This window comes from Shinella zoogloeoides, assembly GCF_003574625.1.
GTDB classification, from domain to species: domain Bacteria; phylum Pseudomonadota; class Alphaproteobacteria; order Rhizobiales; family Rhizobiaceae; genus Shinella; species Shinella zoogloeoides_A.
In genome coordinates this window covers 112,142-167,075 of record NZ_QNUJ01000009.1, presented here as the reverse complement: position 1 = coordinate 167,075, position 54,934 = coordinate 112,142, and the positions used below count along the sequence as shown (strand labels likewise).

The 54,934-nt window shown below is 66.5% G+C and carries 53 protein-coding genes, 1 tRNA gene and 1 pseudogene (2 of these 55 cut by a window edge); 31 read left to right on the top strand and 24 right to left on the bottom strand.

Annotated elements, in window-relative coordinates; translation table 11 throughout:
* From DSD28_RS18595 to obgE, 9 genes are all read right to left on the bottom strand, one after another.
* Positions 1-856: the 5' portion of a divergent polysaccharide deacetylase family protein gene (locus DSD28_RS18595; protein ID WP_119257912.1), read on the bottom strand. 338 nt of this gene lie to the left of the window's left edge; 856 of the gene's 1,194 nt are visible here — the first part of the coding sequence; its start codon is at positions 854-856; the stop codon falls past the left edge of the window.
* 70 nt (positions 857-926) lie between these two features.
* Positions 927-2,249: a S41 family peptidase gene (locus DSD28_RS18590; RefSeq protein ID WP_119257911.1), complete on the bottom strand. Its 1,323-nt coding sequence runs from the start codon at positions 2,247-2,249 to the stop codon at positions 927-929.
* The gene (locus tag DSD28_RS18585; RefSeq protein ID WP_119257910.1) at positions 2,239-3,669 is read right to left on the bottom strand and encodes a murein hydrolase activator EnvC family protein; all 1,431 of its coding nucleotides are present in this window, start codon (positions 3,667-3,669) and stop codon (positions 2,239-2,241) included. Before DSD28_RS18585 ends, DSD28_RS18590 begins: the two co-directional genes overlap by 11 nt.
* A 140-nt stretch (positions 3,670-3,809) precedes the next feature.
* Positions 3,810-4,292 carry a 23S rRNA (pseudouridine(1915)-N(3))-methyltransferase RlmH gene (gene rlmH, locus DSD28_RS18580; protein ID WP_119257909.1) on the bottom strand — a complete coding sequence of 161 codons (483 nt, stop codon included), beginning with the start codon at positions 4,290-4,292 and terminating at the stop codon, positions 3,810-3,812.
* A 79-nt stretch (positions 4,293-4,371) separates the two neighbouring features.
* Positions 4,372-4,842 carry a ribosome silencing factor gene (gene rsfS, locus DSD28_RS18575; RefSeq protein ID WP_119257908.1) on the bottom strand — a complete coding sequence of 157 codons (471 nt, stop codon included), beginning with the start codon at positions 4,840-4,842 and terminating at the stop codon, positions 4,372-4,374.
* Between the two features lie 40 nt (positions 4,843-4,882).
* Positions 4,883-5,491, bottom strand: a complete 609-nt coding sequence (locus DSD28_RS18570) for a nicotinate-nucleotide adenylyltransferase (protein ID WP_245424876.1) — start codon at positions 5,489-5,491, stop codon at positions 4,883-4,885.
* Between the two features lie 37 nt (positions 5,492-5,528).
* A complete protein-coding gene (locus DSD28_RS18565) occupies positions 5,529-6,806 on the bottom strand; it encodes a glutamate-5-semialdehyde dehydrogenase (protein WP_119257906.1) in 1,278 nt (425 codons plus the stop codon).
* The gene (proB, locus tag DSD28_RS18560) at positions 6,799-7,965 is read right to left on the bottom strand and encodes a glutamate 5-kinase (protein ID WP_119257905.1); all 1,167 of its coding nucleotides are present in this window, start codon (positions 7,963-7,965) and stop codon (positions 6,799-6,801) included. Before proB ends, DSD28_RS18565 begins: the two co-directional genes overlap by 8 nt.
* A gap of 1 nt (position 7,966) precedes the next feature.
* Positions 7,967-8,977, bottom strand: a complete 1,011-nt coding sequence (gene obgE, locus DSD28_RS18555; RefSeq protein WP_119257904.1) for a GTPase ObgE — start codon at positions 8,975-8,977, stop codon at positions 7,967-7,969.
* A gap of 85 nt (positions 8,978-9,062) precedes the next feature.
* On the opposite strand from obgE, the gene DSD28_RS18550 reads away from it, so the two are divergent.
* Complete coding sequence (locus DSD28_RS18550) at positions 9,063-9,923, top strand: endonuclease/exonuclease/phosphatase family protein (RefSeq protein ID WP_119257903.1); 861 nt, start codon at positions 9,063-9,065, stop codon at positions 9,921-9,923.
* A 37-nt stretch (positions 9,924-9,960) separates the two neighbouring features.
* Here DSD28_RS18550 and DSD28_RS18545 read toward each other — a convergent pair whose 3' ends face one another.
* The 4 genes and pseudogenes from DSD28_RS18545 to rplU all read right to left on the bottom strand — a co-directional run.
* Positions 9,961-10,551: a GNAT family N-acetyltransferase gene (locus tag DSD28_RS18545; protein WP_119257902.1), complete on the bottom strand. Its 591-nt coding sequence runs from the start codon at positions 10,549-10,551 to the stop codon at positions 9,961-9,963.
* Entirely contained in the window at positions 10,548-11,180 is a 633-nt protein-coding gene (locus tag DSD28_RS18540; RefSeq protein WP_119257901.1) for a GNAT family N-acetyltransferase, read from the bottom strand. Before DSD28_RS18540 ends, DSD28_RS18545 begins: the two co-directional genes overlap by 4 nt.
* A gap of 128 nt (positions 11,181-11,308) precedes the next feature.
* Entirely contained in the window at positions 11,309-11,578 is a 270-nt protein-coding gene (rpmA, locus tag DSD28_RS18535; RefSeq protein WP_119257900.1) for a 50S ribosomal protein L27, read from the bottom strand.
* 88 nt (positions 11,579-11,666) lie between these two features.
* Positions 11,667-11,978, bottom strand: a pseudogene (gene rplU / locus DSD28_RS18530) (50S ribosomal protein L21); the annotation flags it as partial.
* Between the two features lie 330 nt (positions 11,979-12,308).
* Here rplU and DSD28_RS18525 point away from each other — a divergent pair.
* A tRNA-Ser gene (locus DSD28_RS18525) sits at positions 12,309-12,398 on the top strand.
* A gap of 133 nt (positions 12,399-12,531) precedes the next feature.
* Positions 12,532-12,747, top strand: a complete 216-nt coding sequence (locus tag DSD28_RS18520; RefSeq protein ID WP_119257898.1) for a hypothetical protein — start codon at positions 12,532-12,534, stop codon at positions 12,745-12,747.
* 89 nt (positions 12,748-12,836) lie between these two features.
* On the opposite strand, the gene DSD28_RS18515 is transcribed toward DSD28_RS18520, so the two are convergent.
* Positions 12,837-13,898: a class I SAM-dependent methyltransferase gene (locus DSD28_RS18515; protein ID WP_119257897.1), complete on the bottom strand. Its 1,062-nt coding sequence runs from the start codon at positions 13,896-13,898 to the stop codon at positions 12,837-12,839.
* A gap of 211 nt (positions 13,899-14,109) precedes the next feature.
* On the opposite strand from DSD28_RS18515, the gene DSD28_RS18510 reads away from it, so the two are divergent.
* On the top strand, positions 14,110-15,732 hold the full coding sequence (locus DSD28_RS18510) for an ABC-F family ATP-binding cassette domain-containing protein (protein WP_119257896.1): 1,623 nt from the start codon (positions 14,110-14,112) through the stop codon (positions 15,730-15,732).
* A gap of 94 nt (positions 15,733-15,826) precedes the next feature.
* A complete protein-coding gene (locus DSD28_RS18505) occupies positions 15,827-17,035 on the top strand; it encodes a TIGR03862 family flavoprotein (protein WP_119257895.1) in 1,209 nt (402 codons plus the stop codon).
* Between the two features lie 9 nt (positions 17,036-17,044).
* On the opposite strand, the gene DSD28_RS18500 is transcribed toward DSD28_RS18505, so the two are convergent.
* Positions 17,045-17,830 carry an IclR family transcriptional regulator gene (locus DSD28_RS18500; protein WP_119257894.1) on the bottom strand — a complete coding sequence of 262 codons (786 nt, stop codon included), beginning with the start codon at positions 17,828-17,830 and terminating at the stop codon, positions 17,045-17,047.
* A gap of 221 nt (positions 17,831-18,051) precedes the next feature.
* On the opposite strand from DSD28_RS18500, the gene DSD28_RS18495 reads away from it, so the two are divergent.
* From DSD28_RS18495 to DSD28_RS18460, 8 genes are read left to right on the top strand one after another with little or no spacing between them, the layout of a single operon-like run.
* The gene (locus tag DSD28_RS18495) at positions 18,052-19,122 is read left to right on the top strand and encodes an ABC transporter substrate-binding protein (RefSeq protein WP_119258017.1); all 1,071 of its coding nucleotides are present in this window, start codon (positions 18,052-18,054) and stop codon (positions 19,120-19,122) included.
* Positions 19,123-19,141: 19 nt separating this feature from the next.
* Complete coding sequence (locus DSD28_RS18490; RefSeq protein ID WP_119257893.1) at positions 19,142-20,650, top strand: sugar ABC transporter ATP-binding protein; 1,509 nt, start codon at positions 19,142-19,144, stop codon at positions 20,648-20,650.
* Entirely contained in the window at positions 20,647-21,612 is a 966-nt protein-coding gene (locus DSD28_RS18485) for an ABC transporter permease (RefSeq protein WP_119257892.1), read from the top strand. The genes DSD28_RS18490 and DSD28_RS18485 overlap by 4 nt, the downstream gene beginning before the upstream one ends.
* On the top strand, positions 21,609-22,550 hold the full coding sequence (locus DSD28_RS18480; protein ID WP_119257891.1) for an ABC transporter permease: 942 nt from the start codon (positions 21,609-21,611) through the stop codon (positions 22,548-22,550). Before DSD28_RS18485 ends, DSD28_RS18480 begins: the two co-directional genes overlap by 4 nt.
* Positions 22,547-23,482 carry an amidohydrolase family protein gene (locus DSD28_RS18475; RefSeq protein ID WP_119257890.1) on the top strand — a complete coding sequence of 312 codons (936 nt, stop codon included), beginning with the start codon at positions 22,547-22,549 and terminating at the stop codon, positions 23,480-23,482. The genes DSD28_RS18480 and DSD28_RS18475 overlap by 4 nt, the downstream gene beginning before the upstream one ends.
* A complete protein-coding gene (locus DSD28_RS18470) occupies positions 23,475-24,785 on the top strand; it encodes an alanine racemase (protein WP_119257889.1) in 1,311 nt (436 codons plus the stop codon). Before DSD28_RS18475 ends, DSD28_RS18470 begins: the two co-directional genes overlap by 8 nt.
* Positions 24,786-24,823: 38 nt before the next feature.
* Positions 24,824-25,168, top strand: a complete 345-nt coding sequence (locus DSD28_RS18465; protein ID WP_119257888.1) for a RidA family protein — start codon at positions 24,824-24,826, stop codon at positions 25,166-25,168.
* Between the two features lie 30 nt (positions 25,169-25,198).
* The gene (locus tag DSD28_RS18460; protein ID WP_119257887.1) at positions 25,199-26,212 is read left to right on the top strand and encodes a succinylglutamate desuccinylase/aspartoacylase family protein; all 1,014 of its coding nucleotides are present in this window, start codon (positions 25,199-25,201) and stop codon (positions 26,210-26,212) included.
* Here DSD28_RS18460 and DSD28_RS18455 read toward each other — a convergent pair.
* Positions 26,202-27,389, bottom strand: a complete 1,188-nt coding sequence (locus tag DSD28_RS18455) for a hypothetical protein (protein WP_119257886.1) — start codon at positions 27,387-27,389, stop codon at positions 26,202-26,204. The two genes, DSD28_RS18460 and DSD28_RS18455, sit on opposite strands and share 11 nt — an antisense overlap.
* 370 nt (positions 27,390-27,759) lie before the next feature.
* Between DSD28_RS18455 and purU the strand changes: the two genes are divergently transcribed.
* Positions 27,760-28,644, top strand: coding sequence for a formyltetrahydrofolate deformylase (gene purU, locus DSD28_RS18450; RefSeq protein ID WP_119257885.1), 885 nt, complete (start codon positions 27,760-27,762; stop codon positions 28,642-28,644).
* A 120-nt stretch (positions 28,645-28,764) separates the two neighbouring features.
* Here purU and DSD28_RS18445 read toward each other — a convergent pair whose 3' ends face one another.
* Complete coding sequence (locus DSD28_RS18445; RefSeq protein ID WP_119257884.1) at positions 28,765-30,048, bottom strand: NAD(P)/FAD-dependent oxidoreductase; 1,284 nt, start codon at positions 30,046-30,048, stop codon at positions 28,765-28,767.
* A gap of 123 nt (positions 30,049-30,171) precedes the next feature.
* On the bottom strand, positions 30,172-31,065 hold the full coding sequence (locus DSD28_RS18440; protein WP_119257883.1) for a LysR family transcriptional regulator: 894 nt from the start codon (positions 31,063-31,065) through the stop codon (positions 30,172-30,174).
* A 170-nt stretch (positions 31,066-31,235) separates the two neighbouring features.
* Between DSD28_RS18440 and hglS the strand changes: the two genes are divergently transcribed.
* The 5 genes from hglS to DSD28_RS18415 all read left to right on the top strand — a co-directional run bounded on the left by hglS (position 31,236) and on the right by DSD28_RS18415 (position 37,957).
* Complete coding sequence (gene hglS / locus DSD28_RS18435; protein ID WP_119258016.1) at positions 31,236-32,633, top strand: 2-oxoadipate dioxygenase/decarboxylase HglS; 1,398 nt, start codon at positions 31,236-31,238, stop codon at positions 32,631-32,633.
* Positions 32,634-32,644: 11 nt separating this feature from the next.
* The gene (locus tag DSD28_RS18430; RefSeq protein WP_119258015.1) at positions 32,645-34,063 is read left to right on the top strand and encodes an FAD-binding oxidoreductase; all 1,419 of its coding nucleotides are present in this window, start codon (positions 32,645-32,647) and stop codon (positions 34,061-34,063) included.
* Between the two features lie 22 nt (positions 34,064-34,085).
* The gene (amaB, locus tag DSD28_RS18425) at positions 34,086-35,609 is read left to right on the top strand and encodes an L-piperidine-6-carboxylate dehydrogenase (RefSeq protein ID WP_119257882.1); all 1,524 of its coding nucleotides are present in this window, start codon (positions 34,086-34,088) and stop codon (positions 35,607-35,609) included.
* Between the two features lie 22 nt (positions 35,610-35,631).
* Positions 35,632-36,864: a pyridoxal phosphate-dependent aminotransferase gene (locus DSD28_RS18420; RefSeq protein WP_119257881.1), complete on the top strand. Its 1,233-nt coding sequence runs from the start codon at positions 35,632-35,634 to the stop codon at positions 36,862-36,864.
* 133 nt (positions 36,865-36,997) lie between these two features.
* Positions 36,998-37,957, top strand: a complete 960-nt coding sequence (locus DSD28_RS18415; protein WP_119257880.1) for a MerR family transcriptional regulator — start codon at positions 36,998-37,000, stop codon at positions 37,955-37,957.
* A gap of 134 nt (positions 37,958-38,091) precedes the next feature.
* Here DSD28_RS18415 and DSD28_RS18410 read toward each other — a convergent pair whose 3' ends face one another.
* Positions 38,092-39,192, bottom strand: coding sequence for a saccharopine dehydrogenase family protein (locus tag DSD28_RS18410; protein WP_119257879.1), 1,101 nt, complete (start codon positions 39,190-39,192; stop codon positions 38,092-38,094).
* Positions 39,193-39,304: 112 nt separating this feature from the next.
* On the opposite strand from DSD28_RS18410, the gene DSD28_RS18405 reads away from it, so the two are divergent.
* A complete protein-coding gene (locus tag DSD28_RS18405) occupies positions 39,305-39,745 on the top strand; it encodes an Lrp/AsnC family transcriptional regulator (RefSeq protein ID WP_119257878.1) in 441 nt (146 codons plus the stop codon).
* A gap of 61 nt (positions 39,746-39,806) precedes the next feature.
* On the opposite strand, the gene DSD28_RS18400 is transcribed toward DSD28_RS18405, so the two are convergent.
* A complete protein-coding gene (locus DSD28_RS18400) occupies positions 39,807-41,060 on the bottom strand; it encodes an NAD(P)/FAD-dependent oxidoreductase (protein ID WP_119258014.1) in 1,254 nt (417 codons plus the stop codon).
* Positions 41,061-41,131: 71 nt separating this feature from the next.
* On the bottom strand, positions 41,132-41,785 hold the full coding sequence (locus tag DSD28_RS18395) for a GntR family transcriptional regulator (RefSeq protein WP_245424875.1): 654 nt from the start codon (positions 41,783-41,785) through the stop codon (positions 41,132-41,134).
* A gap of 179 nt (positions 41,786-41,964) precedes the next feature.
* On the opposite strand from DSD28_RS18395, the gene DSD28_RS18390 reads away from it, so the two are divergent.
* Positions 41,965-43,314 carry a glutamine synthetase family protein gene (locus DSD28_RS18390; protein WP_119257876.1) on the top strand — a complete coding sequence of 450 codons (1,350 nt, stop codon included), beginning with the start codon at positions 41,965-41,967 and terminating at the stop codon, positions 43,312-43,314.
* Positions 43,314-44,618, top strand: coding sequence for an NAD(P)/FAD-dependent oxidoreductase (locus tag DSD28_RS18385; RefSeq protein ID WP_119257875.1), 1,305 nt, complete (start codon positions 43,314-43,316; stop codon positions 44,616-44,618). The genes DSD28_RS18390 and DSD28_RS18385 overlap by 1 nt, the downstream gene beginning before the upstream one ends.
* Before the next feature lie 63 nt (positions 44,619-44,681).
* Here the strand turns inward: DSD28_RS18385 and DSD28_RS18380 are convergent, their stop codons facing one another.
* A complete protein-coding gene (locus tag DSD28_RS18380; protein WP_119257874.1) occupies positions 44,682-45,881 on the bottom strand; it encodes an MFS transporter in 1,200 nt (399 codons plus the stop codon).
* A 106-nt stretch (positions 45,882-45,987) separates the two neighbouring features.
* On the opposite strand from DSD28_RS18380, the gene DSD28_RS18375 reads away from it, so the two are divergent.
* The 6 genes from DSD28_RS18375 to DSD28_RS18350 all read left to right on the top strand — a co-directional run bounded on the left by DSD28_RS18375 (position 45,988) and on the right by DSD28_RS18350 (position 51,130).
* The gene (locus DSD28_RS18375) at positions 45,988-46,809 is read left to right on the top strand and encodes an AraC family transcriptional regulator (RefSeq protein ID WP_119257873.1); all 822 of its coding nucleotides are present in this window, start codon (positions 45,988-45,990) and stop codon (positions 46,807-46,809) included.
* Between the two features lie 107 nt (positions 46,810-46,916).
* Positions 46,917-47,690, top strand: coding sequence for a precorrin-6A synthase (deacetylating) (gene cobF, locus DSD28_RS18370; RefSeq protein ID WP_119257872.1), 774 nt, complete (start codon positions 46,917-46,919; stop codon positions 47,688-47,690).
* Positions 47,687-49,012 carry a precorrin-3B synthase gene (cobG, locus tag DSD28_RS18365; RefSeq protein ID WP_119257871.1) on the top strand — a complete coding sequence of 442 codons (1,326 nt, stop codon included), beginning with the start codon at positions 47,687-47,689 and terminating at the stop codon, positions 49,010-49,012. Before cobF ends, cobG begins: the two co-directional genes overlap by 4 nt.
* Complete coding sequence (locus DSD28_RS18360) at positions 49,009-49,641, top strand: precorrin-8X methylmutase (protein ID WP_119257870.1); 633 nt, start codon at positions 49,009-49,011, stop codon at positions 49,639-49,641. Before cobG ends, DSD28_RS18360 begins: the two co-directional genes overlap by 4 nt.
* The gene (locus DSD28_RS18355; protein ID WP_119257869.1) at positions 49,638-50,369 is read left to right on the top strand and encodes a precorrin-2 C(20)-methyltransferase; all 732 of its coding nucleotides are present in this window, start codon (positions 49,638-49,640) and stop codon (positions 50,367-50,369) included. The genes DSD28_RS18360 and DSD28_RS18355 overlap by 4 nt, the downstream gene beginning before the upstream one ends.
* A complete protein-coding gene (locus tag DSD28_RS18350; protein WP_119257868.1) occupies positions 50,366-51,130 on the top strand; it encodes a precorrin-3B C(17)-methyltransferase in 765 nt (254 codons plus the stop codon). Before DSD28_RS18355 ends, DSD28_RS18350 begins: the two co-directional genes overlap by 4 nt.
* On the opposite strand, the gene DSD28_RS18345 is transcribed toward DSD28_RS18350, so the two are convergent.
* On the bottom strand, positions 51,094-51,864 hold the full coding sequence (locus DSD28_RS18345) for a cobalt-precorrin-6A reductase (RefSeq protein WP_119257867.1): 771 nt from the start codon (positions 51,862-51,864) through the stop codon (positions 51,094-51,096). The genes DSD28_RS18350 and DSD28_RS18345 overlap by 37 nt on opposite strands.
* On the opposite strand from DSD28_RS18345, the gene cbiE reads away from it, so the two are divergent.
* Both cbiE and cobM read left to right on the top strand, forming a co-directional pair.
* Positions 51,848-53,110 carry a precorrin-6y C5,15-methyltransferase (decarboxylating) subunit CbiE gene (gene cbiE / locus DSD28_RS18340; RefSeq protein ID WP_119257866.1) on the top strand — a complete coding sequence of 421 codons (1,263 nt, stop codon included), beginning with the start codon at positions 51,848-51,850 and terminating at the stop codon, positions 53,108-53,110. The genes DSD28_RS18345 and cbiE overlap by 17 nt on opposite strands.
* A 1-nt stretch (position 53,111) precedes the next feature.
* On the top strand, positions 53,112-53,873 hold the full coding sequence (cobM, locus tag DSD28_RS18335) for a precorrin-4 C(11)-methyltransferase (protein ID WP_119257865.1): 762 nt from the start codon (positions 53,112-53,114) through the stop codon (positions 53,871-53,873).
* A gap of 50 nt (positions 53,874-53,923) precedes the next feature.
* Here cobM and DSD28_RS18330 read toward each other — a convergent pair whose 3' ends face one another.
* Positions 53,924-54,781 (bottom strand): LysR substrate-binding domain-containing protein, encoded by an 858-nt coding sequence (locus tag DSD28_RS18330; protein ID WP_348627930.1) that lies wholly within the window; start codon positions 54,779-54,781, stop codon positions 53,924-53,926.
* 75 nt (positions 54,782-54,856) lie between these two features.
* Here DSD28_RS18330 and DSD28_RS18325 point away from each other — a divergent pair, with 75 nt between their 5' ends.
* A protein-coding gene (locus DSD28_RS18325) for a YeiH family protein (protein ID WP_119257864.1) crosses the window boundary here: on the top strand, positions 54,857-54,934 show its 5' end (the start). Its footprint extends 957 nt past the window's final position; only the first 78 of its 1,035 coding nucleotides appear in the window; it begins with the start codon at positions 54,857-54,859; its stop codon lies off the right edge, out of view.

Sequence of the window (54,934 nt, the reverse complement as noted above, 5' to 3'; positions counted from 1 at the left end):
CGTCGGCATCGGCAAGGAAGCGCCCGCCCATGAAGTTCACGAGGCCGGTATAGTTGGTGATCTTCGCCATGGCGCGGTGCAGTTCGGCAAGGTTCTGCGTCTCGCTGAAATCCGTGCGCAGCGTATAAGGGCCGGGATCGTTCTGCGGATAGTCGAAGGGTTCCAGCGGCATCTGCAGGAGGATTTCATGGCCGCCGCGGCGAGCTTCCTGCATCCAGCGCGAAAGGCTGTTGCCGCTGGCGGCAAAAGCGAGCGTCACTTCCGCCGGCAGCTCGCGGATGGCGCGTTGCGTGCCCGTCTGGCTGAGGCCGAGGCCGCCGACCACGATGGCGATGCGCGTGCCGCGCGCGCCGGACCAGGGCCGGGCATACTGGTCCATCGGCCGCGTGCCGTCGAGGCCGATGACGGGAATCTTGCCGTCCGAGGTCTCTTCCAGCAGGGCGTCGTTGGGGAAGGCCGCGGTGCGCGGATCCTGGCCGATGCGGTTCGCCTCGATGAGGAGCGGTCCTTTGCCGTCGCGCGTGCCGGGAGAATAGGTGCGCACGACATTGCCGTCGTCGGTCGTCGTTTCCTCGACGCGGGCGCCGGAAAGGCCGTTTGCGCGCCGCACGCCGCCCTTCGCCTCGGCGGTTTTCTGGTCGGCCTTGTCGGCCGCCGCATGGGCGTCTTCGGAAGGAGGCGTGAAAGGCGTGGTGGCAAGGCTGCTCGGCGCCAGCGCCGTCCAGCCGGAAAAGCCGAGAAGGCCGGCGACGACGAGCGCGGACACAAGGGTGCCGGCGGAGAACCGGGAGGGTCCCGCCGGTCCGGGCCTTGCCTTGCGGTCCTGGCCGAGAGGTGCGTGAATATCTGTGCCCAAGGTCAGTCCGCGCTGGCCGAAAGGTGCGGGGGAAACAGGGCCTGCCGACGGCGGGCCCTGCGCAGATGTCTTACTTCTTCAGCTCGGCCTTTTCCGGATTGGCCGGGAAGGACGGGTCGGTCTTCTGGCCGCGCAGCAGTTCCAGCGCATACTGAAGCTGGACGTCGTCCTTGGCTTCCGGCGGAACGTAGGCGGAGGAACCGGAGCCCTGGTCCGTCTCGCTCTGGCCCTGGATATGGCCGCGCAGGCTCGATTCGCTGGCGTTCTCGACCTTGCCCTGCAGTTCCGGCGGCAGCGGCTGGTCGATCGTGATGTCCGGCGTGATGCCGGTGCCCTGAATCGATTTGCCGGACGGCGTGTAGTAGAGCGCCGTCGTCAGGCGCAGCGCGCCGGCGTCGCCCATCGGAATGATGGTCTGGACCGAGCCCTTGCCGAAGGAACGGGTGCCGACGACGGTGGCGCGGCGCAGATCCTGCAGCGCGCCCGCGACGATTTCCGAGGCCGAGGCCGAGCCGCCGTTGATCAGCACGACCACCGGCTTGCCGTCGGAAAGGTCGCCCGGCGAGGCGTTGAAGCGACGGGTCTCGTCTTCGTTGCGGCCGCGGGTCGAAACGACCTCGCCGCGCTCGAGGAAGGCGTCGGAAACGTTGATCGCCTGGTCGAGCAGGCCGCCCGGATTGAGGCGGAGGTCCAGCACGTAGCCCTTCAGCTTGTCGGCCGGGACCTGTTCCTTGATCTTGGCGATGGCGGTTTCGAGGTCGTCGAAGGTCTTCTCGGTGAAGGAGATGACGCGCAGGTAGCCGACATCGTTCTCGACGCGGAACTTCACGGCCTTCACGGCGATGATGTCGCGCTTGATGGTCAGCTCGATCGGCTTGTCGGCGCCCTTGCGGATCAGCGTCAGCTTGATCGGCGTGTTGACGGCGCCGCGCATCTTCTCGACCGCGTCTTCCAGCTTCAGGCCGCGGACGTCCTGGCCGTCGATCTTCGAGATGAAGTCGCCGGCAAGAACGCCGGCGCGGGCGGCCGGCGTGTCGTCGATCGGCGTAATGACCTTGACGAGTTCGTCTTCCATCGTGACTTCGATGCCGAGGCCGCCGAACTCGCCGCGCGTCTGGGTGCGCATGTCCTCGGCGTCCTTGGCATTCATGTAGGAGGAATGCGGATCGAGCGAGGAGAGCATGCCGTTGATGGCATTCTCGATGAGCTGGTCTTCCTTCGGCGGCGTCACATACTGGGCGCGCACGCGTTCGAACACGTCACCGAAGATGGACAGTTCGCGATAGGTCGACGAACCGGCTGCTTCCGCGGGCAGGGTTACCGTGTTGATGACGCTCATGGCCGTAGCACCCATGAGTGCACCGACAATAACAAGTGAAGCCCTACGAATCATTGCGTGCCTTTCCAGATTTCTTGGCGGACCACCACGGCCGGGAATCAACCGGTTTTCCGTTCTTTCGGAATTCAATGTAAAGTGTCGGCTTGTCCGTTTCCAGCGCCAAAGCGTTGACACTCGCGACCCTTTTTTCACCCATCACGGCGAGCGGTTCTCCCGCCACGACGAACTGACCCTCCCGCACGCTCACCCTGTCCATGCCGGAAAGCACGAGATGGTAGCCTTCTCCGGCATTCAGGATGATCATGCGCCCGTAACTGCGAAACGTTCCGGCAAAGACGATCCATCCGTCCGAGGGAGCCGTGACCAGCGCGCCCGGATTGGCCGCCAGCGTCAGCCCCTGCGAATCGTGGCCGGTGCCGTCCGCCTCGCCGAACTGGCGCAGCACGTCTCCCGCCACGGGATAGTCGAGTTTTGCCTGCAACTGCGAAAATTCGTATGCCGGAGCAATGCGGTTTTTGTCGGGCACGCTGTCGCGGGCGAGAGCCCTCGCCTTCTCGCGTTCCGCCTCGCTCTGTCCGCGCCGTTCCTCTTCCCTGGCGCGGGCCAGCGCAGCGGCGTCGCGCACCGAGCCGATCTCCTGCTCCAGGCTGCCGATCAGCCCTTCGAGGCTGGTTGCGCGGGCGGCCAGTTCCTCCGCGCGGCGCCGTTCGGCGGCGAGTGTGCGGGCATTGGTCTCGGTCAGCGCCTCGTTCTCGGCGATCAGCATTTCCGAGCGCTTCTCCTCCTCGATGCGCACCTGCATGGCGTCGGTCAGCTCGGTTCTTTCACGGTCGATATTGCTCTTGATGTCCATCAGCGCGGCAAGGTCGTCGATGAGCGCATCCGTCTCCTTGCGGATGCCGGGCACGACGGCGCCGAGCAGGATGGCGCTACGCACCGAGGAAAGCGCGTCTTCCGGGGTCACGAGGAGGGCGGGCGGCGGGTTTCGCCCCATGCGCTGGAGCGCGGCGAGCACTTCGGCGAGCAGGCCGCGCCGCTCGTGCAGCGAGGCGCGCACGCCGGCTTCCCGGTCGCGCATGCCCTCCAGCCGCTTCTCGCCGTCGAGGATCTTCTCCTCCATCGCCTTGCGCCTGGCCGCCGACTGGACGATCGCCTCGCGCAGGCTCTGGCGCGACTTGTCGAGATTGGCGATCTCCGCTTCGAGTTGCCTGGTCTTTTCCGACGAAACGGTGATCGACTGGGAAAGGGCGTCAAGCTCCCGGCGCGTGCTGTCGCGGCGAAGGGCGAGCGCCGCGGCGGGATCGGGCTCGGCTTTCGGCAGTGAGCCGGTCTTTTCCAGCGCGACGGATGTCTCGTTGGGCTCGGCGGCGAGCGGGTGGGGAAGGAGGGCCAGCGACAGGGCAGCCGAGAGCATGGCCGGCCGCAGCAGGCGGCTGACACCTTCACCCGGATTGGCTGTGCCGGTCTTCCTCATCGCGTTCCGAACATTTTTTGGGCCGAACGTTTTGCTGGACCTGCTCTATGCTGATTTGCCGATTTCGCCAACAAACAGCGCCAAAAATACGGCCTCCGCCATCATGGGGCGCGAGGCTTGCGCGGCCATGACGCTATCCGTCAGCTGCGGTGGTAGGGATGGCCGGAGAGGATGGTGACGGCGCGGTAGAGCTGTTCGGCCAGCAGAATGCGCACGAGCTGGTGCGGCCAGGTCATCTTGCCGAGGCAGAGCGTGGCGTTGGCGCGCTCGTAAAGGGCGGGGTCGAGCCCGTCTGCACCGCCGATGGCGATCATCAGCTCGCGTTTGCCGGAATCGCGGAAGCCGGCGAGAAGATCGGCAAAGGCCGGGGAATCGAGCGATTTGCCGCGCTCGTCGAGCAGGATCAGCACGGCGCCGTCGGGCAGCGCCTTTTCCAGCATGGCCGCTTCCTCGCGCTTGCGCGTCTCGGCATTGCCGGCCCGGCTTTCGCCGACTTCGGCGAGCTTGCCGAGTTCGAGGCCGATGGCGGGACCGGCCTTCGCGAAACGGTCGATATAGCGGGCCGCAAGTTCCTTCTCAGGGCCGGCCTTCAGCCGTCCCACCGAAAAAAGTCCAACCCGCATCGCCTCAAGCCCTGTCCGTTCGGGTGACGCGCAGCCGCGCCACCGCCTGCTTTCGCCGGACAGGTGCCCGGCGTCTGGATTAGTGTACCGTGCCGTCCTCGATCTCGGGAGCCGCCCACATCCGTTCGATGTTGTAGAACTCCCGGACTTCCGGCCGGAACACGTGGATGATGATATCGCCCGTGTCGATCAGCACCCAGTCGCCCGCCTCCAGGCCTTCGACGCGGGCATTGCCCAGGCCTTCGTCCTTGAGATCGGTGATGAGGTGATCGGCGATCGCCATGACATGACGGTTCGAGCGTCCGGACACGACCACCATGTAGTCGCCCAGCGCCGATTTTCCGGCAATGTTGATGGTGACGATATCTTCCGCCTTGGAGTCCTCGAGGCTTGCGAGGACCAGTTGAAGGGCCCGGTCGGCGGCATCATCGCCCCTTCCCGCGCTCCTGGAGAAAACGCCGACGACGTTTCCCTTTGCGTGCACTGTTGTCAGGTTCGTTCCTTTCTGGATACAAGCAGCACGTCCCGTACCGGCAAAACGCGCCGGCACCTACCAAATGTAGGCACCGATGGGGGGCAGTTTCAAGACGTCACTTCTGAGGGATGGTTTTCTCTAGCGTCGCGCCCTTGCGCAGCGCCGTGGAACTGAGGGCCGAGCGTGGCCCATGGATGAAGGTCCAGGCCGGCGCCGGGCGGCCGGGAAGCGACATGGCATCCTCCTCGTCGACCCGGGCATGGTCGAAGGTCTTGGCCATGCGGGAGGATAGATAGGAGAGCGTCGAGCCCGGCCGGTCGATGACGGCGATGGGGAAGGTGCAGGCGATCTTCCGCCAGTTCTGCCAGTGATGGAAGGTGCCGAGATTGTCGGCGCCCATGATCCAGACGAAATTCACGCCGCGGTTCAGCGCTTGGACCCGTTCGAGCGTCTTGGCCGTGTAGCTCTGGCCGAGCCGCTTCTCGAAGGCCGTCACCTTGACGCGCGGACCGGGTGCGATGGCCTCGCTGAGGCGGATGCGCTCGGCGAGCGGGGCCAGTTCCCGGTGGTCCTTCAGCGGGTTGCCGGGCGTCACCATCCACCAGAGCTGGTCGAGGCCGAGGCGGCGCAGCGCGGTTTCCGCGACGAGCGCATGGCCCTGGTGCGGCGGGTTGAAGGAGCCGCCGAAAAGGCCCACCGACATGCCTTTCTCGACATGGGGCATCCTGAGGTAGCGCTCTGCAACCGTGTCCGCCGTCACCTCAGGGCCGCACCTGTCCGGTGCCGCGCACGCGGTATTTGAAGGAGGTGAGCTGCTCGACGCCGACGGGGCCGCGCGCATGCATCTTGCCGGTGGCGATGCCGATCTCGCCGCCCATGCCGAACTCGCCGCCATCGGCAAACTGGGTGGAGGCATTGTGCAGGAGGATGGCCGAATCGATTTCCGTGAAGAAACGCTCGACGACGGCGGGATTCTCGGCGATGACGGCTTCCGTATGGGCGGAGGACCATCGGTTGATGTGCTCGATCGCGCCGGAAATGCCGTCGACCAGCGAGACCGAGAGGATGGCGTCGAGATATTCCGTCGACCAGTCCGCTTCCGTCGCGGCAACGAGGTTCGGGATGTGGGCGCGGATTTCCTCCGTCGCGCGCACTTCGCAGCCGGCGGCGACAAGGCCTTCGACCAGCGGGGCGAGATGGGTGTCTGCGACGGCACGATCGATCAGCAGCGTCTCCATCGAACCGCAGATGCCCGTGCGGCGCATCTTGGCATTGACGGCGATCTTCTTCGCCATGTCCAGATCGGCGGACTTGTCGACGTAGATATGGCAGAGGCCTTCGAGATGGGCGAAGACCGGCACGCGCGCCTCGCTCTGCACGCGGGCGACGAGGCTCTTGCCGCCGCGCGGCACGATGACGTCGATGGCGCCGCCAAGGCCGGACAGCATGGCGCCGACGGCGGCGCGGTCCGTCACCGGCACATACTGGATCGCATGTTCCGGAAGGCCGGCGGCCTTCAATCCGGCGACGAGGCAGGAATGGATCGCCTGCGATGAATTCACGCTGTCCGAGCCGCCGCGCAGGATCACGGCATTGCCGGCCTTCAGGCACAGCGCGCCGGCATCCGCCGTCACGTTCGGACGGCTCTCGTAGATGACGCCGATGACGCCGAGCGGCGTGCGCACGCGCTCGATATGAAGGCCATTCGGCCGGTCCCATTCGGCGATGACGTCGCCGACAGGGTCCTTGAGCGCGGCGATGTCGCGGATCGCGCCGGCAATGCCTTCGATGCGCTCGGCCGTCAGCGTCAGCCGGTCGATGAAGGAGGCCGCGACGCCGCTTTCCTTCGCATTGGCAAGGTCGATGGCATTGGCGGCAAGGATCGCCTCGCGATGCGCGAGGATTTCCGCAGCCATGGCTTCAAGGGCGCGGTTCTTCTGATCGGCCGTGGCGATGGCGAGCGGGCGGGCGGCGGCGCGGGCGTTGCGGCCGATTTCGGCCATCAGGCTGTCGATGTCGGTCTTCACCTGGTCAAGCATGGCTCAAATCCCTCCCCGCCTCGGTGGCGACAGGCAGCCCGGTCACCACGAGATCGTCCCTGTGCACCATCGCGGCGCGCCCGGCATAACCGAGAATGGCGGCGATATCGGCCGATTTCCTGCCGACGATCAGCCGCGCTTCATCGGCATCGTAGCCGGCAAGGCCGCGCGCGATCTCGCGCCCGCTCGCGCCGTAGATCGAAACCGTGTCGCCGCGCGAGAACGAACCCCAGACGCCGCGCACCCCGGCGGGCAGCAGGCTCTTGCCGGCCGAAAGCGCCGTTTCCGCGCCCGCATCGATTTCCAGCCGTCCGGCCGGCTGCAACTGCCCGGCAATCCACGTTTTCCGCGCGGTAACGGGCGAACCCGAGGGGGCGAACCAGGAGGAGCGCGCACCCTCTTCGATGGCGCGCAGCGGATGGTCGACCTTGCCCGAGGCGATGATCATGGCGCAGCCCGCGCCCGTCGCGATCTTGCCGGCGTCGATCTTGGTGCGCATGCCGCCGCGCGACAGTTCCGAGGCCGCACCGCCCGCCATCGCCTCGATCTCCGGCGTGATGGCGTCGATGGTCTCAAGGAAACGCGCCTCGGGGTCGAGATGCGGCGGGGCCGTGTAGAGCCCGTCGATATCCGAGAGCAGAACCAGCAGGTCCGCGCCCGTCATCGTGGCGACGCGAGCGGCGAGCCGGTCGTTGTCGCCATAGCGGATTTCCGTCGTCGCGACCGTGTCGTTCTCGTTGATGATCGGCACGGCGCCGAGCTTCAGGAGCTGGTTGATCGTCGCGCGGGCGTTGAGATAGCGGCGGCGCTCTTCCGTGTCGCCCAGCGTCAGCAGGATCTGCCCGGCGACGATGCCGTCAGCCGAAAGGCTTTCCGACCAGGCGCGGGCAAGCGCGATCTGGCCGACGGCTGCTGCCGCCTGGCTTTCCTCCAGCTTCAGCGCGCCGGCCGGCACCTTCAGCACCGAGCGGCCGAGCGCGATGGCGCCTGAGGAGACGACGAGAACGTCCGTGCCGCCGGCCCGGAGCGCCGCGATATCCCGGCACATGGCGTCGAGCCAAGCCTTCTTCAGGCCGCTCGCCCGGTCGACGAGCAGTGCCGAGCCGATCTTGATCACAATCCGGCGGTATTTTCCGAGCGGTTTGCGGTTCTTCGTCATCTCAGTCGTCGGATCCGGAATTCTTCGCTTGAACGATGATGTCGCGCACCGCGCGCAGCGTGCCGATCATGCCGACATTGGCGACCGCGGAAAGCTGCAGCGGCGTCTGCCCGCAGGCCTTCGCCAGCGCCTTGGACTTCTTCTTCAGCTCATCCTCGTCGAGCACGTCGATCTGCGACAGCGCGACGATCTCCGGCTTGTCGGTGATGCCGCCGCCATAGGCCTCCAGTTCGCGCTTCACGGTCTTGTAGGCCTTCGCGACATCCTCCTCCTGCGCGGAGACGAGATGCAGCAGAACGCGCGTGCGCTCGACATGACCGAGGAAACGGTCGCCGAGACCGATACCGTCATGCGCCCCCTCGATAAGGCCCGGAATGTCCGCAAGGATGAATTCCGCGCCGTCGATGGTCGCGACACCGAGATTCGGATGCAGCGTCGTGAACGGATAGTTGGCGATCTTCGGCCGGGCGCGCGTGCAGGTCGCAAGGAAGGTCGACTTTCCGGCATTCGGCAGGCCGACGAGGCCGGCATCGGCGATCAGCTTCAGGCGAAGCCAGATCGTCTTCTCCTCGCCGGCAAGGCCGGGATTGGCCCAGGTCGGCGCCTGGTTGGTGGCCGACTTGAAATGGGCGTTGCCGAAGCCGCCATTGCCGCCGGCGGCCAGCTTGAAGCGCTGTCCCTCGGTCACAAGGTCGATGATCAGCGTCTCGTTGTCTTCCTCGAAGATCTGCGTGCCGACCGGCACCTTCAGCGTCACGCTGGCGCCGTTCGCGCCGGTGCGGTTGCGGCCCATGCCGTGCGTACCGATGGACGCCTTGAAGTGCTGCTGGAAGCGGAAATCGATCAGCGTGTTGAGGCCGTTGACGGCCTCCACCCACACGTCGCCGCCGCGCCCGCCGTCGCCGCCGTCAGGGCCGCCGAATTCCACGAATTTTTCGCGGCGGAACGAGACAGCCCCTGCCCCGCCGTCGCCGGAGCGGATATAGACTTTTGCTTCGTCCAGGAACTTCATTGGCTCGCCGTTTGCTTTACTTTGATCGTCATGGTCATTTTGCCGTCTTCGATATAGCCGCTTCCCGCAGAGGTCAAAGACTATCGTGAAATTCGTCAGCTACAACGTCCAGTACGGCATCGGTCTCGATGATCGCTTCGACCTGCCGCGCATCGCCTCCAGCATTCACGGCGCCGATATCATCGCCCTGCAGGAAGTGACGCGGAACTTCCACCGCAACGGCCATGTCGACATGGTCGCCGAGTTGCGCACGCTGCTCGCCAACCACTATTCCGTCTTCGGCCCGGCCTGCGATCTCGATGCCGGATCGGCGATCGAGAAGGGCCGGGTGGTCAATCGCCGCTTCCAGTTCGGCAACATGATCTTCTCGCGCTGGCCGATCCTCTCGACCCGCACGATCCTCCTGCCGCGCACGCGCACCCTCGACAAGCTGAACCTGCAGCGCGGCGCGACCGAGGCGGTCATCGCGACGCCCGGCGGGCCGATCCGCGTCTATTCCGTGCATCTCGATCACGTCCACCGCGACGAGCGCATCGCGCAGATCCGCTACCTCAAGGACCGCGCCAGGCTCTACGGCGACGAGGGCGGGGCCATTTCCGGCGCGCATGAATTCGGCCTTGCCGAACCGCTGGCGCCCGACGATTACGTGCTGATGGGCGACTTCAACATGGTGCCGGAATCGCCGGAATATTGCGAGATGGCCGGCGGCGTCGATCCCCTCTACGGACGGCAGATCCGCGCCACCAACCCGGTGGATGCGCTGGCCGGCCTCGGCAAGCGCCATGCCGGAAGCTTCAGCTGGATCAACCCCAAGGACCATGCCGACCGCATGTTCCTCGACTACTGCTTCCTCAGCCACGGCCTCGTGGAGCGGCTGACGGATGCCTGGGTCGATGAGACCGCCTTCGGCTCCGACCATATGCCGGTCTGGTTCGAATTGTCCTGACATGGAAGCGGGGCGGAGCGATCCGCCCCGTTCTTTCTTACTGCCGCGGGATTGCCGGGCGGAAGTCGCCCGGCTCCAGCCGCGTCTCGATATGCGGGACCATCGAGCCCCGGGCGACGCAATAGAGGTCGCTGCATCCGGTGATGCGGAAGCCCGCCTTCTCCTGGACCCTCAGCGAAGCGGGGTTGTCGGCGAAGACGCCGGAATGGATGTCCGTTCCGGGCATGCGCGTCATGAACCGCGCCGTTGCCGCGTGCACCGCCTCGCTCATATAGCCGCGCCGCCAGTAGAAGCGGTTCAGCCAGTAGCCGAGATGCCATTCCCCGCCGAGCCACTCGAAGGAGACGCAGCCGATATGCACGTCGTCGCCGGTGGTGATGGCGAAGGCCCAGCCCTCGTTGAGATCGGTGGTCGCAATGGTGAGCCATTCGGCCGCATCCTGCCGGTCATAGGGGGCGGGGGCCCGCGCCAGCATGCGCGAGACCTCGAAATCGCCGAGCGACTGGGCGATGGCATCCGCATCGGACATGCGGTGCGGACGCAGGGTGAGGCGCGCCGTCCGGATGGTCGGGCCGGGGCCGGGGCCGGTAACGCGCTCGCGGTCCCTCTGGGTCTGCATGGCGTTCATCGCATGCCTCCCCAGCTCTTCAGCGAAACCCAGGTCTTGCGGTCGAGCCTGTACCATTCGACGGGCACCATGCCGCCGACGGCGAGGCTCTGCACCATGCCGGTCGCCTGGAACTGGAAGCCGCACTTCTGGATGACCCGGCGCGAGGGGATGTTCATGACCCGGCAGCGCGCATCGATCTGCTCGACATCGCGGGTGCGGAAGACCATGTCGATCAGCGCATGCGCCGCCTCGGTGACATAACCCTGGTTCCAGTAGGGCTCGCCCAGCCAGTAGCCGAGCTCGACCGTGCGTCCGTCCTCGTGCGGTTCGATCCCGCAGCAGCCGAGGAAGGCGCCGTTGTCGGCTTTCGTAATGGCATAGACGCACTTGCCAATCGCGCCGGCGCGTGTGCGTCGCACGAAATCAGCGGCGTCCGCAACCGTGTACGGGTGCGGCATGCGGGCGACCATGTTGGCGATGTTGGCGTTGTTGGCAAGATGGGCAAGGGCGTCGATGTCGTCTTCGTGCGGGGCTCTCATGACGAGCCTCGGCGACAGCAAGATCGGGCAATCGGTCCTCGACCGTTCAGGCCTCAGCCTTTCCTTGGGAGACCTTGATTGGTCTTCCCGCAACAATTCGGTCTGCATGGCTCGTTCCTCCAGAACGGAAAAAGGGAGATAAGGACTTGCCTCATCTCCCTTTTTTTCCTGCAGGTCCGAAACCTGTAGCGTCAGCCGGGTCGATGAGACGCCGGCTGTTTTAGAGCGCTACCGGCTTATTCCGCTGCTTCCGCTTTCGGCATTACAGACACGTAGACGCGACCGTTGGCCTTCGTACGGAAATTCACATTGCCAGCTGTAAGGGCGAAGATCGTGTGATCCTTGCCGAGGCCGACATTGGCACCGGGATGCCACTGCGTGCCGCGCTGACGGACGATAATGTTGCCTGCGAGGACGGCTTCGCCGCCGAACTTCTTCACGCCGAGGCGCTTGGACTGGGAATCGCGACCGTTGCGCGAGGAGCCGCCAGCTTTTTTGTGTGCCATGGGAGTTCTCCTTTACCTGTCCGGATTATTCGGCTGCTGCAACGGCTTCGGCTTCAGACTTCTTGGAAGCCTTCTTTGCCTTGCCGCCGGCTGCCGCGATCTCGACGATACGGACAGTCGTGTTGTGCTGGCGATGGCCGCGCGAGCGCTTCGAGTTCTGGCGGCGGCGCTTCTTGAAGGCGATAACCTTCTTGCCACGGCCATGCTCGACGACTTCGGCGGTCACGACGGCGCCTTCGACGAAGGGCGCACCGATCGTGGCATCGGCGCCGACGCCGACCATCAGCACTTCGGTGAATTCGATCTTCGCACCAGCTTCGCCGGACAGCTTTTCAACCGTCAGGACGTCGTTGGCGGCCACGCGGTACTGCTTACCGCCGGTCTTGATGACTGCGAACATTTTATATCCTTTCATGTTCGTGCCGGCTCTTTGCCCTTGAGGGCACGGCCGTCTTTTTGTCAGTCGCTACGAATGGAGAGGCATTGGCGCCCCGCCGGTTAGGTCGGTTCCTGCCGGCATGATCCCCGCGAAGCGAGGAAGTACGGCACAAAGAACCATCGTCGCGGCACAGGTGAGACCTATGCCACTGCACCTTGCGCAATAGGTGAGCCGATGAAAACTGTCAAGGAGATTTCCGTCACCATTGCAATTAGATGCTTTCTGCCCCCTTGCGCCCCCGCCCGACACCCGCTATGTACCGCCCCGCGCTGAAGGCGCCGACCGACATCCGGAGAGGTGGCAGAGTGGTCGAATGCACCGCACTCGAAATGCGGCATACCTGCAAGGGTATCGTGGGTTCGAATCCCACCCTCTCCGCCATAAGTTTCCAATAGATCGATATTTTTCCGAACGAGACGGGATGGCTCTCCGATCCGTTGCGCGAGTCTGGCGCTCGATCGGCGCGAGGGCTACACTGCTGCTGACGAGAACCGATGCGCAGCGAGGTGATGCCATGGCGATGTTCACGGTCACGACCGGCATTGAAGTCGAAGCGGATACCGCCGAGGAAGCCGCGCTGATGATGTATCGCGAACTCAGCAGGGACCCTGTGCCGGTCACCTATCGGGTCACCGACGCGAAGAACATGACGACGGAGCTGGTGCTCGATCCGGAAAAGGCGGAGGAATACGCGCTGACCGATCACACGGCGGATCCCGGCAACTGGTGAGGGTCTTCATCGGCTGTTCCGATGGCGATGGGTGTTCTTCATCCGCCTTTTGCGGATAGACGCTCTTCACGCGTGGCGATTGCCGCCTTTCAAGCCTGCACCTCGAATACCATGTTGAACGGCGTTTCTGTTGCCCGGCGGAAACGGGTGAAGCCCGCATCGAGCGCGACCTTGCGAAGGCGCAGTTCCCCTGCCTGTGCGCCAAGCCCGAGTCCCACGTCCTGGGAGAGCGAGGCGGGCGTGCAGATCATTGTCGATGCGCCGTAATAGACACGGCCGACCGGGTTGAGATTGTCCTTGAGATGATCATGCGCGAATGGTTCGACGATCATCCATGTTCCGTCCGGGGCGAGCGTTTCTCGCACGTGTCGTCCGGCGCCCACCGGGTCGCCCATGTCATGCAGGCAGTCGAACATCGCGATCATGTCGTAGTCGCGGCCCGGAAACTGCGCTGCCGCGCTCTGCTCGAAGGTGACCCGATCGGCCACTCCGGCCTTTTCGGCCGCTGCCCTTGCCCTTTCGATCGAGGGGCCGTGATAGTCGAAGCCGAGGAATCGAGATGCCGGATAGGCCTGTGCCATCAGGATGGTCGATGCGCCATGGCCGCAGCCGACGTCGGCGACACTGGCGCCTGACCTGAGTTTTTCCTCGACGCCGTCGAGGGCCGGAATCCATTCGGTCACCAGATGGCTGTTGTAGCCGGGACGGAAAAACCGTTCGGTTCCGCGGAAAAGGCAGGTGCTGTGCTCATGCCAGCCGACGCCCTTGCCGGTGCGGAACGCGTCGGCGACCTTCGGTTCGTCCACCCACATGGACTGGACGACCTCGAATGCGCCGACGAAAAAGGCCGGGCTGTTCTCCTCGGCAAATACCATCGCTTGCTCCGGCGTCAGGCTGAAACGGTTCGTTGCTTCGTCATAGTCGATATAGTCGGCGGCGGCCTGAGCGCTGAGCCATTCCTGCAGGTAGCGCTCCTTCAGCCCGGTTTTCGCCGCAAGCTCCCGGGCGTTTACCGGCTCGCCGTCGGCCATCGCCCTGAAAATACCCACCTGGTCGCCGAGCACGACCAGGGCGCCCGTTACCGCGGCGCCGATATCGCCGACGAGGCGGCCGACGAGCGTGTCGAGTTTCTGCATATCCGGTTCACGCATGGAAGCCTCCCATGGCCAGGACAGATTCTTAATTTTAGGATAATTGAATATAACATCAATCGAGACCGGTGGTCCAGCGCGCCGCGCGGGCAGGGGTCTCGCGCACGAGATACGGAGCCGGCACATTTCATGGAGATTCGCCGCCGCACCCGCATGGACTTGCCGCACTGCCTCGTGGCATAGGGCGCGGGACACGACGAGGCTTCCTTCCATGATCCGCATCGAGAATATCAGCAAGTCCAACAGCCACCGCATCCTCTATATCGAGGCCTCCGCCGCGCTGAACCGCGGGGAGAAGATCGGGCTGGTCGGGCCCAACGGGGCGGGTAAGACGACGCTCTTCCGCATGATCACCGGGCGGGAGCTACCGGACGAGGGGCAGGTTTCCGTCGAGAAGCATGTCTCCATCGGCTATTTCAGCCAGGATGTCGGTGAGATGGCGGGGCGCAGCGCGGTCACCGAGGTGATGGACGGGGCGGGGCCGGTGAGTTCCGTCGCGGCGGAACTGCGCGAACTCGAGGCGGCGATGGTCGATCCCGACCGGCTGGACGAGATGGATGCGATCATCGAGCGCTACGGCGAGGTGCAGGCGCGCTACGAGGAGCTCGACGGCTACGGGCTGGAGAGCCGGGCGCGCGAGGTGCTGGCGGGCCTCAGCTTCAGCCAGGAGATGATGGACGGCGACGTCGGCAAGCTTTCGGGCGGCTGGAAGATGCGCGTGGCGCTCGCCCGCATCCTGCTCATGCGGCCGGACGTCATGCTGCTCGACGAGCCGAGCAACCATCTCGACCTCGAAAGCCTGATCTGGCTGGAGCAGTTCCTCAAGGGCTATGACGGCGCGCTGCTGATGACCTCGCACGACCGCGAGTTCATGAACCGCATCGTCAACAAGATCATCGAGATCGATGCCGGCTCGCTGACCACCTATTCCGGCGACTACGGCTTCTACGAGCAGCAGCGCGCGCAGAACGAGAAGCAGCAGCAGGCGCAGTTCGAGCGCCAGCAGGCGATGCTCGCCAAGGAGATCAAGTTCATCGAGCGCTTCAAGGCGCGCGCCTCGCACGCCGCGCAGGTGCAGAGCCGGGTGAAGAAGCTCGACAAGATCGAGCGCGTCGAGCCGCCGCGCCGGCGCCAGACGGTGATGTTCGAATTCCAGCCGGCACCGCGCTCGGGCGAGGACGTGGTCAGCCTCAAGAATGTCGGCAAGGCCTATGGCAGCCGGGCGATCTACGAGGATTTCAGCTTCCTGATCCGCCGCCGGGAACGCTGGTGCGTGATGGGCATCAACGGCGCGGGCAAGTCGACGCTGCTGAAGCTCGTCGCCGGTGCCGCGGTACCCGATGCCGGTAGCGTGACCATCGGGGCGAGCGTCAAGGTCGGCTATTTTGCACAGCATGCGATGGATCTCCTCGACGGCGACCTGACCGTGTTCGAATGGCTGGAGGCGGAGTTTCCGCGGGCGGGGCAGGGGCCGCTTCGCACGCTGGCCGGCTGCTTCGGCTTTTCCGGCGACGACGTGGAGAAGAAGTGCCGGGTGCTGTCCGGCGGCGAGAAGGCGCGGCTCGTCATGGCGGCGATGCTGTTCGATCCGCCGAACTTCCTCATCCTCGACGAGCCGACCAACCATCTCGATCTCGACACCAAGGAGATGCTGATCAAGGCGCTGTCGGAATACGAGGGCACCATGCTCTTCGTCTCGCACGACCGCCATTTCCTCGGCGCGCTGTCGAACCGGGTGCTGGAGCTCAACGGTGACGACATCCACCAGTATCCGGGCGGCTATACCGAATATGTCGCCCAGACCGGGCACGAGGCGCCGGGCCTCGCAGGCTGACCTGTCGCCGCCGCCGCGATTGCGTTATGACGGGCGCATCGGCGGCAATGTGGCGGTGGACCGCTCTATCGAAATGTCATTGCGCGGGAACAGGATGGCAAAGCGGATCGGGATCGTCGGCGGCGGGCCGGCCGGGCTGATGGCGGCAGAGATGCTGTCCGCGCGCGGCCATGCCGTGACGGTGCTGGAGGCGATGCCGACGGTCGGGCGAAAGTTCCTGCTCGCCGGCAAGTCGGGCCTCAACATCACCCATTCCGAACCCTATGAGCGCTTCGCCACCCGTTTCGGCGCGGCGAACGGGCATCTGCGCGCGACGCTCGATGCCTTCCCGCCGGACGATCTGCGGGATTGGGCATCCGGGCTCGGCACGCAGACCTTCGTCGGATCGTCCGGCCGGGTGTTCCCGACCGTGATGAAGGCCTCGCCTCTGCTGCGCGCCTGGCGGGCGCGGCTGGAGGGGCAGGGGATCGATATCCGCGTGCGCCATCGCTGGACGGGCTTTGCGCCGGAGGGGCTGGCGGTCGAGACGCCGGACGGTGCGGTGACGATGGCCTTCGATGCGATCCTCCTGGCGCTTGGCGGGGCGAGCTGGCCGCGGCTCGGCTCGGATGCCGCCTGGGTTGGTGCGCTTGCCGAAAGGGGCGTCGATATCGCGCCCTTCCGGCCGGCCAATTGCGGTTTCGATGTCGAGTGGCCGGCGTTCTTCGTGGAGAAATTCGCGGGCGCGCCGGTCAAGGGCGTCACGGCGCGCTCTGCGGCCGGGACGATCCCCGGCGAATTCGTCATCTCGGCCTCGGGCGTCGAGGGCAGCCTGATCTATGCCCATGCGGCAGCGCTCCGCGATGCGCTGGACGGGACCGGGACGGCGATCCTTACGCTCGATCTCGCGCCGGGCCGTACGGTGGAGCGGCTGGCCGCGGATCTCGCCCGGCAGGGCGGCAAGGCGAGCTTTTCCACCCGGCTGCGCAAGGGCGCCGGGCTCGACGGGGTCAAGGCGGCGCTGCTGCGGGCCTGCATTCCCGATGCGGCCGGACTGGCTCCCGCAGCTCTGGCGGCGGCGATCAAGGCGGTGCCGCTCCGCCCCGTGCGCCCGCGGCCGATTGCCGAGGCGATCTCGTCGGCGGGCGGCGTGAGGTTCGACGCCATCGACGAGGGCTACATGCTGAGGGCGCTGCCCGGCGTCTTCGTCGCGGGCGAGATGATCGACTGGGAAGCGCCGACCGGCGGCTACCTGCTGACGGCGTGCCTTGCCACCGGCCGTGCGGCCGCGCTCGGGATGGATCGCTGGCTATCCAATAAATAATAGCCCGTATCAGGCGCGTTTCGCCCGTGCCGGCATGTGGCCGAGCGTGGCGGCGGCGTCTTTCAGGCAGGCGAGGTAGCGGTCGCGGTTGGCAAGGCCGTCGGCGCGCGGGGCAACGAGGCAGAGCGTCGCCATGGCATGGCGCTCCTCATCCATGACGGGCACGGCGAAGCAATGGGTGAAGCTGTCGACGATGCTGTTGAAGGTGAAGAAGCCGTCGGCTGCCGATTGCCGTACCTCGGCGAGGAATGCCTGCGGATCGAGCCATTCGCCGCTCGGCAGGCGGAAATCCTCCGGGGGGATGAAGGCGAGGATCTCCGCATCCGTCATATGCGCGACCAGCAGGCGGCCCGAGGCGGTCCACGGGATCGGCACCGACTGGCCCATGTCGGTGGAGATGCGGAAGGGCCGGGCGCCCTCGCGCATGCGCACGACCGTATATTTGTTGCCGTCCAGCATGCAGAACTGCGCGGTTTCGCGTGTCTCGTCGGCAAGCCGGTCGAGCGCCGCCTCGCATTCGCGGGTAAAGTCGAAATGGTTCTCGTAGGCCGCGCCGAGGAAATAAAGCTTGCGGCCGAGATAGACGCGGCCCTCGCCGCCGGTGAACTCCAGGATGCCGTTGCGCAAGAGGAGGTTCACCAGCTCGTAGACCGATGAGCGCGGCGCGCCGATCTGCGCGGCGATCTCGTTCGGCTTCAGCGGCTGGCGCTTCTGGCGCAGGAAATCGAGGATCTCGAAGGCCCGGTCGAGCCCTCTCGCCCGCTTGCCGCCTGCTTCGTCCGCAATCGCATCCATGCCTGTCCATCCTCTTTTGTCGCGCCAGCTTGTCACGCCGGCCGCGGCATCTGTCAATCCGCTCGTTTTCCGTCCCCGCCAGGGAAATTTTCACGCCCCTCTTGCGGGGCGGAAAAATCGGCATAAGATCGCGCCGTCCGCTATAAAGATCATATGTACATTATATTGGACATAAACGGATGGCAAGCCCGTTCCTGCTGCCGCACAAAAAGGGGATCGACATGAACAATTCCAAGCACCGCCCGTCCGCCTCGCTGCGCAGCCGCCTTCTCGCGGGTGCCGCTGCCGCCGCGGCTCTCCTCGTCTTCGGCGCCGGCACGGCGTCGGCTGCCGCCAACTGCATCAAGGGCGATCGCAAGGCGCCCTACACGATCGGCTGGGCCAACATCTATTCGGTGCCGACCTGGATGAAGCAGACCGAAGGCACGATTGCCGCCGAGGTCGAGACGCTGAAGAAGGACGGCCTCGTCAAGGACCTGATGATCACGGACGCGCAGGGCAACGCCCAGACGCAGATCCAGCACATCCAGTCGATGATCGACGCCAATGTCGACGCCATCGTCGTCATCGCCGGCTCGTCCAACGCGCTCGACCGCGTCATTTCGGATGCCTGCGACAAGGGCATCGCGGTCGTGAATTTCGACAGCCTCGTCAACACCGACAAGGTGACGGCGAAGATCAACACCGATTCCAGTGAATGGGGCGCGGGCGCCGCCAAGTGGCTTGCCGACCAGCTCGGCGGCAAGGGCAAGATCATCGTCATGAACGGTCCGGCCGGCATTTCCGTCAGCGATGACCGCCGCAAGGGCGCCCAGCCGGTGCTCGACGCCAATCCGGGTCTCGAGATCATCACCGAGACGAACACCGAATACAACGTCGCCCCGGCGCAGGAAGCGATGACGAGCCTGCTCTTCGCCAATCCGGAGATCGACGGCGTGCTCTCGCTCGGCGGCGCGCTTTCGGCCGGTTCCGTCATGGCCTTCGACCGCCAGGGCCGCGAGCAGGTTCCGATCACCGGCGAGAATGCCCGTCAGTTCCTGGAACTGTGGAAGGAAAAGGGCCTGAAGGGCTGGGCGACGATGCAGCCGAACTGGCTCGGCGCGCTTTCCGTCTACACGGCCGTGCAGGCGCTGGAAGGCAAGGACGTTCCCGCCTTCATCAAGGTTCCGCTGCCGGTCATCGACGACAGCTCGATCGACAGCTACCTCGCCCGCGCCGACCAGTTCCCGGCCGACGGCTACATCTATTCGGATTACGATCAGGCGCTTTTCGACAAGCTGATCGCGCAGTAAACCCGAAGAGGACGCCGTCATGACGGAACCAAGGCCCCTGCTGGAAGCCCGGCAGGTGTTCAAGGGATTTTTCGGCAATCCGGTTCTGAAGGGTGTCGATATCGCCCTTCTGCCGGGCCGGGTTCATGCCCTGCTCGGCGAGAACGGCGCGGGAAAATCCACGCTGATCAATCTGCTGTCCGGCGCTCTCCAGCCGGACAGCGGCACGATTTTCGTCGACGGCAAGCCGGTCGGGCGCTTCAGCCCGGCCGCCGCCCGCGCGGCCGGCATCGCCGTGGTGCAGCAGGAACTGAGCCTGACGGCCGACCTGTCGATCGCCGAGAATATCGGCCTCGGCGCCTTCCCGCGGCGCTTCGGCCTCATCGACTATGCCGCGCTCCATCGCGGCGTGCGGGAGGTTTGCGACATGGTGGGTCTCACCGAGCCGCTCGACATGCCGGTCGCCGACCTCGCGCTCGGCCGCCGCCAGATGGTGGAGATCGCCAAGGCGCTCTTCCGCAAGCCCCGCGTGCTCATCCTTGACGAGCCGACCTCCTCGCTCTCCGCCCATGAGGCCGGCATCCTCGCCCGCCTCATCGAGATGCTGCGCGACCGCGGCACGGCGCTGCTCTATATCTCCCACCGTCTCAACGAGGTGCAGGCGCTCTGCTCCCACGTCACCGTGCTGAAGGATGGCGGCGTCACCGCCGACCAGTCGCTCGCCGGCATCGACGGGGAGGGGCTGGTGCGCCTGATGGTCGGCCGCGAGACGGGCGATCTCTTCCCGCCGCGCACCGTTTCCAATCCCGGCGCGCTGCGCATCGGCGTCGAGGGCTTTTCCGCCGGCCTCGTGCGCGACATCGGCTTTTCCGCCCATGCGGGCGAGATCGTCGGCATCGGCGGCCTCGTCGGGCAGGGGCAGGAAGACCTGCTGCTCGGCCTTTACGGCGCAATTCCCGCAAGGGCCGACAGGGCCGAGGTCTCGGGCAGGAGCGGCCTGCCCGCCCATGTCGAGGCGGCCAATGCGGCCGGCATCGTCTATGTGCCGGCCGACCGCAAGCACGAGGGGCTGGTGCTGCCGCATTCCATCGCCTCCAACCTCATCCTGCCCTCCCTCGGTCGGCTTGCGCGCGGGGGCCTGCGCGACCGGGCCGCGGAAACCGGGCTGATCGCCGATCTCGCCTGCCGGCTCACCATCAAGGGCGACGTCGCCCGCCCGGTGCAGGCGCTTTCGGGCGGCAACCAGCAGAAGGTGGCGCTCGCCAAGTGGCTGCCGCTCGACCCGTCCGTGCTGCTGCTCAACGATCCGACGCGCGGCGTCGACATCGAGACCAAGCGCGAGATCTACCTCATGCTGCGGGCCTTCGCCGCCGAGGGCCGGCTCGTCATCCTCGCAAGCTCCGATACGCCCGAGCTGGTGCATTTGTGCGACCGCGTCGTGGTGCTGCGCGAAGGCCGCGTCGCGGCGACGCTGTCGGGCGACGCCATCAGTGAAGAGGCCATCGTCGGCGCGGCCATGGGCATCGACAGAAAGGGAGCGGCCGCATGAGCACCGTTTCGTCCTCCGGCTGGCTCTACGGCGCCGTCCAGTGCCGCCGCAACCGCGGCCTCGGCGGCCTCTATCTCGTCGTCGCCGCCTTCCTGATCCTTTATGCCGTGCTCTTTCCGGGCATCCTTTCCGTCGGCGGCTTTTCCAAGTTCACGCAGAACTGGTTCCCGCTGGCGCTCGTCACCATGGCGCAGGCGCTGCTGATGCTGAACGGCGGCATCACGCTCGCCATCGGCCCGCTCGTCAGCCTCGGCGCGGTCATCGCCGCGACCACCATGGAGGGTGTCCTCGGCGTGCCGGGCGGCTTCCTCGCCGTCGCCTTCACCGGCCTTGCCATCGGTGCCGTCACCGGGACCATCGTCGCGCATCTGCGCCTGCCGGCGATCATCGTGACGCTGGCCGGCTCCTTCATCATCACCGGCGTCGCGCTGATCCTCCTGCCGCGCCCGGGCGGCTTCATTCCCGGTTGGCTCTCGACGACGCTCGCCGGCCACACGCCGGTCGCCTTCCTGCTGCTCGTCGTCATCCTCGTGCTCTGGAAGGCGTTTCTGGCAACGCCGCTCGGCCTCGGCATCTATGCGGCGGGCGACAATCCCGTCGGCGCCTTCCGCTCCGGCGTTCCGGTCGAACGGGTGAAGATCGTCTCCTTCGCGCTTTCCGGCCTGCTGGCGGCGCTGGCCGGCCTCTTCGTCGCGGCGCAGACCGGCTCGGGCGACCCGGTCATCGGCAATCCCTTCACGCTGAACTCGATTGCCGCGGCCGTGCTCGGCGGCGTCGGCTTCCTCGGCGGCAAGGGCACGATGCGCGGGGCGATCTGCGGCAGCCTGCTGCTTTCCGTCATGATCAACGTGATGTTCTTCCTCGGCTTCCCGCCCGTCGCGCAATATGTCGCGCAGGGCCTGATCATCGTCGGCGCCGTCGCGGTGCCGGAACTTCTCGGCGTCTGGAGGGCAAGGCGATGAATGCAGTGCGATCCCTGTTCCGCAACCCGCCGCTCCTGACCTTCGTGCTTGTGGCGCTCGTCTGGCTCGTCGCCGGCCTCACGCTGCGCGGCTTCGGCGCCTACGGGCACCTGCGCTACCTTCTGGAGCTTGCCGCCGTCATCGGCATCGCGGCAGCCGGCCAGACGCTCGTCATCCTGATGGGCGGCATCGACCTTTCGGTCGGCGCGGTCATCACCGTCACGGCGATCCTCCTGCCGCTGATCTCCCCCGCCTGGGACCCGACGGGCCTCGTCGGCATCGTCCTTGCGTTGGCGATTGCCGCCGGCATCGGCTTCCTCAACGGCGCGGGGGCGGCCTATCTCCGCGTGCCGCCGATCATCATGACGCTCGCCATGGCGACCTTCCTGCAGGGCCTGCTCGTCATCGTCGCCGGCGGCAGTGCGGTCACGGTCAGCAATCCGGCGGTCATCCTGCTCGGGCAAGCCCGGCCGCTCGGCGTTCCCGCCGGGGTGATCCTCTGGGTCGTCGTCTCGGCCACCGTGCTGCTGCTCATCCACCGCATGCCCATCGGCGCGCGCTTCCTCGCCCTCGGGGCCAATCCGCTGGCGACGCGGCTTTCCGGCGTCAGCGTCACGCGCAACACGCTGATCCTCTATGCGCTTTCCGGCTTCTTCGCCGGCCTTGCCGGCATCCTGGTGCTCGGCATGAACCGGCAGGGCTATGTCGGCATCGGCGATCCCTATCTCCTGACATCGATCGCGGCCGTCGTGCTCGGCGGCACCTCCATCCTCGGCGGGCGCGGCACCTATGCCGGCACCATTCCGGGCGCGATCCTGCTCGTCACCACGACGGCGCTGATCACGGTGGTCAATGCCTCGCCCGGCTGGCGCTCGATCATGTTCGGCACGCTGATCCTCGCGCTGCTGCTCATTTCCGGCCGAGAGGCGCGGCGATGACTGTGCGCTACGGCGGGCCGGTCATCGACCCGCACCACCATCTCTGGGACCTTTCGCTCGGGCGTCATCCCTGGCTGGAAAAGGCGCGGGCGACCGGCGGCGAGATGGTCTATGGCAGCCTCGCGCCGATTCTGAAGGACTACGGCATCGCCGAATATCGCGCCGATGCCGTGCGGCAGGACATCGTCGCCACGGTGCATGTCGAGGCCGGCTGGTCGGATGCGCATCCGCTGGAGGAAAGCCGCTGGCTGGACGGGTTCGACCGTTCCTGCGGCATCGCGCGGCGCTATGTCGCCCGCGTCCCCCTCGACAGCCCCGATGTCCTTCGCCTGCTCGAAACGGAGGCGGCCAATCCGAACGTCGTCGGCATTCGCGACATCGTGAGCTGGCACCCGGAGCCGGCGAAGAGTTTTGCGCCTCGTCCGTACCGCATGGCCGATCCTGCCTGGCGCCGCGGCCTTGCCCATCTCGCCCGCCTCGGCCTCGTCTTCGACCTGATGCTCTATCCCTGGCAGATGGACGAGGCGGTCGATCTCGTGCGCGCCTTTCCCGACACGGTCTTCGCGCTCAACCATGCCGGCAGCCCGGCCGATCGCAGCGAAGAGGGCATGGTGCTCTGGAGGAGCGGCCTGCGGGCGCTCGGCCGCGAGCCGAACGTGCGGCTGAAGATTTCCGACCTCGTTGCCTATGACAACGATTGGACGCTCGAAAGCCTGCGGCCGGTCATCGAGCACGGGCTCGATTGCTTCGGGCCGGTGCGCGCGATGTTCGCCAGCGATTTCCCCGTGGCCGGCTTGCATGCTTCCTTCGATGAGGTCTACGCGGTCTTCCGCACCGTCGCCGCGCCGCTTTCGCTCGACGAGCAGCGCGCCCTCTTCTTCACGACCGCCAACGAGACCTACCGCCTCGGGATGGGAGAACACCATGTCTGACCTTCACGCCGCCACCGACAATCCGATGATCGACGACCGCACCCGTGGCTTTCCGCCGGGCCATGCGCCGCTTGCGCTCGACGCCATCGGCAGGCAGGGCTGGAAGCCCTTCGACGGCAGCATGGCGCTGCCGCTGATCTCGCTCGACCGGCAGGCCTTCGCCGCCAATGTCGACCTGATGATGGCCTATGTGAAAGGCCAGGGCGTCGAGATCGCCCCGCATGCCAAGACGCCGATGTCGACGGCGATTTCCGGCGCGCTGCTGGCCGCGGGCGCGTGGGGCACGACCGTCGCCGATATCCGCCAGGCTGCCGTACTGCTCAAGGCCGGCCAGCGCCGGCTGCTGCTTGCCAACGAGATCGGCGGCCTTGCCGCCGCCCGCCGCCTTGCCGCGTTGCTCGCCGGCTATCCGACGGCCGAGGTGCATATTTTTGTCGATTCGCTCCCGCTGGCCGAGGCGTTGCGCACGGCCTGGCGGGAGCGCGGCGACCTGCCGCCGCTCGGCCTTCTGGTCGAGTTCGGTGCCGGCCGCGCCGGTGCGCGCAGCGCCGAGGCCGCCGGGGCGATCCTCGACGCCATCCTTGCGGCGGAAACGCCAAACTTCCGGCTGACCGGCATCGCCGCCTATGAGGGCGCCGCCGCGACCGCCGATGCCGACGAGACGCTGAGCCGGATCGACGGCCTGATGCAACTGACGGCGGATTTCCTGCCGAAGGTGCGCGCCCGCATCGGCAGCGAGCGGTCGCTCTTGGTGACGGCGGGCGGTTCGGTCTTTTTCGACCGGGTCGTCGCCGGGCTTTCCGCCGCCGTCAGGGCCGATCCCGATTGCCGGCTGGTGCTGCGCTGCGGGGCGATCTTCTTCCACGACCACGGCATCTACGAGCGCGGCCTTGCCGGCCTCGATGCGCGCGGCGGCTTCCGCATCGGCAAGGAGGCCGCGTCGGCATCCGAGGGCTTCCGGCCGGCGCTTCGGGTCTGGGCGGAGGTGCTGTCGCGCCCCGAGCCGGGTCTTGCGATCTGCGGCATGGGCCTTCGCGACGTCGCCATCGACCAGGGGCTGCCGCGGCCGCTGGCGCTTTACCGGAACGGCGCGCGGCTTGGCGATTTCACCGGCGCCGAGGGGCTGCGCCTCAACGACCAGCACGCCTTCGTCGCCCTGCCGGGGGCAGGCGACGTTGCCGTCGGCGACGTGGTCGAGTTCGGTATCTCGCATCCCTGCACCTGCCTCGACCGGCACGCCATCCTCTACGGCCTCGACCCGGACCATACGGTGACAGTGGCCTATCTCACCAGCTTCGGCTGATCCTCCCCAAGCAAGCATAAAGAAAAGGAAAACTCGCGATGATCCAGCGTTACCAGAAGGGTTCGCGCATGAGCCAGGCCGTCAGCTATGGCGGTCTCGTCTACATTGCCGGCCAAGTCGCCGAAGACCGCAAGGCCGGCATCGAAGCCCAGACGCAGGACGTGCTCGGCAAGATCGACGCCCTTCTGAAGGAAGCCGGCACGGATCGCTCGAAGCTCCTTGCCGTCAATGTCTTCTTGCCGGCGATCGTGGATTTCGATGCGATGAACGGTGTCTATGATGCGTGGATCGATCCAGCCAATCCGCCGGCCCGCGCCTGCGTCGAGGCCCGCCTTGCCGATCCCGACCTGCGCGTCGAAATGACCGCCGTCGCCGCCCTCTGAGGGCGGCCCCTGCCCGGACTGGAGACCCCCATGCACAGCGGACTTGTCAACCCGATCGATTTCGCGCTGGACGGCCGGCAGGCCGGGCATCTCGCCATTCCCTATTCGGTCGACCGCTCGCCCTATTACCAGATCCGCATTCCGATCCTGCGCCTGAAGAACGGCGCGGGACCGAGCCTTCTGCTGATGGCGGGCAACCATGGCGACGAATACGAGGGCGAGCTCCAGCTCGGGCGGCTGATGCGGCTTCTCGATGCGGCGAAGATCCGCGGCGCCGTCACCATCCTGCCGATGGCGAACCTGCCGGCGGTGATGGCGGCGAAGCGCTGCTCGCCCTTCGACGGCGGCAATCTCAACCGCGCCTTTCCGGGCGATCCCGCCGGTACGCCGACGGCGCGGCTGGCGCATTTCCTCGAGCACACGCTGTTCCCGCAGCACGACGCGGTGCTCGACCTCCATTCCGGCGGCACCTCCATGGCGCATCTGGCCTGCACGCTCATCGAGCGGCAGGCCGATGCCGCGCGTTTCGAGCGCTCGCTCGACCTGATGCGGGCGATGGGCGCGGCCCATGCCTTCATCGCCGACAACGGGCCGGCGGCGCCGACCTCGATGGGTGCGGCGGGCCGTGCCGGCACGATCGGCCTTTCCGGCGAATTCGGCGGCGGTGGAACGGTGACGCCGGACAGCATGGCCTTCACGGCGGCCGCCATCGACCGGCTGCTCCTGGCGCTCGGCATCGTCGAGAAGCCCGTCCTGTCGCGGCAGGCCCTGCCCGCGCCGCCCGCGCTGCAGCTTCTCTCGCTGTCGCGGCACAGCCAGGGCATCTATGCCAGCCGGCGCGGCTGGTTCGAGCCGGCCGTCGCGCTCGGCGCGCATGTGGCGGCCGGCGACCTTGCCGGCTGGTATCACGATCTGGAGCGGCTGGACGACGGGGAAGGGGCGCTGCGTTTCGCCGAAGGCGGCATCGTCATCTCCCACCGGCTGCACACCGATAGCCAGCCCGGCGACTGCCTGATCCAGGTGGCCGAGCCGATCAGCGGCTGATCGCCGCCACCGCCTCGCCCACCCAGTCGAGGCGCTTGGCCGGAATGAGCCCGTAATTGTAGAAATTGACGCCGTCGACGCCCGCTTCGACGGCGTTTTTCACGCGCGCCGTCAGGATCTCCGGACCGTCGACCTCGGGATAGAAGACGCGAAGGCCGAGCCCGAGGAACTTGTCCGGCCCGAGCAGCGCCCGGCCGGTGCGGATGACCTCGCCGACGGCTTCGGGCGTCATGTCGTAGCAGCAGAGGATCGCCCCGTCGCAGAGCTTGCCGACGGCGGCAAGATCGACGCCGCCGAGCCAGCCGTCCTTGAGGTCGATCAGCACGATGCGCGTCGCCGGGTCGGCGGCGGCCCTGATCTCGCCGATCAGGCTCGTCACCGGCTCGCTGCGCCAGGCAAGGAAGGCGTGAAGCTCGGGATGGGCGCGGAAGGCGTCGATGCCGGCTTCCGGGAAATCGGGGAACTGCCGTTCCGGCACGGCGCGTTCGCAAAGCTCGGCGATGAAGCGGGCGACCGTCTTGCGCGCGCCCTCCACCGGCACGCCGGCCTTTTCGGCCCGCGCGGTGCAATGGTCGCAGAAGCAGAGCGAGAGCAGGAAGTCGTCCTCGGCATTGAGGCCGACGCCGTCCTTCTCGTGGTGGTATTCATGGGCAAAGCCCATGAAGTTCGGGCTTTCCAGCTCCAGCATGTCGGGCCGGTAGTTCGTCGTGATGTCGCGGACGAGGGTCACGACATAATCGCGCGCGGCGGGGCTGGAGGGGCAGAGATTGTAATAGTTGGCATTGCCGAAGGCGTTGCGGGTCACATGCCCGGGATGCAGCATGCCGAGGCGGCTGTTGTGCAGGCAGACCGTCCAGCAGGAGACCTTGAGGCCGGTCTGCGCCCGTGCCTTCGTCAGCGCCGCCAGCATGTCGCCGCGCTCGGCGACGTTCTGCGCCATGAGGGGGCGGATCATCTTGTCCCGCCAGAGGCTTTCGTCCGGCCGGAAATAGACTGTGCCGTCCTCCGGGAAATAGGCCTTCTGCCGCGGGCTGCGGGGCTGCAGGAAGCGGCCGGCATGGTAGGAGGTGGCCATGCTGACCGTGTTCAGCCGGGCGCGGCCGGCAAGATCGGCGGCGAGCGCCTCCAGCCCCTGGTCCTGGATGTCCCAAGGATAGGTCCACATGGAAAGATGCATGGCGTGCTCCCGTCTATTCTGTCCATTTTATAGAACATATGTCCATAATAGTGTCCATATGGATTTTTGCCCGGAAAGGACGAGGCTTGCATTTGTGCAAGAAAGCGCCGCCTTCGTCCTTCAGGCGGGATCACGCAGAGCGGGCCGGAACGGCGGCGGGGCGGCTTCGGGCGGGCCTGCTGGCATTTTCGACGCATTGGATGTCGCGAACCGGAGGGATTCCTTGCAAGAGCAGGCGTAGCTTTCCGCCATTGCAGGGGCTTGCGCTGCCGCGAGCGGCCTGAAATATGCACCGAGCCGTTCACGCGGCCGCAAAAAAGGGGATCGCCGGCGCCTGCCCGCAGCACCGGCCGAACGCGAGATGAGACCGATGAAAAGCTATGTGCTGACCGTAACCTGCCAATCGACCCGCGGCATCGTCGCCGCGATCACCGGCTACCTGGCCGAGAAGGAATGCAATATCGTGGATTCGTCGCAGTTCGACGACCTCGAGACGGGCCTGTTCTTCATGCGCCTCACCTTCACCAGCGAGGGCGGCGCGACGCAGGACGATATCGATGCCGGCTTCGCCCCGATCTCCAAGAAATTCGCGATGGTCCACCGGTTCCACAACAGCGACGAGCGCATGAAGGTGCTGCTGATGGTCTCGCGCTTCGGACATTGCCTCAACGACCTGCTCTACCGCTGGAAGATCGGCGCGCTGCCGATCGACATCGTCGGCGTCGTCTCCAACCATTTCGATTACCAGAAGGTCATCGTCAACCACGATATCCCCTTCCATCACGTCAAGGTGACGAAGGAGAACAAGCCGCAGGCCGAGGCGCGGCTGATGGAAGTCGTCGAGCAGTCCGGCGCCGAACTCATCGTTCTCGCCCGCTACATGCAGGTTTTGTCGGACGCCGTCTGCAAGAAGATGTCGGGCCGCATCATCAACATCCACCACTCGTTCCTGCCGTCCTTCAAGGGGGCCAACCCCTACAAGCAGGCCTTCGAGCGCGGCGTGAAGCTGATCGGCGCGACGGCGCACTATGTGACGGAAGACCTCGACGAGGGTCCGATCATCGAGCAGGACGTCGCGCGCATCACCCATGCGCAGTCGGCGGACGACTATGTCTCGATCGGCCGCGACGTTGAGAGCCAGGTGCTTGCCCGCGCCGTGCACGCTCACATCCATCACCGCGTCTTCATGAACGGCAACAAGACCATCGTCTTCCCGCCGAGCCCGGGCTCCTACAAGTCCGAGCGCATGGGCTGAAACGATAAAAGGCCGGCGTAATGCCGGCCTTTCTGTTTGCAGTGCCTAGGGCGGCTTTCGCCTGGAAGTTTCGCCGCATTCCCGAACGCAAAACCGCTTCGCACTTTTGCTGGAGATGCTCTAGAGGCGCGCGCCGGCGAAATGGGCGATCTGCGCGCCGAGTTCGTAATAGCCTTCGCGCACCGTGCGGAAGGACTGCGCCTCGGGCTCGGTGACGGGCAGCGGCAGGTCCATTTCGGCGATCTCGCCAGCAATGAGCTGGGCGAGGGTGCGGCCGAAGACCGTGCCGGGCGCGATGCCGCGACCGTTATAGCCGGAAAAGCCGATGACGTTTTCGGCAAGGCGGTGGAAGCGCGGCAGGCTGTCGGAGGTCATGCCGATCTTGCCGTACCATTCCGCCTCGAAGGCGACGTCGCCGATCGCCGGGAACAGCTTCTTCAGGGCGCGGCGCGCCCAGGCCTTGTGGATGCCGGTGCCGGTGCCGCGCAGCGCGCCGACGCTGCCGAAGACGAGCCGGCCGCGCTTGTCGAAGCGGAAGGAGGAGAGGACTTCCTTCGTGTCCCATGCGCCCTGCTTTTCCGGCAGGATCTTCGCCTGCATCTCGGCCGAGAGCGGCACGGTGGCGAAGTTGAAATAGGGAAGATGCACGAGCTCGGTGCGAACCTCGTTCCACGGGGCGACCGTATAGGCGTTGGTGGCGACGACCACCCAGTCCGCCGTGACCGTGCCGCGCGTTGTCTTGACCGTCCAGCGCTTGCCGTTTCGCTCCGCGCCCGTCACCGGGCTGCCGGTGAAGACCTTCGCGCCCGCCGTGATGGCGGCGCGGGCAAGGCCGCGCACATAGGCGAGCGGCTGGATCGTGCCGGCGCGCAGGTCGAGCAGCGAGCCCGCATAGGCATCCGTGCCGACCTTCACCGCCGTCTCCGTGGCGTCGAGCAGGCGCACCGGGGCGCCGCGGCGGGCCCATTGCTCGGCGCGCTGCTTGAGTTCGTCGAAGCCGGACTGGCCGACGGCGCAGTGCAGCGTGCCGACGGGATTGATCTCGCAATCGATGCCGTGCTTCTCGACGCGGTCGAAGACGAGGCGGGGCGCATTGCCGAGCACTTCGAGCAGGCGGCTGCCATAGACGTCGCCGAGCACGCCGGGCAGTTCGTCGGGCATCACCCACATGCCGGCATTGACGAGGCCGACATTGCGGCCGGAGCCGCCATAGCCGATTTCCGCTCCTTCGAGCACGACGACGCGCGTGCCGCGCTCGGCGAGGTGAAGGGCGGTCGAAAAGCCGGTGAAGCCGCCGCCGACAATGACGACATCCGCCTCGGTCGAGCCGGAAAAGGCGGCGGTTTCGGGGGCGGGCGGGGCAGTCATCTCCCAAAGGCCATGGGAGCGCGGATCGTTGAGCATGGTGGTGTGTCTTTTAAAGGAGGAAGATCTTCCCTTGCACAATCGGCCAAGTGCCACCATGACTAAAGCAAAAAATGCGAACGGGGTCATGCCCCCGCCGCATCAAGCCGTCCCGCAGGTCCCTCAGGGAACCTCCTTGGCGATCCAGGCGCGAAAGGCCTGGCTCAGCGGGTTTTCGAGCTTTCCCTCGGGCACGACGAGATAATAGCTGTTCTCGGTCTGCATCGGGCGGTCGAAGACGACGGCGAGGCGGCCGTTCTCCAGTTCCTGTTCGATGAGATATTTCGGCAGCAGCGCGAAGCCGAGGCCGGCGACGGCCGATTCGATGACCATGGCGAACTGGTCGAAGCGATGGCCGCGATAGGCGGTGTCGGCCAAGCCGCCGTTCAGCTCGAACCATTGCGCCCAGAGCTTGGGGCGGGTCGCGAGATGCAGCAGCGGCGCCTTCTCCAGATCCTTCGGCTCGGCAAGGCTCCAGGATTTCAGGAGTTCGGGACTTGCGGCCGGCAGAATCTCCTCGCTGCAGAGATAGGAGCAGGCCGCGCGGGCCCAGACGGGCTGGCCGTAATGGATGGCGAGGTCGAAATTCTCCTCGTCGAAATCGAACGGCGCCGAGCGGGAGGCGATGTTGATGATCGTGCCGGGATTTTCGGCGAGGAAACCCGGAATGCGCGGCGTCAGCCAGCGGCTGCCGAAGGTCGGCAGCGTGGCGATGGCGAGGCTGTGCTCGGAGGAGGCCGACGCCATGGCGCGCAGCATGGTCTCTTCCGTCTGGTGCAGCAGCTTGCGCACTTCCGGCAGGAAGCGGCGGCCGTCGTCGGACAGCACGACGCGCTGGCGCACGCGCTCGAAGAGCAGAACGCCGAGCTGTTCCTCGAGGTCCTTGATCTGGCGGCTGACGGCGCTCTGGGTGAGATTCAGCTCATGCGCCGCCTGCGTGAAGCTGCCGTGGCGGGCAGCGCATTCGAACGCTTGCAGCGTGGTGACGTCCGGGATCAGCCTGCGACTGAGCTTCATTCATTCCTCGCATCAACATAGTCAGAACGGTCGCAATCGCTTGGAGAAACGATCCGGTATTATCCGTTTTGAGAATGATCAGGGCCTCCCACCCTTCTAAAGCAATTTCCGGAAAAGTGTGAGCGCTTTTCCGGCGGAAATTGCGCAACCATGAGACGAGACTGTTCGCCATGAAAGCAAATGCACAGGTTTCTGCCGACAAGATCCGCGCGGATTTCTCTGCCGCCATGTCCGCCATGTATCGCGACGAGGTTCCGGCCTATGGCACGCTGATGTCGCTGGTCGCCGATGTGAACGCGGAGACGCTCGCCGCCGACCCGCATCTGAAGGCGCGTCTCGATGCGACGGATTCGCTGGAGCGCATTTCCGAGGAGCGCCACGGCGCCATCCGCCTCGGCACGCCGGAAGAGCTTTCCATGATGCGCCGCGTCTTCGCCGTCATGGGCATGTTCCCGGTCGGCTACTACGATCTTTCCACGGCCGGCGTGCCGGTTCATTCCACCGCCTTCCGTCCGGTCGGCGCGGAAAGCCTCAGCCGCAACCCGTTCCGCGTCTTCACCTCGCTGCTGCGCCTCGATCTCATCGCCGATGCCGCGCTGCGCGAGGAAGCGGCCGCTGTTCTGGCGGCCCGGAAAATCTTCACCGACGAGGCGGTTGCGCTGGTCGAAAAGGCCGAGCGCGACGGCGGCCTCAATGCGGTCGATGCCGCCCGTCTCGTCGCGGAAGTGCTGGAAACCTTCCGCTGGCACGACCACGCCATCGTCAGCGCCGACATGTACAGGCGCCTGCACGACGCGCACCGGCTGGTCGCCGACGTCGTCTCCTTCAAGGGCCCGCATATCAACCACCTGACGCCGCGCACGCTCGATATCGACAAGGTGCAGGCGCGCATGCCGGAAGAGGGCATCGCCCCCAAGGCCGTCGTCGAGGGTCCGCCGACCCGCAAATGCCCGATCCTCCTGCGCCAGACCTCGTTCAAGGCGCTGGAAGAGGCCGTTTCCTTTATCGGTGAGGACGGACGCTGGCAGGAAGGCTCGCACACCGCCCGCTTCGGCGAGATCGAGCAGCGCGGCGTGGCGCTGACGCCGAAGGGCCGCGCGCTCTACGACCAGCTGCTGAACGAGACCCGCGCCCGCGTGCGCCCGGCCGCCGATGGTTCCAATGCCGCCGAATACGAGGCGGCGCTCGCCGACGTCTTCAAGGCCTTCCCGGACGACTGGGACGGTATCCGCAAGGCGGGCCTCGGCTATTTCCGCTATTCACTGACCGAGAAGGGCATGTCCGTCACCGGCCGCAACACTGATCTGGAAACCGCCATCGAAGCCGGCCTCATCCAGTTCGACCCGATCGTCTACGAGGATTTCCTGCCGGTCAGCGCCGCGGGTATCTTCCAGTCGAACCTCGGCGACGATGCGACGCAGGACTTCGTCGCAAGCCCCAACCAGGTGATGTTCGAGCGCGATCTCGGCGGCGCGGTGCTGGATGAATTCGCACATTATGCCGGCATCCAGCGCGCCTCGCTTGAAATGTGCCTCGGCATCGTCAACATGGCGGCCGCCGCGGAATAATGGACGCAAGCATGATCGAGGCAGGGCATATCGAAGCGCTGAAAAGCCTCGTCGGTGAGAAGGGTCTTCTCACCGCGCCCGCCGACATGGCCGCATACGAGACCGGCGCGCGCTACGACAAGGGACGCGCCGCCTTCGTCGCCCGTCCGGCGACGACCGCGCAAGCCTCCGCCGTCGTTTCCTACTGCGTACGGAACGCCATTGCCCTCGTGCCGCAATCCGGCAATACCGGCCTCGTTTCCGGCTCGACGCCGGACGGGAGCGGAAGCCAGGGCATCCTCAGCCTCGACCGCCTGACCGCGCCCTTCGAACTGGATCGCGTCAACCGCACGGTCAGGGCAGGCGCGGGCCTTCGCCTTTCCGATCTCAACGGCAGGCTGGAGGAGACCGGCCTCTTCTTCCCGATCGACCTCGGCGCCGATCCGCGCCTTGGCGGCATGATCGCGACGAATACCGGCGGCTCGCGCTTCCTGCGCTACGGCGATGTTCGCCGCAACACGCTCGGTCTCACCGTCGTTCTTGCCGACGAGGCGGGCACCGTGCTCGACCTCTCGTCCGGCCTGCGCAAGAACAATACCGGCATCGACTGGAAGCAGCTCTTCATCGGCACCTCCGGCGCCTTCGGCATCGTCACCGAATGCGTGCTGAACCTCGAACCCGCGCCGAAACAGTCGGCGACGGCGCTTCTCGTGCCGGCCTCGGAAGAACAGGTCGCGGCCCTGCTGGTCGCCATGGAAGATGCGCTCGGCAGCTATCTCTCGGCCTTCGAGGGCATGTCCGGCAATGCCGTGCGCGCCGCGCTCGACCATGTGCCCTCGCTGCGCAATCCCTTCCAGGGCGGCATCGTGCCGGATTTCGTGATCCTCGCGGAAATCTCCCGCTCCACCCCGCCGCGCGAGGGCGAGCAGCCGCTCGACGCGGTGCTGGAGGAGGTGCTGGCCGCGATCTGGGAGCGGGAGGACGCGCCGCTGGCCGACGCCTTCGTCGGCCCGCCGCACGAGATCTGGGCGCTGCGCCATGCGCTTTCGGAAGGCGTGAAGCATAGCGGGCGATTGATCGCCTTCGATCTTGCCTTCCGCCGGGGTGACATCATGCCCTTCCTCGCCCATATGAAGGCGGAAATGCCGAACCACTTCGAGGACGTGACGATCTGCGACTTCGGCCATATCGGCGATGGCGGCGTGCACTTCAACCTCGTCGTCGCCAAGGACGATCCGCGCCTTGCCGATCCCGATTTCGAGGCGGACCTGCGCGAATGGGTCTTCACCGTCGCGGTCGAGCGGTTCGAGGGAAGCTTTTCCGCCGAGCATGCCATCGGCCGCAAGAACCAGGCCTTCTACGACAGATACACCCCGGACGAGATCCGCAGGCTTGCGGCCGGGTTGAAAACCATCACTTCGCCGGGCCCGCTCGGCGCCATCACCTTCTGAGAGACAACCAGGGAGATACCCGATGACGAAAGTCGACGTGAAAACCGAAACCGCAGCCCTTCTCGACAAGCTGGGCGTTGCCCGCGCGGCCTGGCAGGGTGGCGACATGGCCTCCTTCAGCCCGGTCAGCGGCGAGGAGATCGGCAAGCTGAAGACCGTCTCCGCCGCCGAGACGAACAAGGCGATCGACGCCGCCCACGAAGCCTTCAAAGCCTGGCGTCTCGTTCCGGCTCCCAAGCGCGGCGAACTCGTCCGCCTGCTCGGTGAAGAGCTGCGCGCCTCCAAGGCCGATCTCGGCCGCCTCGTCTCCATCGAAGCCGGCAAGATCAACTCCGAAGGCCTCGGCGAAGTGCAGGAAATGATCGACATCTGCGATTTCGCCGTCGGTCTCTCCCGCCAGCTCTACGGCCTGACGATCGCCACCGAGCGTCCCGGCCACCGCATGATGGAAACCTGGCACCCGCTCGGCGTCGTCGGCATCATCTCGGCCTTCAACTTCCCGGTCGCCGTCTGGTCGTGGAACGCGGCTCTGGCGCTCGTCGCCGGCAATTCCATCGTCTGGAAGCCCTCTGAAAAGACCCCGCTGACGGCGCTGGCCTGCCAGGCGATCTTCGAGCGCGCGCTTGCCCGCTTCGGCGACGCCCCGGCGAACCTGTCGCAGGTTCTCATCGGCGACCGCACCATCGGCGAAGCCCTCGTCGACAACCACAAGGTCGCGCTCGTCTCGGCCACCGGCTCCACCCGCATGGGCAAGGAAGTCGGCCCGCGTCTCGCCAAGCGTTTCGCCCGCTCGATCCTCGAGCTCGGCGGCAACAATGCCGGCATCGTCTGCCCCTCGGCCGACCTCGACATGGCGCTGCGCGCGATTGCCTTCGGCGCCATGGGCACCGCCGGCCAGCGCTGCACGACGCTGCGCCGCCTCTTCGTGCATGACAGCGTCTACGACCAGCTCGTTCCGCGCCTGAAGAAGGCTTACACCAGCGTTTCCGTCGGCAACCCGCTGGAAACCTCCGCTCTCGTCGGCCCGCTGGTCGACAAGCAGGCCTTCGACGGCATGCAGAAGGCAATCGCAGCGGCCAAGGCCGAGGGCGGTTCCGTCACCGGCGGCGAGCGCGTTGCCGAAGCCGGCAAGGACACGGCCTACTACGTCAAGCCCGCCATTGTCGAAATGCCGAAGCAGGCCGGCCCGGTTCTCGAAGAAACCTTCGCGCCGATCCTCTACGTCATGAAGTATTCCGACTTCGAAGCCGTGCTGGAAGACCACAATGCCGTTTCGGCCGGTCTCTCCTCGTCGATCTTCACGCTCAACGTCCAGGAAGCCGAGCGCTTCCTGTCGGCCGACGGTTCGGACTGCGGCATCGCGAACGTCAACATCGGCACCTCGGGCGCTGAAATCGGCGGCGCATTCGGCGGCGAGAAGGAAACCGGCGGCGGCCGCGAATCCGGCTCCGACGCCTGGAAGGCCTACATGCGCCGCGCCACCAACACGGTGAACTACTCGAAGGCACTGCCGCTCGCCCAGGGCGTCTCCTTTGATATCGAATAACGGCGACATCGAGTAACCGACCATGAACAGCCAGACCAAGATCGAGGAGGCGGGCTTTGTGCCCGCCTCGCGCATCGCCGCCATCGGCGTTTCGAAAATCCTGCAGATCGGCGCCCGCGCCGCTGCGATGAAGAAAGAAGGCCTGCCGGTCATCATCCTCGGCGCCGGCGAGCCTGACTTCGATACGCCCGACAACGTCAAGGCCGCCGCCAAGGCAGCCATCGACAAGGGCGACACCAAGTACACCGCGCTCGACGGCACGCCGGAACTGAAGAAGGCGATCTCGGAGAAATTCCGCCGCGAGAACGGCGTCGATTACGCGATCGACGAAGTCACCGTCGCGACGGGCGCCAAGCAGATCCTCTTCAACGCCTTCATGGCGACGGTCAATCCGGGCGACGAGGTGATCATCCCGACGCCCTATTGGACGTCCTATTCCGACATCGTGGAGATCTGCGGCGGCGTGCCGGTGCTGATCCCCTGCGACGCGGAGGCCGGCTTCCGCCTGAAGGCCGAACAGCTGGAAAAGGCAATCACGCCGAAGACCCGCTGGGTGCTCTTCAACTCGCCGTCCAACCCCTCGGGCGCCGCCTACAGCGAAGCCGACTACCGCCCGCTGCTCGACGTGCTGCTGCGCCATCCGCATGTCTGGCTGATGGTCGACGACATGTACGAGCACATCGTCTATGACGGCTTCAAGTTCGTGACCCCGGTCGCCATCGAGCCGCGCCTGAAAAGCCGCGCGCTGACGATCAACGGCGTCTCGAAGGCCTATGCGATGACCGGCTGGCGCATCGGCTATGCCGGTGGTCCCAAGGCGCTGATCAAGGCCATGGCCGTGATCCAGAGCCAAGCGACCTCCTGCCCGTCCTCGGTAAGCCAGGCCGCTTCGGTCGAGGCACTGAACGGCCCTCAGGAGTTCCTGAAGGACCGCCAGGCGAGCTTCAAGCACCGCCGCGACCTCGTCGTCTCCGCGCTGAACGCCATTCCCGGCCTTGCCTGCCGCACCCCGGAAGGCGCGTTCTACACCTTCTCCGGCTGCGCCGGCGTGATCGGCAAGACGACGCCGAAGGGCAAGCGCATCGAGGCCGACAGCGACTTCACGGATTACCTCCTCGAAGACGAGAATGTCGCCGTCGTGCCGGGCTCGGCCTTCGGCCTCTCGCCCTATTTCCGCATCTCCTACGCCACGTCGGAAGCGGAACTGACGGAAGCGCTGAAGCGCATCGCAGAGGCCTGCGCACGGCTCTCCTGAGCAGCCCACGCACCTCGCCTTTTCGACCCGCCGCAGCCAGCTTGCGGCGGGTTTTTCTTTGCCGAAACGTCTGCTTGACCCGGCCCCGGGGGCCGGCCGCATAAGAGGATGGTGAACGACAGGGAGGTGATTCGTGCGCAGGTCCGGCCTTCATCTGACCGCTGCCGAGGCGGCAAGGGAACTCGGCGTCTCGGCCAAGGCTCTCCGGCTCTACGAGCAGAATGGATTTCTGGCGCCGCTGCGCACGGCCGCCGGCTGGCGGATATACGGTCCGTCCGAACTGGCCCGCGCAAGGGAAGTCGCCGCCTTGCGACGGCTCGGGATGGGCCTCGCCCAGATCAAGGCCGTCCTGTCAGCCGGTGGCGACAATCTCGCCGCGGCGCTCGCCGCCCATCAGGCCGGCCTCGAACGCCAGCTCGATAATCTGGCCGAGACCGTGCGATCCGTGGAGGCGGTGCGAAAGCAAACGGTATCGGTGGCGGAGAGGACGATTTCGCTGGAATTGCCATGGCCCTGGGGCGGCGAGCGGTTCGAACTTCCGGCCATCACGCCTGTCACCTACATCACCGGCCCCCTGGGAAGCGGCAAGACGCGGCTGGCGCAGGCGATTGCCGAAGCCTTGCCGGATGCTGCCTTTATCGGTCTGGAGCGGCTGGCGGACAGCGACGCGGCAGTGCAGGCGCGAAGCGACAGCCATCTTCGCCGGCTTGTCGAGCAGGGCGCAAACCTCTCGCCGGCCGTGACGGCGTTGATACTCGCCATCGAAGCCTCGCAGGCGGCGGCCCTTGTCATCGATATGGTCGAGCAGGGGCTGGATCAGGCCACACAGCAGGTGCTACGGCGCTACCTGCGAAGCCGGCCTTTCGGGAAACGCCCGCTATTCCTGCTCACGCGCTCCTCGTCGATCCTCGACCTTTCGGATACTTCGGCGGACGAAACCATCCTCTACTGCCCGGCCAATCACGACGTGCCGATGGTCGTAGCGCCCCACAAGGGCGCGCGGGGCTACGAGGCGGTCGCGACATGCGTTGCCACGCCGGCCGTGCGGTCGCGGACGGAGGGCGTGATCGCCTTTCGGCCGAGCGCTGCCTGATTGCAAAAGAAAAGGGCCTCGAAGAGGCCCCATTTTTATCTGTTCGCGCCTTGCTGGCGTTCTCTCTTCCCCGCGGCCGGGCCACGATGCGAAAACGCCCCGGTCTGGCCGGGGCGTTGAAGAAGTCGGGAAAATCAGGCGGCGTGCGCGCCGCGGTTTTCCTGGGCGTAGTAGTGGCCGAAGCGGTTGGCGAGGAAGGCGTCGAGGGCGATTTCTTCCTGGCGGACGAAGCCTTCGGCGCGCAGCGAGCCGTCAGCCAGCATGTCGAGCACGGCGCAGATCGAACCTGCCGTCGTGATCTGGATGGCCGAGTGCAGGGCGCCGGCGACCGGAGCGCTGTAGACCTTGTTGGCGTAGGTTTCCTGGATCAGGCGGCCACCCTTGCGACCGGAAACGGTCACGAAGATGATCACGACGTCCTGCGTGGTGGTCGGCAGGGCGTTTTCGAAGATGTCCTTCAGGACTTCGCGACGATGGCGCAGGCCGAGGTCGTTGAGCAGCGCCTTCATGATGGCGGCGTGGCCGGGATAGCGGATCGTGCGGTAGTTCAGCGTGCGAACCTTGCCCTTCAGCGTCTCGCAGAGCGTGCCGAGGCCGCCCGAGGTGTTGAAGGCTTCGTAGGTAACGCCGTCGAGCGAGAATTCTTCACGCTCTTCAAGGGCCGGAACCTCGATCAGCGCGCCTTCGACGATGGCTTCGCAGGGCTCGATATATTCGTTGATGACGCCGTCCGTGCTCCAGGTCAGGTTATAGTTGAGAGCGTTGGACGGGTACTGCGGCAGGGCGCCGACGCGCATGCGAACGCTGTCGAGCGTGTCGAAGCGGCTTGCGAGGTCGTTGGCGACGATGGAGATGAAGCCCGGCGCGAGGCCGCACTGCGGGATGAAGGCCGTCTTGGCGTTCTCGGCGATGCGCTTGACCTGGCGGGTGGATTCGACGTCTTCCGTGAGGTCGAGATAGTGCACGCCGGCAGCGGCGGCAGCTTCGGCGATCGCGACCGTCAGGTGATAGGGGGCAGCCGAGAGAACGGCGAACTTGCCGGTGAGCAGCGCCTTCATGGCGGCAGCGTCGGCGATGTCGACGACGGCGGTCGAAACAGCCTCGTGCTGCTCGATGGCGGCCAGCTGGTCTTCCGAGCGGTCGGCGACGGTGACGCGGTAGTCCCCGCTATGGGCCAGCATGCGCGCGATGGTCGAGCCGATCTTGCCTGCGCCGATGACGACGATGTCCTTCATGTGATTACCCTCCGGCATGAATTGATGCGCCTATTTTGAGGGTGGGCACTGTCGATTTAAAGCGCCACATCTGACATAATGCGTCATCGATATCGGCAGAACGACGGTAAAAATGAGCATTTCGACGTTAGGACCCAAGGATCGCGAACTCCTCGCCATCCTCAGCGAGAACGCCCGCGAGCAGACGGCCACCATCGCCCGCAAGCTGGGCCTGTCACGCACCACCGTGCAGGCCAAGATCGACCGGCTGGAGCGCGACGGCGTGATCGCCGGCTACGGCGTCAAACTGTCCGACGCCTATGAGAGCGGCATGGTGAAGGCTCACGTGCTGATCACCATCGCGCCGAAAACCCTTGCCCGCATCACGACGGACCTGCACGCCATTTCCGCGGTGCGCACGCTGCATTCGGTCAGCGGCAGCTTCGACCTCATCGCCGTGGTGGAGGCCACGTCGATTGCGGAGCTGGACCACCTGATCGACCGCATCGGTGCCATCGACGGCGTGGAGCGCACGCTGTCGTCGATCATCCTGTCGACGCGGATCCGGCGGTAGGCGAGGAGGTGAGCGGGAAGAGCGAGGCGGCCAAGCTCAATCAAAGCAAGGCTCGTCACCTTCAGGCGATGAACCGCTCCGGCCGGTACGGCCCGATATTGATCGTCGTCCGCTCGCCGAGCATCTTCTCCGCCAGGACGCGGCCGGTGATGGGGCCGAGGGTCATGCCGTGGTGGGCGTGGCCGAAGGCGAACCAGAGGCCGACGTGGCGCGGGGCCTTGCCGATGATCGGCATCATGTCCGGCGTGCACGGGCGGGCGCCCATCCAGGGTTCCTCGTCGCGGCGTTCGGCGAGCGGGAAGAAGTCGCGGGCGACCTTTTCGGCGCGGCGAAGCTGGACCGGGGTCTTGCGCGCATCGCGCCGGGCAAATTCCGCGCCGGTGGTGAGGCGGATGCCGCGCAGCATGGGCGCGAGGAAATAGCCGCGCTCGGCGTCGAGCACCCAGTTGTTGAGCGTCGCGCCTTCCTCCGCGCCGTAGTGCATGTGGTAGCCGCGCTTGACGGCGAGCGGGAAGTGGTAGCCGAGCTTGCGCGTCACCGTATCGGCCCAGGGGCCGAGCGCGACGACGACGTCCTTCGCCTCCAGCGGGCCTTCCGGCGTGGCGATGCGCCAGCCCTCGCCTTCGAGTACATGTTCGATGGTCGCCGCGTCGCCGGATTTCAGCATGCCGCCGAGCGACTGGAAATAGGCGAGGTAGCGCTTCAGCAGGCTCTGCGGATCGCGGATCGACCAGGGATCGGTCCAGCGCAGGCCTCCAGTCAGCTCCGCGCGGATATGCGGCTCGGCGGCGGCGACCTCGGCGGTCGTCAGCTTCTGGTGGTTGACGCCGAAATTGGCCGAAAGTTTCTCCGCTTCCGCATAGGCCTTGTCCCGCTCTTTCTCCGTGCGAAAAACCTTCATCCAGCCGTCCTTGCGGATGAGGTCGTCGGCGCCGGAGGCGGCGATCAGGTCGGCATGCTCGCTGATCGAATGTTCGATGAGCGGGGCATAGAGATGGGCGATGCTCTGGTGCTGGCGGAAGCCGGAATGCCACCAGTAGCGGGCAAGGAAGGGGATGATGCCGGGGATCGCCGAGGGGTGGTAATGCGCGTCGATCGTGTTGTTCAGCGCATAGCGGAAGAGCGCGCCGAAATCATGCGGGAAACCGTAGGGATAGACGCCCTCGCGCTGGATGAGGCCGGCATTGCCGTAGGAAGTCTCTTCCGCCGGCCCGCGGCGGTCGACCAGCACAACCGACTTGCCGCGCCGCGCCAGGTGGATCGCGGTGGAAATGCCGACCACGCCCGCACCGAGAACAATGACATCCGTCTTCATCTGCATGCCCCGAGGATTCTACCTTGCCCATCAATGCATCGACGCCTCGGGCAAGGCAACAGCCGTGCAGGCTATTGGCCGGCAAGCCGCAGCAGGTTCTCGATGGCCGAGCGCTCGAAACCGCCGATCCCTTCGGAAATGTCGGCCTTGATGGCGGCGGCAACCGCATCCTCGTCGCGCTTGCGCAGCGCCGCGATCGCCTCCTGGTGGCGGTCGACGAAATAGAGCTGGGCGACATGCTCCATGGCGATGCCGAGGAAGGGGCCGAGCTGCAGCCAGACGCTCTCCACCATCGGCATGATCACCTGCTCGGGATTGGCGGTATAGAGCGTGCGATGGAATTCCTGGTTCAGCAGCAGCGCCGTCGCCTTGTCCTTGCGGGAAATCGCCTCGTCCTGCGCCTTGTCGATCTCGGCGAGCCGGTCGATGCAACGCTCGGTGATATGCGGTACGGCCCTGCGGGCGGCGTGCTGCTCCAGCATGGCGCGCAGCGCGACGAGTTCGCCGAAACGGTCGGCCGTCATGCGCGGCACCATGATGCGGCGATTGTCGAGAACGCGCAGCGCTCCCTCTGAGGAAAGGCGGCGCAAGGCCTCGCGCACCGGCGTCGGGCTCGATTCCATGGCTTCGGCGATGCCGCGGATCGTCAGCGATTCCCCCGGCCGGATCGAGCCCACCATGATCGCCTGGCGCAGGCGCCGATGCGCATATTCATGCGTCGTCATGCCTTCCGGCCGTGCCAGCGGCTCAAGCGCCAAGTTGCCCAATCCATCCCTCCTGTGACAGGCTATGGCGTGCTGCCCTGCCTTTGTGACAGGTTCTAGCAGCTTGACCGGCGACAAGAAAGTGTGCATATCTGCAAAATGTGATCACAAAAATAATTATGTGATATGGATAGGGGATCATGACGTTCAACGAAGACTCCGAATGGCTGATCAATGCCGATGGCGTGGAAAGCATCCAGGCCGTCGTCTGCGACCTCAACGGCATCCTGCGGGGCAAGCGCGTTCCCGTCGGGCAGGCGGAGAAGGTGCTGAAAGGCGGAATCCGCATGCCGCTCTCCATCGTCGGCGTCGACGTGTGGGGTGAGGACATCGTCGGCTCCAGCCATGTCTTCGCCTCGGGGGACATGGACGGCATCTGCGCGGCGACCGGCCGCGGCGCGCTGCCCGTCAGCTGGACGCTGAAGCCGTCCGCCGTCGTGCCGCTCTGGCTGTTCAAGGAGAACGGCGATCCCTTCCTCGCCGACCCGCGCCAGGCGCTCGCCCATATCGTGCGGCAGTATCACGAGCTCGGCCTTCGCCCGGTCGTCGCCTCGGAGATGGAATTCTACCTGATCGACGCCGAGCCGGACCATGCCGAGCCGCCGATCTCGCCCTATACCGGCAAGCGTCTCGATTCCGACGCCATCCTCTCCATCGACGAGCTGGACGATTTCGGCCAGTTCTTCTCCGACGTCTATGCGGAATGCGAGCGGCAGAACGTACCGGCGGATTCGGCGGTCGCCGAAAACGGCATCGGCCAGTTCGAGATCAACCTCATCCATTCCGACGACCCGCTGAAGGCGGCGGACGACGCGCTGTTCTTCAAGCGCATCATCAAGGGCGTCGCGCGCAAGCACGGCTTTGCCGCCACCTTCATGGCCAAGCCCTACGGCATGCGCTCGGGCAGCGGCATGCACATGCATTTCAGCGTGATCGACGAGGACGGCAACAATGTCTTCGACGACGGCACCGCCGAGGGATCGGCGATTATGAAGCATGCGGTCGCGGGCCTGACGCGCGGCATGGCGGAATCGACCCTGCTCTTCGCCCCGCACTACAATTCCTACCGGCGCCTGCGCCCCGACACCCATGCGCCGACCTCGATCTCCTGGGGCTACGAGAACCGCACGGCGGCGATCCGCATTCCCGGCGGCAACAACAAGGCGCGGCGCATCGAGCATCGCGTCGCCGGCGCGGACGCCAATCCCTATCTCGTCATGGCCGGCATCCTCGGCGCCGCCCTCGTCGGCATCCGCAACAAGTGGGAGCCGCCGGCGCCGGTCTCCGGCCGCGCCTATCTCTCGCAGCTGCCGCGTATCCCGAGCGAATGGGGTTCGGCCGTCACCGCCTTCGAGAACGGCTCGATCGTCTCGGAGATCTTCGACCAGGACCTCCGCTCCATGCTGATTGCCTGCAAGCGGCAGGAAATAGCCGGTTTTGCCGAACAGGTGACCGACTTCGAATTCAGCGCCTATCTGGAAATCGTCTGATGGCCAACAACCAGTCCTATGCCGGCAACGGCGCCTATCCCGACAGCTATTACGCTGCCTCCCGCAACATCATCCGCACGCCGAAGGTGCTGGAAGGCGCGGTCACGGCCGACGTCGCCGTGCTCGGCGCGGGCTATTCCGGCCTTTCCACCGCCATCCACCTCGCCGAAAAGGGCTACAAGGTGGTGATGGTGGAGGGCGCGGGTATCGGCTGGGGCGCGTCCGGGCGCAATGGCGGGCAGGTCGTCAATGGCCTTAACGCCAGCCTCGACACGATCAAGCGCCGCTACGGCGACCAGGCCGGCGCCTTCGTCGGCAGCCTCGTGCAGGAAGGCGGCAAGATCATCCGCCGCCTCGTCTCGCAGTACGAGATCGATTGCGACCTGAAGAACGGCAACATCTACGCCGCCTATACGCCCGCCCACATGAAGGAGCTGGAGCACAAGAAGGCGCTGTGGAAGAGCTACGGCATGGACGACCACCAGATGCTGGACAAGGCGGCCATGCGCAAGCTGGTGGATACCGACGCCTATATCGGCGGCATGCTGGACACGACCGGCGGCCACATGCACCCGCTCAACCTCACCCTCGGCGAGGCGAAGGCGCTGGAATCGCTCGGCGGCGTGATCTACGAACAGTCGCCCGTCATCCGCGTCGAGCACGAGGCCGAAAAGCCGGTGATCCATACGGCAAAGGGCAGCGTGACGGCGAATACCGCCGTCATCTGCGGCAATGCCTATCTCGGCCATGTGGTGCCGAAGCTCGTCTCGCGCGTCATGCCGGTCTCCACGCAGATGATCGCCACCGAGCCGCTCGGCGAGCGCGCCGACGCGTTGATCCCGAGCGACATGTGCGTGGAGGATGTGCGCTACATCCTCGACTATTTCCGCCTGTCGGCCGACAAGCGCATGATCTTCGGCGGCGGCACCGTCTATGGCGGCACGGACCCCGCGGACGTGCGCGCGAAAATCCGCCCGAACCTCGAAAAGGTCTTCCCGTCGCTGAAGGGCGTGAAGATCGACTATGCCTGGAGCGGCAATTTCGCGCTTTCCTTCTCGCGCGTGCCGCAGATGGGCAAGATAGGCAAGAACACCTATTTCGCCCATGGCTACAGCGGCCACGGCGTCACCGGCTCGCACCTCTTCGGCAGGATCCTCAGCGAGGCGATCCACGGCGACCTGTCGCGCTTCAGCCAGTTCGAGAAGCTGCCCTGGATCCCCTTCCCCGGCGGGCGCATGTTCCGCGCGCAGTATTCGACCATCGGTTCCTGGTGGTACCAGTTCAAGGACGCCTTCGGGCTTTGAAAACCGTCCAGAAACGAAAACGCCCGGCGAGAGCCGGGCGTTTTGTTTTGAGGTGGAGGGCCTTCAGTGCTTTGCCGGCAGGCGCGGCAGGAAGACCGTGAGGATGCCGAGCAGCGGCATGTAGGAGCAGACCTTGTAGACGAACTCGATGCCGTGGCTGTCGGCGACGCCGCCGAGCAGCGCCGCGCCGAGGCCGCCCGCGCCGAAGGCGAAGCCGAAGAAGATGCCGGCGATCATGCCGACGCGGCCCGGCACCAGTTCCTGCGCGAAGACGACGATGGCGGAGAAGGCCGAGGAGAAGATCAGGCCGATCAGCACCGTCAGGACGCCCGTCCAGAAGAGGTTCGCATAGGGCAGCATCAGCGCGAAGGGGATGACGCCGAGGATCGAGAACCAGATGACGAAGCGCGTGCCGAGCCGGTCGCCGATCGGGCCGCCCATGAAGACGCCGAGCGCGGAGGCGCCGAGGAAGAGGAACAGCATGAGCTGCGCCTGCTGCACGTCGAGGCCGAAGCGCTCGATCGTATAGAAGGTGAAGTAGCTGGAAATGCTGGCGAGATAGGCGTTCTTCGTCGTTGTCAGCAGCACAAGGACGGCGAGCGCCCAGGCGACCCTGCCGCGCGGCAGGGGCAGCTCGCGGCTGGCGGCGGGCCGGCCGGCGGCAAGGCGGCGCTCACCGGCATACCAGTTGCCGACCCAGGTGAGGATGACCATGCCGACAAGCGCGACGGCCGAGAACCAGGCGACGCTCGTCTGGCCGAAGGGCAGCACGATGAAGGCGGCGAGCAGCGGCCCCATTGCCGTGCCGGCATTGCCGCCGACCTGGAACATGGACTGCGCCAGGCCGTGCCGCCCGCCGGAGGCGAGGCGCGCAACGCGCGAGGATTCCGGGTGGAAGATCGCCGAGCCGAGGCCGATCAGGCAGGCGCCGAAGACGAGCACGGGGAAGGAATGGGCATAGGCGAGCATGATCAGCCCGACGAAGGTGCTGCCCATGCCGACCGGCAGCGAGAACGGCATCGGCCAGCGGTCCGTCACGATGCCGACGGCCGGCTGCAGCAGCGAGGCCGTGACCTGGAAGGCCATGGTGAGCAGGCCGATCTGCACGAAATCGAGCGCGTAGTTCTCCTTCAGCAGCGGATAGAGCGACGTCAGCAGCGACTGCATGATGTCGTTCAGCATGTGGCACGCGCTGACGGCGACGATGATGGAATAGGTGGTGGCGGCGGCGCTGCGCGGCGCCGCAGGAACGACAGTCGACATATTGGCCTCGAAATGATCCGCCAGATCGGCGATTTTTGCTGAAATACAAGGATTGCTTGCGGCCTGCTTTTGTGGTGAGGTCCATTTCTTACGCGAGTGGGCCAAAATGGAAAAACTCAACGCCGCGCGCCTCAGGGCGCTGGATGCCGACCACATCCGCAACCTCGCCCGCATGGAGCAATCCAACGAGGATATCCTCGTCCACAGTTCGGATATTCCGGGCGGTTATACCGTGCCGCGGCACCGCCACCGCCGCACGCAGTTCCTCTGCGTCTTTTCCGGCGTCGTGCTGGTTGCGACCGATCGCGGCCGCTGGATGATCCCGCCCGGCCATGCCCTCGTCATTCCGCGCGGGCTGGAGCATTCCGTCGAGATGTACAGCGATGTCAGCATGCGCTCGGTCTATATCTATTCGCCCGAGGGCCGTGCCGCCACGCTGGAGCCGACCGTGCTCGAGGTGACCGATCTTGCCCGCCAGCTCATCGCCGAAGTGGTGCGGCAGGGCGCGCCGGCGGAGGAGCGCGGGCGGGCGGAGCTGATCATGGCCCTGCTCCTCGACGAGATCGGCCGCCTGCCGGAGCGCCGGCTCGGCCTGCCCTTTCCGGCGAGCGGACGGCTGGCCGGCCTCTGCCGCGATTTCGTCGACCAGCCCTCGCCGGCGGCGAAGATCGACGACTGGGCACGGCGCCTCAACATGAGCCGGCGCACCTTCACCCGCTTCTTCCGGCAGGAAATGGGCGTCAGCTTCGTCACCTGGCGGCAACAGGCCTGTTTGTTCGCCTGCCTGCCGCGCCTTGCCGCCGGCGAGCCGGTGACGCGCGTCGCGCTCGATGCCGGCTACGAGAGCGTGCCGGCCTTCACCACCATGTTCCGCCGCATGCTGGGCACCTCGCCGCGCGCCTATCTTACGAGCCGCAAGGCGGCTTAGGCTTGCGACAATCGGGGACTGTTTTCCGGTGGCGTTTGGCGTTAGGAAGGGGTGCGGGACCCAGACCGGGCCGCACGCCGGGAGCGCCAGCCGCACGGGAGACGGATTTGAGGAAGATACTGGTCATCGGCATCGGCGCGGGCAATCCCGAGCACATGACCGTTCAGGCCATCAAGGCGCTGAACCGGGCCGATGTGCTGCTCATCCCCACCAAGGGTGCGGAAAAGGCCTATCTCGCCGAGGTGCGCCGCGAGATCTGCGACCGTTTCCTGGAAAATCCCGCCTGCCGCATCCTCGACTATCCCGTGCCGGTACGCCGCGCCGACGGCTCCTATGAGGACGGCGTCCATGACTGGCACCGCGCCATCGCCGCCATCTACGAGCGCACGCTGCTGGACGAGCTCGGCGAGGACCAGACGCTCGGTCTCCTCGTCTGGGGCGACCCGATGCTTTACGACAGCACGCTGCGTATCGTCGGGCATGTGCGCGACGCTGGCCGAGTCGCCTTCGAGACGGAGGTCGTTCCCGGCATCACCAGCATGCAGGCGCTTTGCGCCGGCCATGGCATCGCGCTCAACCGCATCGGCCTGCCCGTCGAGATCACCACCGGCCGCCGCCTTGCGGAAGGCTGGCCGGAATCCGCCCGCGATGCGCTCGTCATGCTCGACGGCGTGCAGGCCTTCCGCACGGTGACGGATCCGGAAGCGGAGATCTGGTGGGGCGCCTATCTCGGCACGTCGCACGAAATCCTGCTGTCCGGCAAGCTTGCCGATGTGGCCGAGGCCATCACCGAAACCCGGGCCAAAGCGCGCGAGGAGCACGGCTGGATCATGGACACCTACCTGATCCGCCGTCCGGCCGGCGAGGAGGAAGCCGCATGACGACCCCCGCAACGAGTGCCCTGCGCCGCGGCGCCTGCCCGTCGCTTTCCGCGCCGATGCAGACCGGCGACGGCCTCCTCGTGCGCCTGCGCCCCGCCGCCCCGGCGCTGGCGGCCGAAGACCTGCTCGCCCTTGCCGGTCTCGCCCGCGAGCACGGCAATGGCCTCATCGAGATCACTGCCCGCGGCAATCTCCAGCTTCGCGGCTTGACGGAAGCCTCGGTGCCGCGCCTTGCCGAAGGGCTTGCCGCCGCCGGCATCGTGCCGCAGACGGGCGTCGCCATCGAGGTCCCGCCACTGTCCGGCATCGATCCTTCCGAGATCGCCGATGCGGCGCCGTTCGCCGATGCGCTACGCAAAGCCATCGCCGCGGCCTCGCTCACGCTTGCGCCCAAGCTCGCTATCGTCGTCGATGGCGGCGGGGTGCTTTCCCTTGCCGACATGGTGGCCGATATCCGGCTCGATGCGCTTGCCGATGGTGCGGGATGGCGGCTTTCGGTCGGCGGCGACCGGCGGACGGCGCGGCCGGTCGCTGTGCTTCCGGCGGAGCGCGCCATCGCCGGCGCGATGGCGGTCGTCGCCGCCCTTGCCGCCATCGGCCCGGCCGCCCGAGGGCGCGACCTCGATGCCGCGGCGCTTGCCGCACAGTTCGGCACGGTTCCGGAAGCGACCTTCTCCGAGGTTCTTCCCAGCCACCCCTTCGGCATTCACCGCATTGGCGATGAAAGCCTGCTCGGCATCGCCCCCGCCTATGGTCAGATGCAGGCCGACAGGCTCGCCGCCCTCGTGCAGGGCTTTGCCGCCTGCGGCGCTTCCGAATTCCGCCTCGCGCCGCATCGGGCGCTTCTTGTGCGCGGGCTTTCCGGGGAGAGGCTGGCGGTCGCTCGGGCCTGTGCGGACCGCGAAGGCTTCTGGTGCGCGGAGACCGCGCCCGGCCGCTTCATCTCGATATGCGCCGGTGCCGCCGGCTGCGCCTCGGCGCGCTTCGATACCCGTGCCGCGGCCGATGCCGTGGTAGCGGAGGCGGGAGGCCTGCTGGACGGTTCTCTCGACGTGCACATTTCCGGCTGCCCGAAGGGCTGCGCCCATCCGGCGCGCGCCGCCGTCACGCTATGCGGCACGGCCGCCGGCGTCGGGCTGATCCTCGATGGGCGGGCGAGCGATGCGCCCGCCGCCACCCTGCCTGCCGGCGATCTCAAGCCGGCGATCCAGCGCATCGGCACCTTTTTGCGCGCGCGTCGCATGGAGGGCGAGACGGCGAAGAGCCTCATCGACCGCACCGCGCCCGCCGCCCTAATTTCCGCATATCAAGGCCAGCAATGACAGACTACGACTACATGAAGGATGGCACGGCCATCTATGAGAAATCCTTCGCGATCATCCGCGCCGAGGCCGATCTTTCGCGCTTCTCCGAGGCGGAATCGGACGTCGCCGTTCGCATGATCCATGCCGCCGGCCTTGTCGAGGCGGCGGCGCATTTCGTCTTCTCGCCCGATTTCGTGGGTTCGGCCCGCGCGGCGCTTCAGGCCGGCGCGCCGATCTTCTGCGATGCCGAAATGGTCGCCCGCGGCGTTACTGCCGCCCGCCTGCCGGCAAACAATGACGTGATCTGCACGCTGCGCGATCTGCGCACGCCGGAGATCGCCCGGGAAATCGGCAATACCCGCTCGGCCGCCGCCATCCGCCTCTGGCTGGAGCGCATGGCCGGTTCGGTCGTCGCTATCGGCAATGCACCGACGGCCCTCTTCTACCTGCTCGAACTCCTGCGCGACGGCGCGCCGAAGCCGGCGGCGATCCTCGGCATGCCGGTCGGCTTCGTCGGCGCGGCGGAATCGAAGGAGGCGCTGGCGGAAAATTCCTATGGCGTGCCCTTCGCCATCGTGCGCGGCCGCCTCGGCGGCAGCGCCATGACAGCGGCCGCGCTCAATGCGCTGGCAAGGCCGGGAGTATGACCATGACGGGAAAACTCTACGGCGTAGGCACAGGCCCGGGCGATCCGGAACTTCTGACGCTGAAGGCCGTGCGCGCCATTGGCGAGGCGGATGTGCTGGCCTGGTTCGCCAAGGCCGGCGGCACCGGCAACGGGCGCGCCATCGTCGAAGGTCTGCTCAAGCCAGGCATGGTGGAGCTGCCGCTCCATTATCCGGTGACGGTCGAGATCGACAAGGAGCACGAGGATTACAAGAGCCGGATCGCGGCCTTCTACGATGCCTCTGCCGCCGCCGTCGCCGAGCATCTTGCCGCCGGCCGCACGGTCGCGATCCTGTCCGAAGGCGACCCGATGTTCTACGGCTCCTACATGCACCTGCATGTGCGCCTCGCCGGCCGCTTCCCGACGGAGGTCATTCCCGGCATCACCGCGATGTCCGGCTGCTGGTCGCTCTCCGGCCTGCCGATCGTGCAGGGCGACGACGTGCTTTCCGTCCTGCCGGGCACGATGGGCGAGGAGCAGCTGTCGCGCCGTCTCGGGGATACCGAGGCCGCCGTCATCATGAAGGTCGGCCGCAACCTGCCGAAGATCCGCCGGGCGCTTTCGAGTGCCGGCCGGCTCGGCGAGGCGGTCTATGTCGAGCGCGGCACCACGCCGGCCGGAAAATCCATGCGGCTTTCGGAAAAGCTCGACGATACCGCGCCCTATTTCTCGCTGGTGCTCGTGCCCGGCTGGAGCGGCCGCCCATGACCGGCAGGCTGTATGTGATCGGCACCGGTCCCGGCAATCCGGACCAGATGACGCCGGAAGCGCTTCGCGCGGTCGAGGCCTCGACGGAGTTCTTCGGCTACTTTCCCTATATCGACCGGCTGAACCTCCGGCCGGACCAGATCAAGGTCGCTTCCGACAACCGTGAGGAGCTGAACCGCGCCGAAGCGGCGCTGGCTCGGGCGGCGGCGGGCGTCAATGTCTGCGTCGTCTCGGGCGGCGATCCCGGCGTCTTCGCCATGGCGGCGGCGGTCTGCGAGGCCATCGATGCAGGGCCGGAGGAATGGAAGTCCGTCGATCTCGTCGTGGTGCCGGGTGTCACGGCCATGCTGGCGGTCGCCGCGCGCATCGGCGCGCCGCTCGGCCATGATTTCTGCGCCATCTCGCTTTCGGATAACTTGAAACCCTGGGAAATCATCGAGAAGCGGTTGCGGATGGTCGCCGAGGCCGGCCTCGTCATCGCGCTCTACAATCCGATCAGCAAGGCGCGGCCCTGGCAGCTCGGCAAGGCCTTCGAGATATTGAGAGGGGTCCTGCCGGCGCAAACGCCCGTCATTTTCGGCCGCGCGGCGGGCCGGCCGGACGAGCGCATGCTGGTCATGCCGCTTGGAGAAGCAGAGGCGGAACGTGCGGACATGGCGACCTGCGTCGTCATCGGCTCGCCGGAGACCCGCATCATCGCCCGGCCCGGCCTGCCTGACCTCGTCTATACGCCGCGCTTCCTGAAGGCACCGAGCAGATGATCGGCAAGCCGCAATGCCTCTTCGACCGTTCCGGCTTGATGGCCATCGCCCTCTGCCGCCCGCTCGACCAGAATGACGGGCAGGCGGAGGATGCGCGCGGCGACGATCTTGCCGTAGGTGGCATCGCCGCCGGAATTCTTGCTGACGACCATCTCGATGCGGCGTTCGCGCAGCAATTCCACTTCCGCCTCGATGGGGAAGGGCCCTCGGGCGAGCAGGTATTCGACATGGGGCGCATCGAGCGGCGGATCGACCGGATCGACGCTGCGCACGAGATAATGGTGCTGCGGCGCGGCGTCGAAGGCCTTCGCCTCCTGCCGGCCGATGGCGAGGAAGACGCGGTGCGGCTCCGGGCCCAGCGCCGCCACGGCCTCGGGGATCGAGGCGACGCGCTCCCAGCGGTCGCCTTCCGTCTCCTCCCAGCCAAGGCGCTCCAGCCGCAGCAGGGGAATGCCGGTGGCTTCGCTTGCGGCGCGGGCATTGGCGGAGATCTGCCTTGCGAAGGGATGGGTTGCGTCGATGAGGAGATCGATGGCCTCGCCGCGAAGATAGGTGGCAAGCCCCTCGGCGCCGCCGAAGCCGCCGCTGCGCACCGGCACCGGTTGCGGCGCGGGGTCGAGAGTGCGGCCGGCGAGCGACAGCGTGACGGCAAGATCGGTCCTTCCGGCGAGCCGGGCCGCAAGGTCGCGCGCTTCGGCCGTGCCGCCCAGAATGAGGATGCGTCTCTTGTCCACGCCTGATCCAGCTCCCTTGCCCGCCCCGTGGCTCACCATCGTCGGCATCGGCGAGAATGGTCTAGCCGGTCTCGGCGACGAGGCCAAGGCCGCCATCACGGGTGCCGAACTGGTCTTCGGCGGCGCGCGGCATCTGGAGCTTGCCGATGCGGCGATCCGCGGCGAGCGGCATGCCTGGCTTAGCCCCTTCGAGCGCTCCGTCGAGGCGGTGCTGGCGGCGCGGGGGCGGCCCGTCGCGGTGCTCGCCTCGGGCGATCCCTTCTTCCATGGCGTCGGCGTCACCCTTTGCCGGCGCATCGCGCGGGCGGAAATGCGTGTCTTCCCCGCCCCCTCCTCCTTCAGCCTCGCCGCATCGCGCCTGGGCTGGGCGCTGCAGGATACGGTCTGCGTCTCCCTGCATGGCCGCCCCATCGATCTCATACGCCCGCATCTCCATCCCGGCAGCGGCATCCTTGCTTTGACCTCGGACAGCGATGGCCCGGCTGATCTCGCGGTCCTGCTGGCCGAGAGCGGCTTCGGCGCTTCGCGACTGACCGTGCTGGAAGCCCTCGGCGGCACGCGGGAACGGGTCAGCAGCCACCGGGCCGACCGTTTTGCCCTTGCGGATGCGGACATGCTGAATGTCTGCGCCGTGGAGGTCGTGGCCGGCGAGGAGGCGCGGATTCTCCCCTATACGCCGGGCCTGGACGACGGCCTTTTCGAGCATGATGGCCAGATCACCAAGCGGGAGGTCCGGGCCCTGACGCTTTCGGCGCTCGCGCCCCGGCACGGCGAGCTTTTGTGGGATATCGGCGCGGGCTCGGGCTCGATCGGCATCGAGTGGATGCTGACCGCCCCCTCGCTCCGGGCGATCGCCATCGAAGGTCATCCGGAGCGCGCCGCCCGCATCCGCCGCAATGCGCGAGGCTTCGGCGTGCCGGGGCTTTCCGTCGTGGAAGGCACCGCGCCCGGGGCACTGGCCGGGCTTGCCGCGCCCGACGCCATCTTCATCGGCGGCGGCGGCAGCGAGGCGGGGGTGATGGAGGCGGCGCTTGCCGGCCTGAAACCCGGCGGGCGGCTCGTCGCCAATGCGGTGACGACGGAAATGGAAGCCGTGCTTCTCGCCCATCATGCCCGGCTCGGCGGGTCGCTCATCCGCATCGACATCGCGCGAGCCGCGCCTGTCGGGCAGATGACCGGCTGGCGGCCGGCCATGCCGGTGACGCAATGGCGCTGGGTGAAGCCGGCTCAACAAACTGGGGAATGACATGACCGTTCACTTCATCGGCGCCGGCCCGGGGGCCGCCGATCTCATCACCGTTCGCGGCCGCGATCTCATCGGCAGATGCCCGGTCTGCCTTTATGCCGGCTCCATCGTTTCGCCGGAGCTGCTGCAATATTGCCCGCCGGGCGCGCGCATCGTCGATACGGCGCCGCTGTCGCTCGACGAGATCGAGGCGGAATATGTCCGCGCCGCCGAAGCGGGCGAGGACGTGGCGCGGCTGCATTCCGGCGATCTCTCCGTCTGGAGCGCCGTCGCCGAGCAGATCCGCCGGCTGGAGAAACATGGGCTCGCCTATACGATGACGCCGGGTGTGCCCTCCTTCGCCGCCGCCGCCGCCGCGCTCGGGCGCGAGCTGACCATCCCGGCTGTCGCGCAGAGCCTCGTGCTTACCCGGGTTTCCGGCCGCGCCTCGCCCATGCCGAACGGCGAGACGCTGGAAGGGTTCGGTGCGACGGGGGCGACGCTCGCCATCCATCTCGCCATCCATGCGCTCGACAGGGTGGTGGAAGAGCTGACGCCGCTCTATGGCGCCGATTGCCCGGTCGCCATCGTCGTCAAGGCCTCCTGGCCGGACGAGCGCGTCGTGCGCGGCACGCTTGCCGATATCGCGGCAAAAGTGGCGGAAGAGCCCATCGAGCGCACGGCGCTGATCTTCGTCGGCCGGACGCTCGCGGCGGAGGATTTTCGCGAGAGCGCGCTCTACGATCCCGGCTATCAGCGCCGTTTCCGCGGCAGGGGCGACTAGAGTATTTCCGCTTTTCCTCGAAGCGACGCAATTCCGGGTGTAAAACTGCTTTAAAGCAGCTTTTCGAAGGCGAGGGCGGCCTTGGAGCGGTAGCGCTCCTTGTGCCGCAGCAGGCGGAAGGCGCGCTCGGGCAGGTCGAACGCGACCAGCGCGAGCCGGCCGGCGGCAAGGTCGTCCCGCACCACATATTCCGAGACGGCCGTCAGGGCGTTGCCGGCCAGCACGGCGCTGCGCACCGCCTCGTTGGAGGGCAGCGACAGCGCGATATCCAGCGCCGTCTCGTCGAGAGCCGAGGTCAGCGCGCCCCGCGTGCCGGAGCCGGGTTCGCGCAGGATCCAGCGGGCCTGTGTCAGTTCGTCCGGCGTGACCGGCCGGCCGGCGAGGGAATGGCCCGGGGGCGCAACGACGAGCACCCGGTCGCGGGCGACGATGCGCTGCGACAATGCGGGGTGATCGACCTCGCCCTCCACGATGCCCAGCTCCGCCCGCCCCTCCAGAACGGCTTCGGCCGCCTGCTCCGTATTGCCGCCCACCATGCGGATGTCGATCGCCGGATAGGTCTCGTGGAAGCGGATGAGGAGCGGCGGCAGCCAGTAACCGCCCACCGTCTGGCTGGCGGCGATGGCGAGCGTGCCGCGCTTCAGGCCGCCGATCTCGGTGAGGAAAAGGTCCGCGCTCGTCGCGCGCGCCAGCGTCGCCCGCGCCTCGGGCAGGAAGGCAAGGCCCGCCTCCGTCAGCTCGATCCGCCGGCCCGTACGGTGGAAAAGGGCGATGCCGTAGCGCTCCTCCAGGACGCGGATCGCCGAGCTCACCGCGGACGGTGTGAGGTGCAGCGTCTCGGCAGCCCGGGTAAGGTGCTCGCGCTCCGCCACGGCGGTGAAGATGCGAAGTTGTTCCAATGTCATCATCGTTCGATCCAATCGAATGAAATATCAGATATTTGCCGATGGATCGAATGGTTTTTCAAGCGCATTGATCTGCGCATGGAAAAAACACCCAAAAAACATCCGATCCTTGGAATTCGCGCTTTGGCGCCGGGCGTGCTTCTCTCGGCGTTGGTC

Excerpts from the sequence above, each read along its gene's own strand:
- purU (WP_119257885.1), top strand. The coding sequence starts at position 27,760 with ATGAAAAGCTATGTGCTGACCGTAACCTGCCAATCGACCCGCGGCATC.
- cobM (WP_119257865.1), top strand. The coding sequence starts at position 53,112 with ATGACCGTTCACTTCATCGGCGCCGGCCCGGGGGCCGCCGATCTCATC.
- DSD28_RS18380 (WP_119257874.1), bottom strand. The coding sequence starts at position 45,881 with ATGTCGACTGTCGTTCCTGCGGCGCCGCGCAGCGCCGCCGCCACCACC.
- DSD28_RS18360 (WP_119257870.1), top strand. The coding sequence starts at position 49,009 with ATGACAGACTACGACTACATGAAGGATGGCACGGCCATCTATGAGAAA.
- DSD28_RS18590 (WP_119257911.1), bottom strand. The coding sequence starts at position 2,249 with ATGATTCGTAGGGCTTCACTTGTTATTGTCGGTGCACTCATGGGTGCT.
- DSD28_RS18460 (WP_119257887.1), top strand. The coding sequence starts at position 25,199 with ATGCACAGCGGACTTGTCAACCCGATCGATTTCGCGCTGGACGGCCGG.
- DSD28_RS18385 (WP_119257875.1), top strand. The coding sequence starts at position 43,314 with ATGGCCAACAACCAGTCCTATGCCGGCAACGGCGCCTATCCCGACAGC.
- DSD28_RS18515 (WP_119257897.1), bottom strand. The coding sequence starts at position 13,898 with ATGCGTGAACCGGATATGCAGAAACTCGACACGCTCGTCGGCCGCCTC.
- DSD28_RS18355 (WP_119257869.1), top strand. The coding sequence starts at position 49,638 with ATGACCATGACGGGAAAACTCTACGGCGTAGGCACAGGCCCGGGCGAT.
- DSD28_RS18585 (WP_119257910.1), bottom strand. The coding sequence starts at position 3,669 with ATGAGGAAGACCGGCACAGCCAATCCGGGTGAAGGTGTCAGCCGCCTG.
- amaB (WP_119257882.1), top strand. The coding sequence starts at position 34,086 with ATGACGAAAGTCGACGTGAAAACCGAAACCGCAGCCCTTCTCGACAAG.
- DSD28_RS18420 (WP_119257881.1), top strand. The coding sequence starts at position 35,632 with ATGAACAGCCAGACCAAGATCGAGGAGGCGGGCTTTGTGCCCGCCTCG.
- DSD28_RS18455 (WP_119257886.1), bottom strand. The coding sequence starts at position 27,389 with ATGCATCTTTCCATGTGGACCTATCCTTGGGACATCCAGGACCAGGGG.
- DSD28_RS18470 (WP_119257889.1), top strand. The coding sequence starts at position 23,475 with ATGTCTGACCTTCACGCCGCCACCGACAATCCGATGATCGACGACCGC.
- DSD28_RS18495 (WP_119258017.1), top strand. The coding sequence starts at position 18,052 with ATGAACAATTCCAAGCACCGCCCGTCCGCCTCGCTGCGCAGCCGCCTT.
- DSD28_RS18430 (WP_119258015.1), top strand. The coding sequence starts at position 32,645 with ATGATCGAGGCAGGGCATATCGAAGCGCTGAAAAGCCTCGTCGGTGAG.
- DSD28_RS18405 (WP_119257878.1), top strand. The coding sequence starts at position 39,305 with ATGAGCATTTCGACGTTAGGACCCAAGGATCGCGAACTCCTCGCCATC.
- DSD28_RS18510 (WP_119257896.1), top strand. The coding sequence starts at position 14,110 with ATGATCCGCATCGAGAATATCAGCAAGTCCAACAGCCACCGCATCCTC.
- DSD28_RS18540 (WP_119257901.1), bottom strand. The coding sequence starts at position 11,180 with ATGCAGACCGAATTGTTGCGGGAAGACCAATCAAGGTCTCCCAAGGAA.
- rlmH (WP_119257909.1), bottom strand. The coding sequence starts at position 4,292 with ATGCGGGTTGGACTTTTTTCGGTGGGACGGCTGAAGGCCGGCCCTGAG.
- DSD28_RS18390 (WP_119257876.1), top strand. The coding sequence starts at position 41,965 with ATGACGTTCAACGAAGACTCCGAATGGCTGATCAATGCCGATGGCGTG.
- DSD28_RS18480 (WP_119257891.1), top strand. The coding sequence starts at position 21,609 with ATGAATGCAGTGCGATCCCTGTTCCGCAACCCGCCGCTCCTGACCTTC.
- DSD28_RS18395 (WP_245424875.1), bottom strand. The coding sequence starts at position 41,785 with ATGACGACGCATGAATATGCGCATCGGCGCCTGCGCCAGGCGATCATG.
- DSD28_RS18440 (WP_119257883.1), bottom strand. The coding sequence starts at position 31,065 with ATGAAGCTCAGTCGCAGGCTGATCCCGGACGTCACCACGCTGCAAGCG.
- proB (WP_119257905.1), bottom strand. The coding sequence starts at position 7,965 with ATGACGAAGAACCGCAAACCGCTCGGAAAATACCGCCGGATTGTGATC.
- cobG (WP_119257871.1), top strand. The coding sequence starts at position 47,687 with ATGACGACCCCCGCAACGAGTGCCCTGCGCCGCGGCGCCTGCCCGTCG.
- DSD28_RS18500 (WP_119257894.1), bottom strand. The coding sequence starts at position 17,830 with ATGGATGCGATTGCGGACGAAGCAGGCGGCAAGCGGGCGAGAGGGCTC.
- DSD28_RS18545 (WP_119257902.1), bottom strand. The coding sequence starts at position 10,551 with ATGAACGCCATGCAGACCCAGAGGGACCGCGAGCGCGTTACCGGCCCC.
- DSD28_RS18505 (WP_119257895.1), top strand. The coding sequence starts at position 15,827 with ATGGCAAAGCGGATCGGGATCGTCGGCGGCGGGCCGGCCGGGCTGATG.
- rpmA (WP_119257900.1), bottom strand. The coding sequence starts at position 11,578 with ATGGCACACAAAAAAGCTGGCGGCTCCTCGCGCAACGGTCGCGATTCC.
- DSD28_RS18465 (WP_119257888.1), top strand. The coding sequence starts at position 24,824 with ATGATCCAGCGTTACCAGAAGGGTTCGCGCATGAGCCAGGCCGTCAGC.
- hglS (WP_119258016.1), top strand. The coding sequence starts at position 31,236 with ATGAAAGCAAATGCACAGGTTTCTGCCGACAAGATCCGCGCGGATTTC.
- DSD28_RS18565 (WP_119257906.1), bottom strand. The coding sequence starts at position 6,806 with ATGCTTGACCAGGTGAAGACCGACATCGACAGCCTGATGGCCGAAATC.
- DSD28_RS18520 (WP_119257898.1), top strand. The coding sequence starts at position 12,532 with ATGGCGATGTTCACGGTCACGACCGGCATTGAAGTCGAAGCGGATACC.
- DSD28_RS18475 (WP_119257890.1), top strand. The coding sequence starts at position 22,547 with ATGACTGTGCGCTACGGCGGGCCGGTCATCGACCCGCACCACCATCTC.
- DSD28_RS18410 (WP_119257879.1), bottom strand. The coding sequence starts at position 39,192 with ATGAAGGACATCGTCGTCATCGGCGCAGGCAAGATCGGCTCGACCATC.
- DSD28_RS18485 (WP_119257892.1), top strand. The coding sequence starts at position 20,647 with ATGAGCACCGTTTCGTCCTCCGGCTGGCTCTACGGCGCCGTCCAGTGC.
- DSD28_RS18330 (WP_348627930.1), bottom strand. The coding sequence starts at position 54,781 with ATGATGACATTGGAACAACTTCGCATCTTCACCGCCGTGGCGGAGCGC.
- DSD28_RS18350 (WP_119257868.1), top strand. The coding sequence starts at position 50,366 with ATGACCGGCAGGCTGTATGTGATCGGCACCGGTCCCGGCAATCCGGAC.
- DSD28_RS18570 (WP_245424876.1), bottom strand. The coding sequence starts at position 5,491 with ATGCCCCATGTCGAGAAAGGCATGTCGGTGGGCCTTTTCGGCGGCTCC.
- obgE (WP_119257904.1), bottom strand. The coding sequence starts at position 8,977 with ATGAAGTTCCTGGACGAAGCAAAAGTCTATATCCGCTCCGGCGACGGC.
- cbiE (WP_119257866.1), top strand. The coding sequence starts at position 51,848 with ATGCGTCTCTTGTCCACGCCTGATCCAGCTCCCTTGCCCGCCCCGTGG.
- DSD28_RS18375 (WP_119257873.1), top strand. The coding sequence starts at position 45,988 with ATGGAAAAACTCAACGCCGCGCGCCTCAGGGCGCTGGATGCCGACCAC.
- DSD28_RS18400 (WP_119258014.1), bottom strand. The coding sequence starts at position 41,060 with ATGAAGACGGATGTCATTGTTCTCGGTGCGGGCGTGGTCGGCATTTCC.
- DSD28_RS18445 (WP_119257884.1), bottom strand. The coding sequence starts at position 30,048 with ATGCTCAACGATCCGCGCTCCCATGGCCTTTGGGAGATGACTGCCCCG.
- DSD28_RS18490 (WP_119257893.1), top strand. The coding sequence starts at position 19,142 with ATGACGGAACCAAGGCCCCTGCTGGAAGCCCGGCAGGTGTTCAAGGGA.